Origin of the sequence: Salinisphaera sp. SWV1 (assembly GCF_052044155.1) — a bacterium.
Taxonomy (GTDB): domain Bacteria; phylum Pseudomonadota; class Gammaproteobacteria; order Nevskiales; family Salinisphaeraceae; genus Salinisphaera.
Map to the genome: position 1 here is coordinate 1 of NZ_JBQDYE010000029.1, position 57,104 is coordinate 57,104.

Below are 57,104 nucleotides of genomic sequence, written 5' to 3' on the forward strand. Positions count from 1 at the left end.
TACGCCACGTTCGCTACGCCTCGTCTTGCCGCAAAACAGCGCTTGGCGCGGACGTGCACGAAACGGCAACAGGCCCTAATATCTTGCAGGTTCTTCTGTTCAACCTGGCCGCCCTGGTGGGCGCCGCCTCCCAGGGCCTGACCGGTTTCGGCAGCGGCACCCTGATGGTCAGCAGCCTGGTGCTGCTCTATCCGTTTCGCGATGTCGTGCCGGTGGTCGCCGTCGTCGCGCTGGGCACCAATCTGTTGATGATGGTACTGGCCCGGCGCGAGTTCGACTGGCGGCGTGGCCCGATCGCCGCGCTGTCGCTTTCGACCGGCGTGCTCGGCGGCGCGCAGCTGCTGGCCATACTGCCGGTGGACGTGCTGCAACGCACGCTCGGCGCGGTCATCCTGTGTTATGTGGCGTTGAATCTGTTCCGGACACCGGCGCCCGAACGCATGCCACAGCTGGGCTGGGCCGATACGTCGGGACTGGCCGGTTCGTCGGTGTTCTCCGGCGTGATCGTCGGCGCGGTCGGCGTTGCGCCCATTCCGCTGTTGATCTACGTGAACATGCGTTACCCGAAGCGTTATTCACGCTCGATTCTCACCATGGCATTTCTGTTGAGTTCGGCCGTGCAGGCCACGATCTACACGCATCTCGGCCTGCTCATGCTGCACTCTTGGTGGCTGGCCGCGGCCAGTCTGCCGGCGGTGCTGATTGGATTGATCGCCGGCCACAAGCTCCACTACCGGGTCGACCAGAGAACATTCAGCCGTATTCTGGCACTCGTTCTGGCGCTGCCGGCTCTGCGCCTGGTAATTGGCTGATGTCGCGCGCCCCGGCCAGCAGCCGGGCGAAATCCGCGGCCGGTACCGCGCCACTGAACAGATAACCCTGCATTTCGTCGCACCCCAGCTCGATCACGTAGCGCAGTTGTTCGGCGGTCTCCACGCCTTCGGCCACTACGTCGAGCCCGAGATTGTGCGCGAGCGTGACGATCGAACTCACGATGGCTGCCTGTTGCGGCATCGACGCCCCGAGCTCGCGGATGAACGATCGATCGATCTTGAGTTGCTGGATCGGCAGTTTCTCCAGATAGGACAGGCTGGAGTGACCGGTGCCGAAGTCGTCCAGCGCCACATCCAGCCCCATCCGGGAAAAGCACTTGAGCGTGTCGATCGCTTCCAGCATGCCCTTGATTGCCACCGACTCGGTGATCTCGAACATCAGCGAACGCGCTTCGAGGTCATAGCGATCGAGATGACGGCGCACCAAGCCCGGCAGTCGCGGATCGCCGACCCGGGCCGCCGACAGATTGACCGAGATCCGCGGCACAACGAGCCCGGCGTCACGCCATGCCCGAATCTGAGCGCAGACGGAACCGAGTACGATCCGCTCCAGCTGGTCGATCTGGCCCGAGCGCTCGGCCAGCGGAATGAAGCGATCCGGCATGATCACGCCCCGCTCGGCGTGGTGCCAGCGCACCAGCGCCTCGGCGCCGCACAACGTGCCATCAGCCGGGCGATACTTGGGCTGGTAATAGACGACGATCGCGCCGGCTTCGAGCGCCTCGCCCAGCGCCCGCTGGAGTTGAAATTCATCCTCCGCGAGATGCGCCATCTCCGGGCGAAAGCCGACGCAGTTGTTCTTGCCGTTGTGCTTGGCGTGATACATCGCGCGATCGGCCGCGGTGATCAGCGCCTCCGGTTTATTGCCATGATCGGGGAAACGCGACCAACCGATGCTGGCCGACAGGCCGGGTATGGTGTCGCCGGCCTGGCGAATGGCCGTCAGCAGACGATGCGCCAGCCTGTCGATATCGGCCGTACCGTCGGCACCGGCCGCCAACACCACGAACTCGTCACCCCCCATCCGCGCGACCGTATCGTTGTCGTGCATGGTGTCGCGCATGGCGTTCGCGACCCGCTCCAGGACCTCGTCACCGGCGCGATGCCCGAGGTGATCATTGAGCAGCTTGAAGCCGTCGAGATCGACATAGAACACGGCGAAGCTGCCGCCGCGGCGGCCGGCGTATTCGATCTCGCGATCGAGTCGCTCGTGCAGCAGTCTGCGATTGGCGAGATTGGTGAGGGCATCATGGTGGCTGTTGTGGCGCAGTTGCTCGTTGGCCGTCTGCAATGAAGCAATCAAGTCCGCCGTTTGCGTTTCCAGCCGCCGGTCGAGCGCCGAGGCCAAAAGGGTGGCCGCCAGCAACACCACCGACAACGAACCGATCAACAACGCCAGCCAGGTCTTGTCGACACCACCGGCCACGAGACTCTGACTTGCCAGCGGGAACTGGGCAGCCGCCATGCCGGAATAGTGCATGCCGGCGATGGCAACCCCCAGAAAAACCGCGGCCGCGCTCTTCTTGGTCGTACGCAAACGCTGGCGCGCCTGCCGCAGGGCGAACGACAGTCCCAGTGCGGCCGCCGACCCTGTCAGCGCAACCAGCACCGACAGCACCACCCAGACCGGGTCGTAGACGATGCCGGGCTTGATCTCCATCGCGTATGCATGCTCACGATACCGAGTGCCATGAAAGCCGATCCGCCCAGCCAGGCGCCCCGATCCAGGCGCGCCCGGCAAGCCAGCCGAAGCGCCGCGGCCGAGGCCGCGACCGCCATGAGCCAGGACAACGCAGTGGGCACCACCGCGTAGCTCATATGAATGGGCAGCCGCAACGCGAGCATGCCGATGAAATGCATGGCCCATATCCCGGACCCCAGGACGACCGCGCCCGCGGCCAGCCAGATCCACGCGTAGCGCCGCTGGGCAGCGTGGACGCGATCGGTAAGATCGAGCGCGGCATAACCGGCCAGAATCGCAACCGCGATCGACAACAGCACGAGCCCGGGCCGATAGTGTGACGTCAGAAAATCGGCGGCTTCCATAAAACGACAACTCCCGTATTGACCCGATAGACGGCCGAAGGGCGCGAACCGTTCACGACGACGGCGCATGTCCCATGCGCGCGTTTCGCGGGGCGTTGTCGTTAACGGCGGGCGCGCCGGATACTACGCATCGACCCGGCGTCGCGATGCCCGCGCTACCGTTACATGACCCTCCGGCGCGGCGGACGCATTAAATTTTATACAAAAAGATGGCCGGCGACCGACCCTTCGCGTCGTGCAGCCCAGGCGAGGGCCTGGGCACGGCGACGCTCTGGCTGACACACCTTCGGACCGCGACGCGGCGTCGCATGACACCGCCGCAGGCCCTAAACTGACGTCTTCGCAAGCACTTCATTCCGCAACCATCGCCTGCCGATGCCAAGCGACTTCCCTGCCGCGCTGCCGATCGCTTACAACGTCGTGCATCTCGCCGCCGACGGCCACCGCCAGGCGCTGATCGACGAACTGGTCCATCGCGGCGATCGTATTGTTGACGCGATCGATTCGCTGATCTTTGTCCACGGTACCTCCGGCCCGGCGGCCTGGGCCCGCAACAGCTGGCTGGCCCCGGCCGAGTACCGCGTGGCTTCGATCGGCGAAGCCGCGCGCCTGCTGGCCTCGGTGCAGCGCAACTGGCACCTGCACTCGATCTCGCATCACCGCCGCGCGCAACTGATCGCCGACAAACTGGCGCCGATCCGCTTCCGGCCCCTCGGCTTTCCGGCGCCCGTGCCGTCCGCTCCGCTGGGCGTATTCGGCCTGCTCGACCGGGATCGGTTGCTGGCGTCGCCGCTCTGCTCCAGCGCCTTTGCGGACGGCCGGCCGGCTTTCGCCGAGGATCGTGAAGGCCCGCCCAACCGGGCCTATCTCAAGCTCTGGGAGGCTTTGACCCTGGCCCGAACGCAGCCGGGCCCGGGCGATGTCTGTCTCGACCTGGGGGCGTCGCCGGGCGGCTGGACCTGGGTACTGAACCAGCTCGGCGCCGACGTCGTCGCCGTCGATCGCGCCCCGCTGGTGCCAGAGCTCGCGGCCGCGCCACGCGTGACCACGCACCGCGGCGATGCATTCGGCCTGACGGTCGCAGACCTGGATCGGCGCCCCGACTGGATCCTGTCGGACCTGATCGCCTATCCTGCTCGGATTCTTGCGCTGGCGCGCTACTGGTGCCGCGCCTGCCCACAGGCTGGAATCGTCATTACCGTAAAGTGCCAGGGCGTGGTCGACCCAGCCGAAATCGACCATTTTCTCGATATAGACAACGCCCGACTGCGTCATCTGAGCGCCAACAAGCACGAGCTGACATTCTTCCGCCTGCCCGATGCCGGCCCGCCCGAAGGCGCCTCGCGCCGCCCTTGATGCGGCGACGCGCGGGCCCCGCGGCACCCCACCCAGTAGGAGTGCGTATTCCTGCATACGGTATCGTTCATGTATCGTTGCCCTCGTGCCGACAATTTCGACGATTCTCGGCGGCGCCGATACACCGTATCCGGCCCTCCACGACTCCGATGCCGTGTTCCCGCGGTCAACTCGATAGGACACGTGATTTTCATGCGCTATCTAGCCCTGTCTCTTGTGCTTCTGGCGATGCTCTTCGCCCAGACCGGCTGTGCCGCTTCGGAAAACCAGCCGACGCCGGTCCCCGATGCCGGGGCGGGCTTGGCCCAGGGCTATACCCCACTGACGCCCGACAACGACCAGAGCAAGATCGATCAGGAAGTCGTGCGCGAGCTGCAGGACAACCACTACAACAAGATCAAGCTCGATAACGCCTTTTCCGAGAAATTCTTCAAGGCCTATCTGGATGACCTGGACGGCACCCACAGCGTGTTTCTCGCTTCCGACGTGCAACGCCTGAAGAAGAAATACGGCGACGAGCTCGACAATCAGCTCAAAAGCGGCAAGCTGACCGCCGCCTACGCCATCTTCAACACCTACCAGAAGCGCCGCATCCAGATCGATCAGTGGGCATTGCACCGTATCGATCGGGGCCTGAATTCGTTCAATCTCGATGATCAGGAATCCTTGAAGGTGGATCGCGAAAACGCGCCATGGCCGGCCGATGCCGCGGCCCGCCAGAAGCTCTGGACCAAACAACTGGAAAACCAGGTCATCGACCTGCGGCTCAACGACGTCAAGCCGGCCGAGATCAAGAAGCGTCTGACGCAGCGCTACACCAACGAACTCAAGCAGCTGCGCCAGGCCGAGCCGACCGATGTGTTCTCGGTCTACATGGATGCGTACACCCACTGCTACGATCCGCACACGGATTATTTCTCGCCGCGTCGCTCCGAGGATTTCAACATCGACATGAACCTGCAGCTGCAGGGCATCGGCGCGGAATTGCGCTCGAAGAACGGGTACGCGGAACTGGTGCGCCTGATTCCGGGCGGCCCGGCGGCCAAATCCGGCAAGCTCAAGCCCACCGATCGCATCATTGCCGTGGGCCAGGGCAAGCAGGGCGACTTCACCGACGTGATCGGCATGCGACTCGACGAGACCGTGCAGCTGATCCGCGGCAAGGCCGGCTCCACTGTGCGCTTGCAGGTCTCGCCGCCGGACAACAGCCAGACCAAGACCGTCACGCTCACCCGCGCCAAGATCAAGCTCAAGGACCAGGCCGCCAGCTCGCGCGTGATGCACGTCAAGCACGACGGCACCGAGCACAAGATCGGTATCGTCACCCTGCCGTCGTTTTACAACGGCACCGCGGACGACGTGAAGAAGCAACTGATCAAGCTGAAGAAGGATAATGTCCAGGGCGTGATTCTCGACCTGCGCAACAACGGCGGCGGCGCGCTCGGCGAAGCCATGAAGCTGATCGGCCTGTTCATGAATTCCGCGCCCGGCGTGCAGATCCAGGACGCCAACGGCAATATTCAGGTCCTGGGCGATCGCAACAACGGACCGGTCTATTCCGGGCCGCTGGCCGTGATGACCAACCGCCTGTCCGCCTCGGCCTCTGAAATCGTCGCCGGTGCGCTGCAGGACTACGGTCGCGCCCTGATCCTGGGCAGCCAGACCTTTGGCAAGGGCACGGTCCAGACGCTGCTGCCCCTGTCCTCCGGCCAGCTCAAGCTGACCGAGGCCAAGTTCTATCGCGTCTCTGGCAAGAGCACACAGGACCGCGGCGTGACCCCGGATATCACCTATCCCTCGGCGATCGATCCCAACAAGATCGGCGAATCCGCGCTGCCCAACGCACTGCCCTACGACACGATTCCGCCGACCGCCTATCCGTCCTCGGACGCGATCCAGAAAATGCTGCCGACGCTCAAGAAGGATCACCAGCAACGCGTGGCGCACGATCCGGACTTTCAGTATCTGGTCAAGCGGATCCATCTGGCGCGCAAGGAAAGCGACCAGAAAACCGTATCGCTGGATATCCACAAGCGTCGCCAGGAACAGCAGCAGTTGGAACACAAACTGCTGGCGCTGGCCAATACCCATCGCAAGGCGACCGGCAAGCCGCCGTACAAGAACTACAAGGCGCTCGAAGACGCCCAGGACGACGGCGCCTCGAGCGAGAACGGCAAGGACAACGCCAACAAGCCCGATGACACCCTGCCGACCCCCACCCCGGGCGACACCGGCAGCAAGGGTTTCGATGCTTACGAAACGGAAAGCGCCAACATTCTGCTCGACATGATCCACATTCGCGCCCAGCCGCAGACCGCCAGGAAAGCGGCCTGAGGCCGGGAGCCCGGCAACCGGACTCCCGGTAAACGCGGGTGGCAACAGCCCGCATGCCGCGGCCCGGACCGATAATCAGACTTGCGGCCGGCTTCATGCCGGCCGCTCTCTTGTCAGCCCCGGGCGGTCAACGTGGCATAAGCAGACCCGAGCACGGCCCCGTAGATCAGGTGCAAAACCAGCGTGAGCCCGGCCACGGGCCAACCGATCGCCAGCCCGAAGAATCCATAGCCGGCGACCGGTAGAAACAGCAGCATCATCGCCAACCAGGCCATCAGGCCAAACACGACGCCGCGCGCCCATCCCTGCCCGCCGGGCAGGCGCGAATACAACACGGCGAAGAGCACGCCCCATAGGATCGAACCGATCGCGAAATGCCCGACCCAGCCCATGACCAGCGGGCCGCCGGTCAGCCGATGAATACCCTCGATCGCGTTAAACGCCGACAGCCAGTGCGAAAACGCCTTGACGATCATCAGGATGGAAAGCACCACCGTGGCGATGAAGCCGGCCACAATGCCCTTGAATGGGTTCATGGGTCTCTCTCTCGCGGTTGCAAAGTGCCCAGCCTACCGCACCGACTTCGGCGACCGGCTTATGACAACCCCGGCGCTCAAGCGCCGCAGGGTTGCCTTGAATCATGGTCAGCCCGAGACGCACCCCCGCCGACCGGGCGGCCGCGGTGACAGACCTTTCAACCGGTCCGACACAACCGTGCCAGCTGAAAAAAACGATCCGGCGTCTCAGGCTGCGGCGACTCGCTGCCATGGCCACGCTGTTGGTATACCCGCGCAACGGGGTTTTGAACACAACCCAATACACGTGACCGGAGACGCGTGTCCCGCCACGTCAGTTCGCACCATGAATTTCGAGCAACTTGTAGGCCGGTCAATACGCGGCGACGGCCGTGCGCAATGTAAGGTTACTTGCGAGACAGGACACTGATATGGATTGCATCGCAAATATCTGTGCCAAAAAGACTTTTTTGGCGCTGGTTTGGGCCGACCCCAAGGGCATCATGGATTGCGATGCAATCCATATGGTCTAGAAAGCATTGCCGAACGACAGATAAATGAGCGCATTACTCTCGCCGGAGAAACCAACATCGAGTCGGGTCGACAGTGCCTCGCTAAGCGCGGCGCGCAGGCCGACACCATAGCTAAGCTGGATATCGTTGCTCAGCCCCGGCGCCACTTGGGGTGTATCCGCCAATAGGTCGCCGGGAAGCCGCGAACGGTCGAGAAAGACTCGCCCGGCGCTACCGAATACGGTGCCGTCCAGCCGAACGCGCCACAGATGCCGGAAGTCGAAATCGGCCAGTAGTTGCTGGTAGCCGATGCGCGCGAAAATCCGGCTCTGGCCCAGAAAGCGATCCGGCTCGAAACCTTCCAGACTATCGAAACCGCCCAGCGAGGAGAATTCATAAAACGGCAGATTGTTGCCGCTGCCGGTGACATATTGACCATCGACACGGAAGCCGAGCAGGCGCTTGGACGAACCGAGCGGGTGCACATAGCTGGCGTCGCCGGTAAAGCGGGCATAGTTGAAATCGTTACCCAGTTCCGGGCCCACGTGGGTAACTTTTCCGATCACGTTCCAACCCTGCTCCGGCCGTGTGAGATCGCGCTGGGTGTTGTAGATGATCGACAACGACAACGGGTTGTTATAGCCGCCCTTGATGCCGGGCAGATCGCCGAACTCACGGGTGGTCGACTGTTTTCCGTTCTGGGGGTCGCCGGGTCCGATGGTGATTCGGTTGTAGCCGATGGTGCCGGCCACGACCCAGTGCGGCGCCAGGCGCCGGCCGAGCGTGAACATCAGCGACGTGCCATGGTATTCATGCTGGCTGATCGCATGGTCTCCGACGCTGTTGTTGCCCAGCCCGTAGAAGTTGGTGGTCGGCTGCAATTCGTAATGAAACCGCACCAGCCCGATGAAACTGCTGCCGAACACATGGGGGACCCCCCATATGCCATCCACGGCGGTCTCGCCTCCGGTCGATTGCGTGGCGCCGATATCGAGATTCATGTGCGAATCGCCGAAATTGATATCGCTGAACTTGCCGCCAACGATGAACCCGACTTCGGGGGCATAACCCAGCTGCGGCAGCAGGGCCACGTTGTGCGACGACTCCAGTTCCTTGGGCGCCTCCGGCTGCGCCGACACGGCACGATCGGACTCACCGGCCGTCGCGGCATTATGCTCGGCCAACGCGCGCCGCTCATTGTCGATAACAATGAACTGGCCCACGCTCCGATCCAGGCTCAGATCGCCGGTGGCATGGGCCGGAACGACGAGCGCCCATGGCAGCCCCAGAGCGAGCGCACACAGCGCGAAACCACGCGGCACGATGCCGCCGAGCGAATACAGTCGCCCGGGGCGCACCGCTGAACCCGCAACAGCGCAAAGCTTGTTCATCAAAGAATATCCTTAATTCCACGGTCCGCCGCTCGGCCCCGCGTGATGCCGAGCGTCATGGCGTAACCCGAGCGTTACGTTACCGTAACCTCGGCAACTGCCGGTATCGGGGTCGTCACGGACTTGCGTTACCCGAACACGTCCGGGTCACGTCAGCCACTGAACCAGCGCCCTATGCTGCGGCCAGACAGCACTCAAACCCGTTCGATCGGCCCATTCGAAATCCTCGAAATCGAAACCGGGCGCCACCGTGTTGCCAACGAGGGCGAAACCCGTGTCACCCTGCATTGCCGCCCCGAACCATACGCCTCGAGGCACGACGAGCTGGGGCACCTGGCCGGCCATCAGGTCCTGGCCCAGCACCTGATCGATACGCTCGCCCTCTGGCGTGAGCATGTGCACCACCAACGGATTCCCGACATAGAAGTGCCAAACCTCGTCGGATTTCAGGCGATGCAGGCGGGAAACCTCCGCATGACGCAACAGAAAATAGATCGCGGTGGAGGCCGCGCGCGGCCCATCGTAGCGATCGGGCAAATCGTCGCTGGATAGCGTATCGACCGCCCGATAAGTCTGGCGATAATAGCCGCCCTCGGGATGGGGCTGGAGATGCAGCATTTCGATCAGGTGGTCGGCGGTCATCACGCCTCCGCAGGCGAAAACAAGGACACCGCCCATCGATACCACAGACCGCGGCGATGCGCCGGAAACGAAAACATGCGGGCCGGGTGAATGGAAGCCGCCGGCGCGACGATCCTGGCGGCATTCAAATCCGATTCATGCATTTTGGCGTAACCATAGATCTCCTTCCGAGTGCGCTTTTTTGCGCGGCGACTGCCATGAAATATTTGATTGTTGCGTTGGCCCTGGCCCTGACCGGCGCCGGCTGCGCCCCCGAGTCGCTCGATGGCAGCGTGGGATATGGCCGGATCTACCAGAGCTATGGCTATGGATACGGCTACCCCGGCTATGTGACCTACCCGATCTACGGATATGGCGACCGCGACCGGGTTGACCGCCACGCCGGGGATCGCGAATACGGCCATTGGTCCAGCGACCGCGATCGGTGGCGCGATCACGGTGAGATCCCGCACCATCGCGCCTGGCCCGGGCCCGGGTATGGGTATGGACCGGCCGATCATGAACACGATGATGGCGAGTGGCGCCACGACGCGGCGCCCTCAATGCGCGAACATCGCTGGCATGACCTCGACCGCCAGCGCGGCGATTCGCGAGCGTCGCCGTAAGGGCCGAGCTACCGCAAGGCAAGGCGCAACGAGCGCGACAAGACCCCGCTGACCGGCGGCGGTTACGCGGGCGAGCCCGCCTCGTCGGTGAGTTCGGCGGCGATCTGGCGCAGGGCGTCGGCCAGCACCTCCGGTGGCTGGGCTCCGGAAATGAGATAGCGCTCGGCCACGACGAACGAGGGCACGGCCGTCACACCCAGCTGCTGATAGTAATCGATCTCGGCACGAACGGCGTCGGCGTGGCGTTCGCCGGCCAGAATTTCGTCGATATGGCTGGCGTCCATGCCGAGCGCCATGCCGATCTCGCGCAGCAGCGCCGGATCGGTGGGATCGGCGGCTTCGCGAAAATAAACGTCGAACAACTGCTCGTTGAAAGCCTGGTCGACGCCGGCCTCACGGGCCTCGTGCAGAACACGGTGCACGTCGAACGTGTTCCAGGATCGGCGCTCGGCCGCACGCTTGAAGTCCAACCCGGACTCGGCCGCGGCCGCAATGATCTGCTGCTGCGACTCACGGACTTCGTCCGGCGTCTTGCCGTACTTGGCCGCCAGATGCGCGACCATGTCGCGGCCCTCGGGGCCGATATCGGGATTGAGCACGAACGGATGCCAGTGCAGCCGGCACTCGATGTCGTCCAGACGGTCGGTGGCCTGCTGCAGGCGCGCCAGGCCGATGGCACACCAGGGGCAGACAATGTCGGAGACGAGATCGATATCCAGCGTAATCATGTAGAGCTCCGGCTTGGAATTCGGGCGCCGGCCGGCGCGCCGGCAAACGCCCGCGCGGGCGGCAAAACGCCTGTCCCGCGATGATCGGCCCGTCCGCGCGATGAATCAATGGCCGTGTCGTAGCGCGCGCCGCGAGCCTGGCCGCGCCGCGTGTACGCCCGTCGGCTCATTCCTCGAGCAGATCGAGCTTGGCGGCCCACCACCGCGTGGTCGTGGCCTGGGCGAGAATGGTCACCAGCACCGCCACGAACACCACCGAGGCGATCAGGTGAGCATGGGGGGCGTTCTCACCCAACAGAATACCGGCCAGCGCACTCGGGATGACGCCGGTCTCGCGCACCCAGCTCATGAACAGCAATTCCTTGAACGTCCACTTGGCCCGTCGGTCGGGCAGCGTACACAGGAATACGTTGAGCGGGCGTGCCACGAACATGAACACGGCCACCACGATCAGCGCGCCCAGCCAGTGCTCGGCCAGCAGGCTGAATTTCACCTGGCTGCCCAGCAGAATGAAAATGAACATGCGCATGATCAGCGCGGTGGTGCCCACGAAGTCGTGCAGGCTGCGCTGTTCCTCGGCGCCGATGCGATAGCCGAAAAGCGAGCGGTTGCCGATCACCACGCCGGCGACAAAAGCCGCCATGAAACCACTGGCCTGCAGGTCCACCGCGCCCAGATAGGCGCCGATGACGGCCATCAGCGTGACCAGCGGCATGTACTCGCGCAGGAACGAATACTTCTCGTGCGCGATCACGAACAGCGCGACGAAACCCAGCAGGACACCGGCGATGATGCCGATCACCGACTGCTCGAGCAGATCCAGCAGCGCATGACCGTACGACAGGTGGCCCGAGCCGGCCAGCACCGACATCAGCGTGACCACGATGATCGAGCCGGTCGCGTCGTTGAACGCCGACTCGCTGATCACGGTCTGGGCCACGCGTCGGCGGATCGAGACCTGCTTGAACACGGGCATGAGCGTGGCCGGGTCGGTCGGCGCGATGGTCGCGCCCAGCAGCAACGCGACCATGAACGGAATACCGAACAGATACTGCGCCACCGGCGCCACCACCAGCGCGGTAATCAGCACACCGACGGTTACCAGCAAGAACAAGGATATCCAGACATCCTTGACTACGCCGAGATGCGTTTCCGCCCCGCCATCGAACAGAATGTAGGAAGCACCGAAAATCAGGATGATCTGGTTGAGCGCACTGCCCGTGGGCACATCGACGACACCGGAGATCTCCGGACCGAGCAGGATGCCGACCAGCAGGAACAAGGCGATGTCGGGCACCTTGATCTTCTGCGCAAAGAAACCGATCAACGAGCCGCAAGACAGCACGACGCCGAAGATCAGCAGGACGTGCTGGGCGGTCTCGATCGCTGGATTGGATTCCATAATCCCCCTACTGGAAAAAGACGGCGAATCCGCGCTTGGATCGCCATGTGCAACATGGTCGGCGGGTAACGCCATACGTGAACGGCTGCGGGCCCGACGTGCCGGCAATCATCGCCGATGCGATCGTGCTTTTCCAATACGCCCCAATCCGGCCCGGGCGCTCGGTGCGCCACCGGGTCAGGACGCCGCGCCGGGTTTGTCGTGCCGCGCGCGTTGCGCGGCATTGTCGGCGGCGGTTGCCGCATCGCCGCTGTCCGACGCCTTCGGCGGCGTCCAGTGGCCGGCGCGCAGCGTCATGGCCGTTTCCATCGAGCTCTTGCAGAACGCCAGCACCTGATTGAACTCGGCCTCGGGCAACTGACGTACGGCGTCGTTGCCACGATAGATGTTCATCCACTTGCGATCGCGCTCGATCATCGTCGGCAGATGGCCGATGCCCCAGTCCTCGGCCAGCGCCCACAGACGCGGATTGAAACCGCGTACGAGGCTGATCAGGAACGGAATCGGATCGTTGCGGGCGAGCAGCGAGGTCAGCCGCAGAATGAGTTCGAAGGACACGGTCGCACTGCCCTGCTCCATCGCCTGGAGCACGGTCTTGTCCTCGAGATCCAGCGCCTCGGCCAGGCCGTCGATCGACAGCCCCGCGGTGGTGCGGGCGTCGTGAATGGCAACGCCCGCGCGTTGCATCCAGGCGCGCTGTTCAGCCGAAAGACGCGTGCGCTGGCTGTTGTCCAGAATGAGCGTGGAGCCGATCCGAAGCGTCAGCCCGCCGACCCGGCCGGCCAGTGCGCCCACCGCCTGACGCGACAGGTTGAACGTCAGATTGGAGACCTGATCGAAAAGTCGGGCCCGCGTCGAATCCTCTGAACGGCCCATGCTCGCCTCCCCTGGATGTGAGTGCGGCGCTCGGCTTGTGCGAGCACGAAGGTCGAGCATAACGCGATTCGGCGAACAGATTGAGATGGGCCAGATGGACCGGCAGCCGCCCGGCCGAGTGGGCGGCCACGGGGGTCAGCGAAGTGGCACCGCCGCCGCCTGATCGCGACGCCGATCCGCCGGAAAGAATTCGCCAGCCTTGAGATCGGCCTCGATCTGCTCGAGCGAACGGCCGTTGGTTTCCGGCACATAGCGCACGATGAACACCACGCCGAGCGCGCTGATCGCCGCGTACAGCCAGAACGCACCCGCGGTGCCCAGCGCATTGATCAGCGTGAGCGTGGTGAGCGTGACCAGCAGGTCGAAGGTCCAGTGCGAGAACGCGCCCACACTCGCCCCCTTGCCGCGCACAAACAACGGATAGACCTCGGCGTTGATCAGCCACAGGGCGACGCCGAAGCTGCAGTTCAAAGCCATGTAGATGGCCATGCAGACGATCAACAGATCCTGCTCGGCCGAGGCCTGCGGCATGCCGCCCGTGAACAGAATGGCCATCACCGCCATGGCCACGGCGGATCCCGGCACCATCCACAACAAAAACCGGCGCCGGCCAATGCGATCGACCATCAGGATACCGAAGATCGTGCTGATATTGACCAGCACGATGGCCCCGATGGACGCCAGAATCGAGGCGTTATCGCCGAAGCCGGCTTCGGTGAGAATCGTGGGCGCGTAATACAGCAGCGCGTTGTTGCCCGTGATCTGCGAAAACATCGCGATGCCGGCCCCGGCAACCAGCGCCGGCCGAATCCACGACGAAAACAGGTCCGACCAACTGCCCTCCGGCCGGGCCGAAATTTCCCTGATTTCGCCGACCTCGTTTTCAGCGGCCGAGCGGCTCAGACGCACGCGGGTAAGCACGCCGATCGCTTCCGCCTCGCGATCCTGGTTGACCAGCCAGCGCGGCGACTCCGGCAACAACAGCATGCCCAGCATGAGGATGAGCGCCGGAAGCATGCCGAGGCCGAACATCCAGCGCCAGGCATCGCCCAGCGCATAGCCGGTGAGATAGGCCACCAGAATCCCGAACACCACCATGAACTGGAACATCACCACCAGCTTGCCCCGCGAAGCCGGCGGCGCGACCTCGCCGATGTAGACCGGGATGATCTGGGTGGCGCTGCCGGCCGACAGGCCGAGCACGAAGCGCGAGGCGACCAGAAAGAGCACCGTCGGCGCCATGGCCGACATCAACGACCCGATCGTGAAGATCAGCCCCACGAGCATGATCGAACGCCGGCGCCCGATCTTGTCCGAGATCGCGCCGGTGCTGAACACACCGAACAGCGCGCCGAAGATGATCGCGCCGGTGACCACCTGCTTGAGGGTGTCGGTCAACGCAAAATCGTGGGCAAGGCCGAGCAGGGCCACGCCGATGATGCCGGTGTCGTAGCCGAACAACAGCCCGCCGAGGGCCGCGATCACCGACACCATTCCGATCAGCGGTTTACCTTTCAGCCCCCCTGCGGGCGCCGTGCTGGCCGATTCGCTCATTAGTTCTCACCTGCATGAAAAAAGACGCGCCCCCGGCCGGAACCGATAGAAACGCGCGGCTTGCTGAATCGATTCATTATCCCGTTGGTTGTGCCATACAGCACTACATCTTTGGGATGAGATCGAGGCCATGGCGCGACCTCGCAACGGCCGCGGGCTCGGGGCCTCAGGCCGCGGCAACGGCCTTCAGATCGGCGACGAAGCGCCGGTACTCGTCGTCGCGGTGCGCGCGCGAGCGCAGGATGAAAGCGGGATGTACGGTCAGTATTAGGCACCGTCCGTGCCAATCGATGCGCCGTCCCCGGTCGCGCGTGATCGACAGCGGGCGTTCGAGCAGCGAGCCGGCCGCCGTGGCGCCCAGCGCAACCACGATCTCGGGCGCGACGCACTCGATCTCGGCTTCGAGCCACGGCCGGCATGCGCGCACCTCCTCGTGATCCGGCCTGGCATGCAGCCGCGCCCTGCCCCAGGGCGTGAACTTGAAATGCTTGACCGCGTTGGTCAGATACAACGCGCGTCGGTCCAGGCCCGCATCCATCAGGGCGGCATCGAGCAGCCGGCCCGCGGGCCCGACGAACGGCCGCCCGGCCACATCCTCCGCGTCCCCCGGCTGCTCGCCGACCAGCATGATGCGCGCAGGCGACGGGCCTTCGCCGAACACCGTCTGGGTCGCCGGGCCACACAAATCGCAGTTTCGGCAACGCGCCGCGCGCAGCGCGAGCTGTTCCAGCGATCCTGGCCCGGCCGCCTCGGCCCGACGCGTCAGAGTGGTCTCGGGCGAGGCCGGCGTGGGCCCGCAGTGCAGCGTATCGTGCTCGCGGCGCGTCGCTTCCATGGCCGCGACAGCACGATCGGCACCGGCGATCAGGCCCGGAATCAAGGCAGCTTCCGGTAGATTCTTCCAATACTTCGCCGGCATCTCCGACATCATCGCCCGAACCTTGACCCGCGCCGGATTGAAGATGCTGCGGTAATACACCTGCCAGGCGTTTTCGGTGACGTCGCCATCCGGCGCCGCCCTCTTGTCGGTGCCGGGCGAGAACCAGACCGTGCCATCGCCCTCCCAGTGCACACAGCGATCCGGCGTGAGGATCGACCAGCGCATGTTGGCGAAGCGGCGTTGGAAGAATCCGGCCGCGTAATCGACGATTTCGTGTTCCGGCTCGAACCAGGCAACGTATCGCGGCTCATCGAAACCGGGCTCCGCCACGGTGCGGAATCGCACGAATGCCTTCATCTTGTGCACGTCGCGCCGCACCGCCTTGGCATAGCGATTCAGCCGTGCCACGTCGGCGTCGCCTGCCCGCGCCAACAAATGACGCTCGCCGTGGGTCAACCGCCAGAGCAGCCGATACAGCAATGCCCAACGATCGGCGCCGCGATGACAGGCCGCCGCCCGCGCCAGCGCGACGAACCGTTTCGGTACACGCGGCCCGTCGCTGCCGGCGGCGGCGGGCGGCGCGACCGCTTCGCGGTCGGGATGCCACCAGAGCGCGTCCGGAGCCAGACCGGCCTGCCATTGCAAACGCGCGGCCGCCTGCCAACCCGCAAAATCCGGCACGAAGGCCACCGCCACATGGCCGGCGGCGGTATCCCGGGCGCCGAACAACGAAACCTGTTCCATGGTCAGCCGGTACCCGGCCAGAGCGCGATCAGGGCGGCATGCGTGAGCAGCGCCACGATAATCGCCCAGCCGAAGCTGGCCAGCGTGCCGATGATGACAATCTCGCTGACCCGCGGCTCGCGCGCGTATTGGAAGCGCAGGATCGACTTGGCCGCGATCACGAAACCGATGGCGTTGAACTGGCCCAGCAACACGAACAGAAACACCAGCGTGCGTTCGAGCCAGCCGATCCAGGCCCCGGCGCCCGGCATCTGCGGGCTATCCTCGCCGTCCATTGCGCGATGCAGCCGATGAAAGCCAGCCATCAACAACGCGAGCATCAGATCGCCGACCCGGGTCGCGAGCCAGAAGCCGCCGACCAGCGCAAAGCCGATCGGTATCAGGCGCGCATGCGCCGGGCTCAGCAGGACGGTCCAGAAACCCTGCGCGAAGGCCTGCGGCCAGAGCAGGCTGGCGAGCCCTATGAACAGCAGATGGCCGACCTGGTCGATCGCGAACAACTGCAGCGGCCCGAACGGCGCCGCGGCCGCCCGCGCCTCGACGGGCGGCTGGATCTTCACGGCGTCGAGCGCGGCATGCGAGGCGACGACCAGCGCCACCGCCGCCCACGCGCCGAGCGACGCGGCGCCAAGGGCGAGCACCGAGAACGCGCCCACCCAAAAGATATGCAGCGTGAACACAGCCGGTTGTCGCTTGGCCGCGATCATCCAGCGTGTCTGGGCGACAAAATCGGCGGCCACGTGGGCAAACAGCAAAGCGATCAACGTTTCGAGCATCACGAGCCGCCCCCCTCGCCGCGCCGGCGCAGCATCGAAATAACAGCCGTATTAAGCTGTTTATTAATAATCAGCCGAATACGGCTGTTCTTTTTTTGCGGCTCATGCATCGCGTTCAACCGATTCGAATGCCTCGATGGCTTCGAGCAGCGCATGCCCGCCGGCGCGTGCGAAGTGCGTTTGCACGGTCTGCGGTTGAACCGACAACACCTCGGCCACCTCGGCCATCGGGGGCGCGTCGGGTGCCGCCAGCCGCATGAAGATATCCGCCTGACGGCCGGTCCAATGGCGCGAACGTTCGTCGCAGACGGCAAACAGCGCCCGCGTCAACGCATTTTCGCCGGGTGAGGCGCGTTGCCCTTCAATCCGCCAGAGTTGGTGCACACCCAGCTGCTCCAACCCGTGCCCGGACAGCTCGAAAGCCGCGCCCGAGGACTCGGCCAACGTCGCGGCCGCTGTCGCCGCGCCCACGCCGACGCCGATGCGCGTCTCGCCCCGGTCACTCACGCGGCGCACGGCCGCACGCGCGAACAGGCAGGCACGCAAGGCATGCGCCGGGCGGTTGATGAGCAGCTGCCAGCCGTCGCCGCGGAAACGCTCGTAGCAAACGCCGGACTCGCCCGGCCATGTGCCGATGATCGTTGCCAGATCGGCGAGCGCCGCCATGACGGTATCCAGGCCATCATCGGATAGCGCCGATGACTTCACGATATCGCCGGTCAGAACACAGACGGTCGGTTGCTGCATGAACGGGCTCTCTTCGACAGACCTAGAAATCGAAACTGTGCTGCGCGGTCGCGGCCGGCGCAAACCGCGACCGCAGTAACGCGCTGCTCACCTCGCCCACCCCCGGATGATGATTGGCACAGATCACGAACGGCATGGCTTTTTTCACTCCGGCCTTGAGCGCGACCAGATCCTCGAGCCGCACCTTCTGCCAGCGCCGCATGGCCAGAATACGGTTGACCGATTTCACCCCGAGGCCGGGCACGCGCAACAGTCGTTCGCGGTCGTCCCGATTCAGGTTCACCGGAAAATAAGCCCGGTTGCGCAACGCCCAGGCAAGCTTGGGGTCGACCTCCAGATCCAGCATGCCGGCCGCGGCCGCATCGTCGCCGCCGGCGGTGATTTCGTCGTGGCGATAACCATAGAACCGGATCAGCCAGTCGGATTGATACAGCCGATGCTCACGCATCAGCGACGTACGCCGTGCCGGCAACTTGGCCGAGGCATCCGGGATCGGCGAAAACGCCGAAAAATAGACACGTTTGAGCCGATAGGACGCGTACAAATCGGCCGTAGTCGACAGAATGGCGGCATCCGTGGACGGCTCCGCGCCGATGATCATCTGCGTCGACTGCCCAGCCGGCGCGAAGCGTTCGATCGGCGCCGGCGTCGGCCGCGCGTTGGTGATGCGTCGGGCGGCCCGCCGCGCCTCGGCCTGCTCGTCCTGACGAGACCGGATACGCGCCATCGACAGCTTGATGGTGCGGTGATCCTTCTCCGGCGCCAGATCGTGCAGGGCCGCCGGCGTGGGCAGCTCCACGTTGATCGACAGGCGATCGGCGTATTGGCCCGCCTCGGCCAGCAGCCCGCCGTCGGCATCCGGGATGGTCTTGAGATGGATATAACCCCGAAAATCGTGATCGACACGCAGGCTGCGCGCCACCTCGACGAGCCGGGCCATGGTGTAGTCGGCGGTCTGGATCACGCCCGAGGACAGAAACAGCCCCTCGATGTAATTGCGCTGGTAGAAATCCAGCGTCAGGTTGACCACTTCCGCGGTCGAGAATCGCGCCCGTTGCACGTTCGACGAATTGCGGTTGATGCAATAGCTGCACTCGTAGATGCAGAAATTGGTCAGCAGGATCTTGAGCAGCGAGATGCAGCGCCCGTCCGGCGCATAGGCATGACAGATACCCGAGCCCTCGGCCGAGCCGACGCCGCGCCCGCCGCGCGACGAACGCGACACCGTACCGCTGGAGGCACAGGAGGCATCATACTTGGCGGCGTCCGCGAGGATCGCCAGTTTCCGGATCGTTTCCATACTGGCTATTTATACAGTTTCTGCGCGAATGGATGCACCCTCGGCTGGTCTCGCATACCCGGCTTGCCGTAATCGCCGCGCTGACCGACGATGACACCATGCACACACGCGGATCACCCCGATGCTGCGGATCTCCAACACCGTCGTTCTGGAGGAACACGAAATCGAATGGCAGGCGGTACGCGCCCAGGGCGCTGGCGGGCAGAAGGTCAACAAGACCAATTCGGCCGTGCATCTGCGGTTCGCCATTCCGGGCTCGTCGCTGCCCGAGGTCTACAAGACCCGGCTGATGGCCCGCGCGGGCAGCGATCAACGCATTACGCGCGACGGCATCATCGTGATCAAGGCCCAGCAGTATCGCAGCCGCGAGGCCAACCTCGAGGACGCGCGCCAGCGCCTGGCCACGATCGTGGCCGCCGCCGGGCAGACTCCCAAGAAACGCCGTCCGACGCGGCCGTCAAAATCCGCGCGGCGCAAACGGACCGATGAAAAAAAGCAACGGGGCCGGCTCAAGGCCATGCGCGGCCGGGACTTGCCGCGCGATTGAGCCTCAAGACGCCAGCGATTCGTCCACGGAGTCGACGCCGAGCCCGTGGTCATGCGTCGGCGCCACCCCGAAGTAGCGCTTGTACTCGCGCGAGAACTGAGATGCGCTCTGATAGCCCACGGCACTCGCCGCGCCGCTGACGTTGGCGGCGTTCTGCACCAGCAGGTCGCGGGCCTTGAGCAGGCGGATGCGCTTTTGATATTGCAACGGCGAGATCCGCGTGAGCTGCTTGAAGTGGGCATGGAAGCTCGACACGCTCATGTGCGCCCGGGCCGCCAGCGCGGGGACCGATAGCGGCGAGGCATACTCGGCACGCAGCAGCTCGATGGCGCCGCCGATGCGCGCGTAGACCCCCTGGGATTGCAGCAGTTGACGCAGCAGATGGCCCTGGGGCCCACGCAACGCCGCGAAGATCACTTCGCGGATCCGCGCCTGGCCCAGCGCGCGCGCGGCCGACGGATCCTCCAGACAGGCCAGCAACCGCTCCAGCGCATTCCCGATGGCGCCGTCGAGCGTCACCGCCGCCATGGGCAGGGTATCCTCGACCCGCGCCGCGCCGCGTCCGGACTCTGCCGGGCTCACGGCCCCGGCGAGTTCGGCCAGTAATTCCGGGGCGATTCGCAGGGCCGCGCCCAGCAATGGCGCATCGGCCGATCCGGCGGTTTCGCATTCGAACGGGAGCGGGATGGCCTGAACCAGATAATGGCCGGCCCCGTAACGGATCACGCGATCGTCGATGAAGCCGGTTTTTTCGCCCTGAACAATGAAGATCAGGCCAGGTTCGTACACGATCGGCTCGCGTTGTCGATGACAATGCGAAGCGACCAGCGACAACGCATGCAGGGCGGTATCGTTGAAACCGTCATGGCATACGTGGCGCTCGATCATGCGCGCCATTCGCTGAAGGTCTGTCGGGCCGGCCTTTGTCATCGGATCGGTCATTACACTGCTGCACTGTTGAACCGAAATACGATTGTGCACGGAATCGCGTAGTTTTCCCGTGTCATGCCCCCGCGGCTCATAGTTTCGGGCATAAACAAGCCATGAATGCCTATGGTTTCAAGCCGCTGCCGGACCAATCTAAGACGCCGACGGCAGGCCGACGCCTGCACTCTTTGCCATCACAAGGAAGCTTCATGCCTACCGAGACCCAAGCCTACGCGGCCCACGCCGCCGACAAACCACTTGAACACTGGCACCTCGAGCGGCGCGACCCGCGCCCGGACGATGTCTCGATCGAGATCCTCTACTGCGGCGTCTGTCATTCCGATCTGCATTTCGCCAGGAACGACTGGGGTTTCACCGAATTCCCGATCGTGCCGGGCCACGAGATCGTGGGCCGGGTGACCCACGTCGGCCCCGAGGTGAAGCACTACGCCGAGGGCGATCTGGTCGGCGTCGGCTGCATGGTCGACTCCTGCCGCGAATGCGATGCCTGTCACGACGGCCTGGAACAGTATTGCCTCAACGGCTTCACCATGACCTATGGCAGTGAGGATCGCCACGACGGCAGCATGACGCAGGGCGGGTATTCCACCTTTGTGGTCGTGTCCGAGCGTTTCGTGGTCAGGATGCCCGACGGCATCGATCTCAAATCGGCGGCACCGATCATGTGCGCCGGCATCACGACCTACTCCCCGCTCAAGCACTACGGCGTCAAGGCCGGCGACAAGGTCGGCGTGATCGGCATGGGCGGCCTGGGCCACATGGGCGTCAAGCTCGCCAAGGCGCTGGGCGCAGAAGTGACCGTGTTCACCCGTTCCGAATCCAAGGTGGCCGAGGCCAAGTCCAATGGCGCCGATCATGTCGTGGTCTCGACCGACGACGCACAGATGAACGCGGTGGCCGAAACCTTCGATTTCATGCTCGACACCGTGCCGGTACAGCATCCGATCGATCCCTATCTGGGCACGTTGAAGTACGACGGCACGCATATTCTGGTCGGCCTGATGGATCCGATCGAACCGGCCATCACCGGCATGAATCTGGTGTTCAAGCGCCGCGTGGTCGGCGGCTCGTTGATCGGTGGCATGCCGGAAACCCAGGAAGTGCTGGATTTCTGCGCACAAAAAGGCATCACCTGTGATGTCGAAATGATCGACATGGACTACATCAACGAAGCCTTCGAACGCATGAAGGATGGCGATGTCCGCTATCGCTTCGTCATCGACATGGCGTCGCTGAAAAACAAGGCGGCGTAAGCCGCTCGATCCGCCCGGCCAGCGCGGCCGGCAAACCGGCGCCCGTCGTGGGCGCCGGTTTTTTCATGCGCGGCGTCTAGGTGTCGTTCACGAGCCGTGACCTTTGTCGGCCTTGGCTGCCGCCATCTTCCCGGCCGAGCGGATCGGCTTGTAGATACAGGTCGCGCCCACCGGGGTCACCGCCACCGAATACCGCATATCGCAATTGGCGGCGGCAAACAGCACGGGCGCATCGTCGGCGGCGGATTTGTCCGGGCGGAACAGCACTTTCTGGCCGGCCTTGCAGCTGTGGGCGACCGTCACCGGTTTCCAGGTATCGACCTGGCACAACTTGTCCTGATCCAGGCCGGTAGCGTTACTGCCGACGGCGCTTTGCTGACAACCGCTCAAGCCGGCGGCGACCAGCCCCACGCCCACGACACCCCGAATTAGTTTGTTCATCGGTTGGTTCCGGTTCGATGCCGAGCCCGTCCGGGCACCCTGCCCGACGGGCCGGGTGCGAATTAATCGAGAAACTCGATCAATGCCTGGTTGAACTCGTCGGCATGCGTGGCGTTGATGCCGTGCGGCCCGCCCTGAATGACCACCAGCGAGGCATCCGGAATGCTCTCGGCGGTGCGCTTGCCCGAAACCTCCAGCGGCACGATGGCATCGGCATCGCCGTGAATGACCAGCGTCGGCACATCGATCCGTTCCAGATCGGCGCGGAAGTCGGTGCGCCCGAAGGCCGCGATGCAGTCCAGCGTGCCCTTGGCCGAAGCGCCCCAGGCCAGATTGCGGTGATAGATGCGGGCGGCTTCACTGACCAGCAGGCCGCCCTCTTCGGTGGAAAAGAAATTCGACGAGAATTCCTCCATGAAGGCTAGCCGGTCGCCGGTCACACCGGCCTCGAACTGCGCGATGGTGGCCTCGTCCAGGCCGCCTTGCGGATTGTCGTCGCTGCGGTACAGATACGGCGGCACGGCCGCGGCGAACACCGCCCCGGCAATCCGCGAGCTGCCGTAGGTGCCGAGATAACGCGCGACTTCGCCGCCGCCCATGGAAAACCCGACCAGGGTGGCGTCGTGCAGGTCCAGCCTCTCCATCAGTGCATGCAGATCCGCCGCAAGGCTGTCGTAATCGTAGCCCTCCCATGGCTGGGACGACTGGCCGAAGCCGCGCCGATCGTAGGTGATCACGCGATAGCCGGCCTCGACCAGTGACCGCACCTGGTTTTCCCAGGACCGGCCCGACAACGGCCAGCCATGAATGAGCACGACCGGGCGACCGGCGCCGACATCCTCGTAGTACAGCTCGATCGGGGCCGTGTTTTCGGTGCCGATTTGCACATAAGCCATGGGGACTCTCCATCAGGAACGAATAATCAACCCGCCCAATATGCGCCAGCTCGACCGGCCAGAAAAGCGTTCGGCGGTCGGCGCGCCGCATGCGCGTGGCGCTGCGGATTCGGTGCCATCCTGGCGCCCCGGTCCTGTACGCCGGGCGCACGGGCCCGACGATTGGCGCATCGATGCCCGCCGCCGGCCGAGGCCGGAAAGGGCGCCGAAAGAAAACGTCGATAGCCTGACGCCCAGTTAAAGCTTAAAGCCGGAGTGCTTCTTGCGCGATTGCATGATCCTGTGTGATTTCGACGGCACGATCGCCGTGGATGATGTCACCGATGCCTTGTTGACGAAATTCGCGCCAGCCGAGTGGATGCGCATCGAAGCGGATTGGCGTGCGGGCCGCATCGGCTCGCGTGAATGCATGACGGCCCAGGTGGCCCTGATCGATGCGCCGCAGCAGGCCGTCGATGCATTGCTCGACAGCATGATCATCGACCCGGCATTCCCGGCATTCATCGCCGATGCCGTGCGCATGGGCATGTCCGTGACCGTGGTCAGCGACGGCCTGGACTATGCCATCCGCCGCATTCTCGCCGGCTATGGCCTGGATCACCTGCCGATTCGCGCCAATCAACTGCTGCACGACGGCGACCGCGGCTGGTCGATGCGCTCGCCGTTCGCGAGTCCGGCCTGCGCCGCGGCCAGCGGCACCTGTAAATGCCGCATCGCCACGGATCAGGCCCCGACACTTCTCATTGGCGACGGCCGATCGGATTTCTGTGTCGCGGGCACCGCCGACTACGTGTTCGCCAAGGACCGCCTGATCGAACACTGTCGCACCAAGGGCATCCCCCATTCATCGATCAGCGATCTGCGCGATGCACGGCGGCTGTTGCCGCGCCTGCCCGAATTGGCCGGCCTGGCGACCGTCTTTTCCTGAAACTTCCCCCTGCGAAGGCAAATGGCTATGAGTAGCGTTTTGAACACGGATGCCATCGGCATCGAGGCCACGGATGAAGCCTTGCTGGCCGACGAGGCCCGGTACTGCTCGTTCGGCGACACCGTCCACTACACCGACCCGCCGAAACTGTTCGAAGGCTGCGAAGGCAGCTATATGTACGACTCCTCCGGCACCCCGTACCTCGACCTGCAGATGTGGTATTCGGCGGTCAACTTCGGTTACGCCAACCCGCGCCTCAACGACGCGCTCAAGCGCCAGATCGATCATCTGCCGCAGGTTGCCAGTCAGTATCTGCATCGCGAGAAGATCGAGCTGGCCAAGACCATCGCCGTCGACGCCGAGCGCAAGTTCGGCCTGCCCGGGCGCGTGCACTTCAACGTGGGCGGCGCGCAGGCGATCGAGGATTCGCTCAAGATCGTGCGCAACTACACCGGCGGCAAGAGCCTGATGTTCGCCTTCGAGGGCGGCTATCACGGCCGCACCCTCGGCGCCTCGGCGATCACGTCGAGCTACCGCTACCGCCGCCGCTACGGCCACTTCGGCGAGCGCGCGATGTTCCTGCCGTATCCGTACCCGTTCCGTCGCCCCAAGGGCATGGGCAAGGAAGAGTACGGCGAGCACCTGGTGGCCGAGTTCGCCCGCCTGTTCGAAACCGAGTACCACGGCGTGTGGGACCCGAAGGTCGGCGAGTGCGAATATGCCGCATTCTACGTCGAGCCGCTGCAGGGTACCGGCGGTTACATCATGCCGCCGATGAACTACTTCCAGGGCCTGAAGAAGGTGCTGGACCAGTACGGCATCCTGATGGTCTGCGACGAAATCCAGATGGGTTTCTATCGCACCGGCAAGCTGTGGTCGATCGAGCACTTCGGCGTCACGCCGGACATGATCGTGTTCGGCAAGGCGCTGACCAACGGCCTGAACCCGCTGTCGGGCCTGTGGGCGCGCGAAGAGCTGATCAACCCCGAGGTATTCCCGCCCGGCTCCACGCATTCGACCTTCAACGCCAATCCGCTGGGCACCGCGGTGGGCCTGGAGGCCATGAAGATGATGCACGAGACCGACTACGAGGCCATGGTCATGGCCAAGGGCGCGCACTTCCTGGAAGGCCTGCAGGACTTGCAAAAGCGCCACAAGGAGATCGGCGACGTCGATGGCCTGGGCCTGGCCCTGCGCTGCGAGATCTGCGCCGAGGACGGCTTCACGCCCAACAAGGCGCTGGTCGATCGCATGGTCGACATCGGCCTGGCCGGCGATCTGGAGCACAACGGTCGCAAACTGGGCCTGGTGCTGGACATCGGCGGCTATTACAAGAACGTGATTACGCTGGCGCCCTCGCTGCATATCAGCACCGAGGAGATCGACCTCGGCATCGCCCTGATCGATCAACTGCTGACCCGCGCCAAGCGCGCCGCCTGAGCGGCGCTTTGGCCGATGCCGGAAGCGATATTCACGATCCAGCGTTCGCCGCATTCCGGTTTCGACGGGGCCGCCTTCGGGGCGGCCCCGTCAGCTTTGGAAGCGACGCAGCGCGAGTACCGCATTGAGCCCGCCAAAGGCGAACGAGTTGGACAACAACGTGTCGACACGTTGTTCCCGCGCGACATTGGGCACGTAATCGAGATCGCAGGCCGGATCGGGATCGAGAAAATTGGCCGTGGGCGGAATCAGATCCTGTCGCAGCACCCCCAGTGCCGCGACCAGTTCCAGCGCACCGGACGCGCCCAGGGCGTGGCCGTGCACCCCCTTGGTCGAGGACACGGCAAGACGCGCGGCGTGCTCGCCGAATACCGCGTGGATAGCGCGCGTCTCGGTGGCGTCGTTGGCCATCGTGCCGGTGCCGTGCGCATTGATGTAGCCGACCTGTGCGGGCTGCAGGCCCGCATCGTCGAGTGCCGACTGCATGGCACGCATGGCGCCCTGTGCCGAGGGCGCCACGATGTCGCCGGCATCGGCGCTCATGCCGAAACCGGCCAGTTCGGCCAGAATCGTGGCGCCCCGCTGCTGCGCATGCGCCAGCGTTTCGAGAACACAGATCCCGGCGCCTTCGGCCAGCACCAGCCCGCGACGCTGCTTGCAGAACGGGCGACAGGTATCGTCCGCCACCACGCGCATCGCCTCCCAGCCGCGTATGCCCGACAGGCTGAGACAAGAGTCGGTGCCCCCGGCCAGCGCGACATCGGCCAGGCCGCAACGCAGCATCGTGGCCGCCTGGGTCACCGCATGGTTGGACGATGCGCAGGCGCTGACGACACCGAAGGCCGGGCCGGCCAGGCCGTGCTCGATACTGATCTGGCTCGCCGGTGCATTGGGCATCAAGCGCACGATCGACAGCGGATGAATACGGGTCGAATTGTCGCGATAAAGACGCTGGCTCTGTTCGTCGCGCGAAAACTCGCCGCCCACGCCGGTGCCCACGACGGTAGCCGCACGCCTGCAAAGCGCTTCATTCGCGGCGAAATCGAGCCCCGATTGCGCGACCGCCTCGCGGGCGGCCAAAAGTGCCAGTTGCGAGACCCGGTCGAGCAGGCTCAGTTGGCCGCTTTCAAAATGAACGCTCGGATCGAAGTCTTCCAGCTGTGCCGCAACCTTCATGCGTAAGCTGACATTCTCCGCCGGCGACTGCAGGGGACGAATGCCACTGCGGCCTTCCACCATGGCGCGCCAGAGCGGGTCGGCTCCGAGGCCGAGCGCGCTGACCGCTCCCATGCCGGTGATCACGACACGATGCATGCGCTGGGTCCGGGATGACGCTGAGTCGCTCAAGGATCAGTTTCCCGTCGACTTTGCCGCCGCGCCGGCCAGTTCGGCCGTGACCACGTCGATCAGCCCGCGGACCGTGCCGGTATCGAAGTTCGGATCGCGCTCGGGCAAGGTGATATCGAAGTGCTCTTCGAGATCGAACAGGATTTCGATGGCTTCCATCGAAGCGATGCCGAGATCGTCGAGGGTGGCATCGAGTCCGATGTCATCGGGGCCGACGTCGGTGTGGGCCGCGATGATCTGGAGAATCTCGGTCTGGACTGTCGCCGACATCTTGTTGCTCCCAGGCACGTATGGAATCCGCCCGCGGTCGCGCGCCCGACGTATGCCGCCAGCGCGAAAGCCCCGAACCCGTTCCACAGCGTAGGAGACGAACCTTGCCGCGACCTTTCATCGGGCAGTTGGAGCCCGCCTCACTGGTCCGCCATTTTCAGGCCCATCCACCGACCGGATTTGCCGCAGGCGCGGGCCCCCGGGCAATGCCCGTCTTTTCCACCCGATTCGATCTGCTCACCACCGCCGAGCCGGCATTTCGTCGTCGCATGGAAAAACTGCCGCTGTTTCGCTATTGGCGGCGTTGGCTACAACCGCGCACGCTCTTTGCCGGTGCAACCGTCAGCGAATACGCCTGGTTGCCCGCCGGCGGCGACGCCCCTGCCCTGGCCCGGGAACTGGTGGCGGCAAACCGCAAGTCATGGCCATTTCTCATCGTCAAGGATCTGCCGCAGGCTTCGCCACTGCTGGACGCAGACGCCAACGCGTTCGTCGACGACTTCGTGAAGGCCTGCGAGGCGGCCGGCTTCGTCATCGTGGAAGGTCAGGCCCTGGCCTGGGTGCCGATCGATTTCGATAGCGAAGACACCTATCTGAAGCGCCTGTCACGCGGGGCGCGGCGCAATATCCGGCGCAAGCTGCGATCACGCGATCAGTTGGAGGTACAGGCGTTGCATACCGGTGGCGCCGAACTGCTCGACCCCGCCCTGCAGGATGCCTGCATCGCCCTGTACGAGCAGGTCTACGCCCAGAGCGAAGTACACTTCGACCACCTCGACGCGAGCTTCTTTCGCGCCGTTTTCGAAGATGCCGACAATGGCGGCGTGATGTTCGTCTATCGTCACCAGCAGCAGATGATCGGCTGGAACCTGTGCTTCGAGCATGCCGGCGGGCTGGTCGACAAGTATGTCGGCTTCGACTACCCGGCCGCGCGCGATCACAATCTCTACGCGGTAAGCTGGATGCACAATCTGAGCTATGCCCGCGAGCGCGGCCTGACGCATTACATCGCCGGCTGGACCGACCCGGAGGTCAAGTCGCATCTCGGCGCCCACTTCACCTTCACACGACATGCGGTACGGCCGCGCAACCGCCTGCTGCGCGCGATATTGCGCCGCCTGGCGCCGTATTTCGAAAGCGACCGACAATGGTATGAACAGCGCACCGCCCATGTATCCCATCGCACTTGATCTCGATGGGTCGATCGGCCCGCTTGAGCGCGGCATCCGGATTGCGCTCGACGGCTGGACGGAACGCCTGCGGTTCGCCTGCAGCCGCCGCGCGTTACGGGGCTTCGGCCGCGAGCTCGCCGGCAAGATGCCGCGGGATGCCGGCCCGGTCTTCATCGGCAGCGGCGATTTCCATCACCTGAGCCTGCCATTGATCGAACGAACCAGTGCCCGGCTACCGGGCCTGGATGTCGTCGTATTCGACAATCATCCGGACAACATGCGCTTTCCGTTCGGAATCCATTGCGGCTCCTGGGTCCGCCGGGCGTTGGCGCTGCCGGGCGTGCGCCAGGTACATGTGGTCGGCATCACATCCCCGGACATCGGCCTCGGTCATGCCTGGGAGAATTATCTGCGACCGCTGTATTCGAAGCGTTTGCGCTATTGGTCCACGGGCGTCGACGTCGCCTGGGCGCGGCGGCTGGGACTGGGCCATGCATTTTCAAGTTTCGACGACATCGAGACGCTGCACCGGGCGTTTGCCGAACACATGGCCCGCGACCGCTCGCCGATCTACCTGTCCATCGACAAGGATGTGCTGAGTGTCGAGGATGCACGGACCAACTGGGACCAGGGCCTGATGCGCGAGTCGCAGTTGACCGCGGCGCTGCAAGCGCTGCGCGGACGTATCGTCGGCTGCGATATCACCGGGGAAGTCTCGGTCGCGCACTATCGTCAATGGTGGAAACGCCTGCTGTCGTCGCTCGACCAGCAATGCGAGGTGCCGGCCGACCAGCTCGCCGACTGGCAAGAGACACAACACGCCCTGAACCGGCGTCTGCTGCAACGGATACAGGCCGCCTGGCGCCCCGATCCGGCATAGCGGGCACCGATGACGCGGCCGCGCTCAGTCAGAGCCTATCCAATAGGCTCTTAATGCCCGGCGCTATCGGGTTCGCTCAGCGCCAGACAAACGATGCCGGCGACGATCGCCACAGCGCCGAGCGCCTGACTCCAGCCGATGGATTCGCCGAAGATCGGGACCGAAAGCAGCAGCACGCTGACCACCTCGAGATGCGATGCGGCGAACGCGGGGCCGATCGGGGCCCGCCGCAGCAGCGTCATCCAGGTGAAAAAAGCGCCGATGTAACCGATGACCGCGCCATAGACCCAGGGTTGCGTGAATACGCGTTCCAGCCACGCCAGATTGGCCTGTACCGGCAACGCACGGTCGCCGGCGTATTTGAAGCTGAGCTGCGCCAGGGTGTCGAAACTCAGCAGAACCGCGAATCCGATGAGATAAAAACGCTTCATGTGCCGGCCCCGACAATCGCCACGCCGAGCGCGACCAATGCAATACCCAGCACGCGCAGCCGGGTCAGACGCTCACCGAACAGAAGACGGCCGGCCAGCATGATCGCCACGATGTTGATCGAGCCGAGCAGAATGCCCCGGCCCAGCGGTATCAGCGACAGAAACGCGATCCAGGCCAGAAACTCGAACACATAGCAGGCCCCGCCGAGCCAGATCCACGGCCGCACCAGCATATGCCGCCAGTGCGCCAGGCCATCGCCCTCGATCCCATGACTGGCCGCGGCCTTGAAGGTCAGCTGGCCGGTGGTATCGAACAGTTCCACGATCAGCCAGAGCAGCAGAACGGTCGGCGTCATGGGCTCGACCGGGGCACGGAGCGCGATGCCATGCCATCGATCACGCCGCGTTCTCCAGCGCGGTCGCGTTGTCGATCGTACGGTTGAAGAAATCCGCCGCGCCCGTGATCAAGCGACGGCGCTCACGATCGATGGTGATCATGTGATAACTGTCTTCAAGCCAGAGAAACTCCGATGGCCCGCCGACGTGCTGTGCCACCAGTTCGGCGTTCCAGCGCGAGGCGATATCGTCCTCGGTCGCGTGCGCGATCAGGCAGGGCGCGGCCACCCGAGCCAGATCACGCCGAACCCGACGCGACAGCAGATAAAGCTCGGCCAGCGAATGCCAGGGGTTACCCGGCAAGCCGGCCGCTGAACTGTCGCCGCTGGCCATGGCCTGGCTGATCTGGCGCCGCAGGTTCTCGTCGCGCAAACCATACGGCGGCTGCTCCATGAACATGCGATCACGGCCTATCCCTAGACGCTTGAGCATGGGCAGCAGAAACGCCAGTCGGTTCAGCGCCGGCAGGCTCCAGCCATCGTAGCGAAACGTCGCGCCCAGCACGCCCACGCCATCGACCCAGCCCGGCTGTTCCTCGGCCAGCCGCAGCGCCAGCAAGGCGCCCATCGACAAGCCGGCGACAAACAGATGCTCGACCGAATCGCGCATCTCGCGCGCGGCCGCCTCCACACTGCGGTACCAGTCCGGCCAACCCGTGGCCAGCAGATCGTCGACGCTGCCGCAATGCCCGGCCAGCTGAACGCCGCGTGTGGTAAAGCCCCGATTGTTCAGCCCCTTGCCCAGGATCCGCATTTCCTGGGGGGTGCCGGTCAGGCCATGGATCAGAAGCACCCCGCGACTGTCTCCGGGGAAGCAAAACTCGACATTGGGGGTCATCTACAGGCTCAATCCTCGAATCAGGCGCCATGCGCGCAATCGATCGTCATCAGCATGCCAGCAACGGGTTTCAGGAGCCTTTCACCGGAGCCTTGGCGGTATCATGCGTCGGCTGCGACCCGCCGGGCAGAATGCGTACCAGCACCCGCTGACCAATACGCCGGTGCGACGGTTTGTCGAAGGCGAGTACGCACAGCACGGTGCGTATCCCGGCGTTCTGACCCGGGTCGTTATCCAGCGTGGGCTTATGGAATACGTCGCCGACACGCACGATATGCGCGCTGCCGAGCGGGGTCTGGCCGGCATCGTCGAGCACCACCTGGGCCGACATCCCCTTGTGCACGGCGCCTACGTATTCCTGGTTCAACTCGGCGCGTACGATGCGCGCGCGATCGGGCAACAACTCGAATGCGGGACCGGCGTCGGCCGCCACGTGGTCGCCCGCATGAATATGGACCTGCACGATACGACCCGCGACCGGCGCTTTGATCCGGTGCTGGACCAGCCGCCGCCGGGCAATCGCCAGTTTGCCCTGGGCAATATCGATCCCGGCGCGCGCGCTGTCGAGCTGCCATTTGAGATCATGCACTTTCCCGGCTGCGGCGTCGGCGTCGTGCGTCGACCCGGCACCGGCACGGGCCGCCGAACGCAGGGTGCCGGCCCGGCGGCGCGCCGCTTTCAGCCGATCCGCGAGAATATGGCTCTGGCTCCGTGCTTGCGACAACTTGCCCTGGGCGATCTGAACCCGGGCCTGCGCGACGTGCGCATCCAGGCGGGCCAGCACCTGGCCTTTTTCGACCCGGTCGCCCGCGTGCACCGTCACCGCCTCTACGCCGCCCGACACCGGCACATGCAGCTCCAACAGCCCGCCTTCGACATCGATACGACCGCGGGCCACCGCGGCATAGTGACTGTTGCCGGACTTTGCCCCCGGCTTGGCCGAGCCGTGGTCGGCGGCTGTTGCCACCGCAATGGCCGCAGTGAGCAGCAATACAGCCAGCAGCAGCGCCGCGTAGCGCGTGCGCCCCGCATATCGATTGTTCGCCATGAACATGCCCCCTCGTGGCGGCCTCATTCGGCCTCGCCCCATGAATCGTTGAGAATGCGCCCGTCCTCCATGGTCAACACCCGATCGGCATGGCTGATCAGCCGTGGATCGTGGCTGACGCACAACACCGTAGTGCCGTGTTTCCGGGCAATGCGATGCAGCAGATCGATCACGGCCTGGCCATTGGCGGCGTCCAGCGCGCTGGTCGGCTCGTCGGCGAACAGCAGCGCGGGTGATTTCGCCAAGGCCCGGGCGATCGCGACGCGCTGTTTTTCACCGCCGGAAAGCTCGGCCGGGCGCAGATTCTGGCGGTGCGCCATACCCATCTCGTCGAGCGCCTCGTCGACGCGGCGCGTAATCTCGCGTGATGACAGATCAAGATACTGCAGCGGCAGTTGTACCTGTTCGCGTGCCGTCAGGGCCGGGAACAGGTTGAATCCCTGGAATACGAACCCGGTGTGGTGCAGACGAAAGGCCTCTACATGCTTCGGGTCCATTTCCTGCAATGGCTCGGAAAGCGCCAGCACGCGCCCCTGATCCGGCGCCTGCAGCCCGCTGAGAATCGACAGCAGCGTACTCTTGCCGCAGCCGGACGGCCCCGAAATGAGCGTCAGCGCGCCCGCCCGGATCGCCACCGACAAGTCATTCAGAATACGCGTGGTCAGCCGGCCCGAGGTAAAGGACTTGGTCAGATTTTCTGCAACGAGCGTCACACCGTCGTCGATTTCTGGATTCAATCGGGACATCGACTCACCTCAGAAGCGTGGCAGGATCGGCGCGCCGGATACTGCGCATCGCGATCAACCCGGACACCGCCACCAACGCCATGACGAGCCCGAGGCACCCCGCGGCCACGGATGGCTGCATGGCCACCGGTACGTTCTCGCTATGCGCCAGCCAGATCAGCAGGGCCGCCAGTACGCTGGCCAGCACGACACCACAGGCCCCGACCCAGAAGGCCTGCTCCAGGACGACCCAGCGCAGGGCACGCTTGCCGACCCCCAGGGCATTGAGCGTGGCGTATTCATTGACCGAGGCCGCCACCGCGGCCATCAGCGCCTGGCTGGTGATGATGGCCCCCACCGCAAACACGATGACCGCAAGAAACAGCACGCCGGCGCCGGCGCCGGTGTTGAACAACCAGAACAGGATCGAAAGCCGAGCGAATTCCGACGCAGTCCAGGCCTGATAGCGGCCGAATCCGGTATGCCCGTTCAACTGGGCCACGACCGCAGGCGCATCCCCGGGATGGCGTAGCCGCGCGACAAGGTACGTCGGCCCACCGCTCTCGCTGGACGACGGGTCCAGCAGGCGCGCGGTCTGCACCGAGGTCACGATATTGGCGCCGCCCAGGGCCCGCAGGCCGCGGGCCGTACCGACCACGCGCACCAGGTGGCCATTCACGCTGGCGGTATCGCCCACCTGCACGCCCAATTTCTGTAAATCGGCGGGGTCCACGACGACCGACTCCGGATAAGCCAGCCGGGCCCGTACCGCCGGTGTCAAAACGCGAGAAAACATCATCGCCCCGGGCCGGGTGGAAACGCCCGAAACAAAGACCGAGACGCCACCGGTATCGTGTCCGCCGCGCCAGTCGCCATCAAGCAGATAAAACGGTTCGACGGACTTGATCTGCGGATTCATCTCCAGCAATGACGCAATATCCGAGGCAATCGGGCGCCCCTGGTCGACACTCTGGGTGCCCGGGTAGCCGACCCAGATATCGGCGTCCGAATCGGAGACATAAACCGCCGCGCCGCCGAAGATACCGAGCACCAGCGCCGCCTGCAGCAACTGCAGCAGCGTGGCGAAACCCACGGCCAGCATCGCCGGCAGGAAGCGTCGCCATTCGTGGCGCAGGGTCTTGCGTGCCAGTGAGACCATCGCTCAGCCTGCGCTCTTGATCGAACGATTGCTGGCCCCGCCGAGCGCCTTGTAGAGTGCGACGTAGGCCGTATCGTGCGCCGCCCGCGCGTGGATCAGGCGCAGCCGTGCCTGGTTGTAGCTGAATTCGGCCGCAAGATGCTGATCCGGGCTGTCGAGCCCCAGTCGGGCACGGGTCCGGGCCCGGGCGACCGCTGTTTTCTCGCGCTGGACAACCTGCTTTCGGGTCTTAAGCCGGCCCTGCGTGCTATGCAACGCGTCCAGTTTCGTCTCGACATCGGCCACGCCCTGCAGGACCGCTTCGCGATAGGCCAGCGAGGCCGCCTTGAGCAGATGCCCCTTCGCGTTGGCGCGGGCCTTGCGCAGGCCCCAGTCGAACAGCGGGATACTGACCGTCGGGCCGAACGAGCCGATTCCATTGATGCCGCTGGCGTGATAGCTGGCCAGGTCGGCCGATGCGACCAGCGACGCACCGAGGCCGATACTCGGATAGCGATTGGCCTTGGCCAGCCCCAGCTGGCCGGCGGCGCGAATGACCCGGGCCCGGGCCCGGGCGATACCGGGCCGCGTATTCAGCAGATCGGCGGGCACCGAAACGGGCTCGTAGCCGCGTAGCGTCGGCAACGTGGCGTGACGCAACCACGCCGGCCTGGGCTCATCGCGCCCGGTCAGGGTGGCCAATTGCTGCGCCGCGGCCACGGCGGCATGCCGCGCGCTCTGTTGTTGTGTTTGCAGATCGGATTTCTTCAGCAACGGCGCGGTCAGTACCGCAGGCGATGCCAGCCCGAGATGCACGCGCACCCGCGCCAGCCGGATACGTTTTTGCTGTAGATCGATCATCTGCTTGAGGATCGCGCTGTTGTGCTGCGCCGCACTCAGGTTGATCCAGTCGCGCGCGACCTCGGCCACCATCGACACACGCACCTCGCGCAGCTTGTCGGCCGCTTCGTCGAGATGGCCCTGGGCGACGTTGTGCGCGGCCTGGGCACGACCGAAAAACGGCAGCTCCCAGTGGGCATCGAAGCCCATCAGAAAATAGGAGGCGCGGGCATCCGGATCGACCGGGTCGTCGGTGTTGATGCTCAATGCCGGTTTGTACGGCGCATCGCTGCGCAGATACAGAGCACGAGCGGCGCGCACGCGCTCCAGCGCCGAGGCGAGATTCAGGTTGGCCTTCAGGGACTCGTCGACCACCTGATTCAGCGCGGGGTCGTGTAACGCCTGCCACCATTGATGATAATCGGGTTCCGGCGTCCCGGCCTGCCTGGCGGCATGGGCCCAATGCGCCGGCAACGAGACATCCGGCTTGGGCACCGGCGTGGATACGCAGCCGGCCAGCAACAGCGTCGCCACCAGGCCAGCGCACCAATGACCGGAGCGTGCTATCGACCCCATCATCCAAACATTCCTTAATGTCATGAGCGCCGGCCGTGGCGTTCGTTCGTCGCCGCGGAGGCGCCGGCTGACGCCAGTCGCGGCAAACAGAGTCGCACGCTGAGCCCGCCCAGTGAAGAGCGTTCAAAACGAACGGTCCCGCGGTGCTTCATGACGATGTGGCGAACGATAGCCAGCCCCAGACCGGTCCCGCTGCGCTGATTGTTCGGCGCGCGGAAAAAGCGCTCGCCGAGCCGCGGCAATACTTCGGCATCGACACCGGGTCCGCTGTCGTCGATCTGCACGCACAGCGCGTCCACATCCGGGGTCAGCGTCAGGGTTACCGTGCCTTGCGGCGGCGTGTAGCGCAGTGCGTTGTCGATCAGATTATCCAACGCCTCCTGCAGCGCAACGGCGTCGCCATTGACCCAGGCCGCCTTGTCGGTGGTTTCGAAACCGAAGTCGATCTGGCTTTCGATCGCCTCCGGAACGCGCTGCCCGGCCAGTTCCGGCAGCAGCTTGCGCAGATCGACCGGCGCCATCTGCATCGGGCGCGCCTCGGCCCGGGTCAGCGCCAACAGCTGACCGGAGGTCCGGGCGGTACGCCCGGTCAGTTGTTGTATGTGTTCCAGCGCCTTCAGCGCGCGCGGGTCGTCGGCGTAGCGCATCGCCCGCTCCACCTGAAGCCGCAACCCGGCCAGGGGCGTGCGCAGCTGATGCGCCGCATCCGCGATGAACCGCTCATGCAGCGCCATGATGTCGCGCAAGCGGGCGAACAACGCATCGATCGTGTGCGTGAGCGGCAATAGCTCCACCGGCACATCATCATCCTCGATCGGCGACAGATCGTGTTCGCGACGACTGAGCCGTCGTGTCAGCGGATCGATGACACGCAGACCGAATCGAACCCCGAGCCACACCAGGAGCAGCAAGGCGCTGATCAGGGCCACCTGCAGGGAGATATTGAGCAGCAGGATCTGACGCGCGACCTGGCGGCGCCCGCGGAAGGTCTGCGCCAGGGTGATATCGAGGACCCGATTCTTGTGCCCGGGATCGACGATGGCCAGCGTGGCGGCCCGTAACGCCGTGTGCTTGATATGAGTATCGTACAGCCGTGGCGGCTGACCGGGCTCCGGCACGGGCGCCACCGGCGGCAATATGCGGCTGCCGGCGATCAGGCCCTGCTGCGGGCTGCGAATGGCGAAATAGTTGTGGCCGTCGGGATCGAACTGCAAAAGAAAGCGCGCCTGGGGCGATATCTGGCCATTGAGTGAACGCGTCTGAAGCATCGTCGCCAATATCTGGGCATCATCCGCGAGACTCTCGTCGTGCACCCGGTTGGCATAGGACAAGGCCACGAAGTAGGTGATGACGGCATCAGCCGTCAGAATGATCAGCATCGGAACCAGCAGAAACAGTAACAGACGACGGCGCAGACTCGGGCGCCGCGTAGCCGCGGGTGCCGACGAACTCATCCGGACGCTTCATCGACTGTCAGCATGTAGCCGAGCCCGCGCACCGTACGCACCGATGCCCCCGATTTTTCCAGCTTGCGCCGCAGGCGATGCACGGCGATATCCAACCCGTTATCGGTCAACTCCTCGTTCCAGTCACATATGGCTTCGATCAGCTGTGATCGGCTGATCAGGCGCTCCGGCCGGGCGGCCAGGGCCGACAGCAACCCGAACTCGCGCGCCGTAAGCTCGAGCTCGCGAGCCCCGACCCAGCCCCGCCGGCCCGCGATATCCAGGCGCAATCGCCCCAATTGCACTTCCGGCCGGCCATGCGTGACCTGGCGGCGCAGCAGCGCGCGCACCCGGGCCGCGAATTCGACGTAAGCGAATGGCTTGACCAGATAGTCGTCGGCACCGAGATCGAGGATACGTATCCGTTCCTCCATGTTGTCCCGCGCGGTGACGATGAATACCGCCAGCGGGTTCTGATCCTGGCGCAACTCATGCAGTAATCGATCGCCATTCAGGTAGGGAAGCCCCAGATCCAGAACCAGCAAATCGTGCGTCTTTTCCTGCAGCGCCAGCCGGGCCTCACGCCCGTCCGACAAGTGATCCACCGCATGACCGCTGTCGCGCAAGCCGGCACACAAGCCCTCGGCAATCGCGGGATCATCTTCTACCACGAGGATACGCATCGGCGACGGGCAGCCTTGTTTTCTTGATTGTTCGGGGACATGGGTGGGACTGCGAGCCGCCGACTAAGTTCAATCCATGCGCACCATCAACGAACGATCCGGTTTACGCACCGACCGCCAGCGCGCCTCTCGGCCGATAAGCAATGGCGCCGCGAAGCCCGGCCTCACGCCGGCCGCGCCTCGGCCACTCCGCTCGCCGTTACCGGTTCGCCCTGATGCGAACGCACACGCATCATGACAGCCCCGGCTTTACGATAAACAAACGCCGCGTCTGCGCTGCCGGCAACAGCGCGCGGGATCCAGCCTGGGGGCGTACTCGCCGCCGTCCCTGCGGCGTGGCGAGACCCGCTATACCTGGCGCACGCGCCGTCACGCCACATGTGACGAATCCAGGCCCAGCGGATCGGCGTTATTGCCGGCGGACACCGCGCCGGCGACCGGGCGCGGCTTGATCACCGCATAAACCAGCCCGGTGACCAGCGAACCGGCGGCGATCGCGCCGAGATAGAGGAGCGCGTGGGTCACGGCGTTCGGGATCAGCAACACGAACAACCCGCCGTGCGGCGCCATCAGCTTGCAGCCGAAGTACATGCTCATGCCGCCCGCGACCGCGCCGCCCGTCACGCAGCAGGGAATTACGCGCAGCGGATCGCGGGCCGCGAACGGAATCGCGCCCTCGGTGATGAAGCACAGGCCCAGCACCACCGCGGCCTTGCCGCCCTCGCGCTCGGCGGTATCGAACTTAGGCCGGGCCACCACACTGGCCAGGCCGAGGCCCAGCGGCGGCACCATCCCGCCGGCCATGATGGCGGCCATCGGCAGATAGGTGTGCGTGGACAGCAGACCGACGCCGAACGTATAGGCGGCCTTGTTGATCGGCCCGCCCATGTCGAAACACATCATGCCGCCCAGCAACAGGCCCAGCAGCACGGCGTTGGTGGCGTCCATCGAGTTGAGGAAGTGCGTCAGCGCACCGAGAATGGCGGCCACTGGCGTGCCGATGACGTAGATCATCACCAGCCCGGTCACCAGGCTCGACAACAACGGGATGATGAGAATCGGCTTGAGCGACTGGATGCTCGCCGGCAACGGCACGAACCGCTTGACCGCGAGCGCCGCATAGCCGGCGATGAAGCCGGCGATGATGCCGCCGATGAAGCCGGCGCCGAGATCGGTCGCCAGCCAGCCGCCGATCAGGCCCGGGGTCAGCCCCGGCCGGTCGGCGATCGAATATGCGATATAGCCGGCCAGCACCGGCACCATGAGCTTGAAGGCCGAGCCGGCGCCGATCTGCATGAGCGCGGCCGCGAAGCTGCCTTTCTGGTCCGCGGCATGAATGCCGAACACGAACGACAGGGCAATGCACAGCCCACCGGCCACCACCATCGGCAGCATGAACGACACGCCGGTCAGCAGATGCTTGTAGACCCCGCGTTCCTTGAAACTGGCCTTGGGCTTGCTGGCCGAGGCGCCGTATTCGGTTCCCCCCGCCGACTCGACCGCCGCTTCGGCGAGCGCGGCCTCGATCGTTGCGTTGGCGCGCTTGAGTGCAGCACCCGTGGACGCCCGATAGATCCGCTTGCCGGCGAAGCGCGAATCGTCGACCTCGATGTCGCAAGCCAGCAGCACGATATCGGCGGCCGCGATCTCTTCGTCGGTCAGCGCATCCTGGGCCCCGACCGAGCCCTGGGTTTCGATGCGCACCTCGTGGCCCATCGCGCGCCCGGCCTGGGTCAGCGCCTCCGCCGCCATGAAGGTGTGCGCCACACCCGTCGGGCAGGCGGTTACGCCGACGATGCGCGCGCGCTCGGCAGGTGCCGCCTCGGCATCGGGGGCCGCCACCGCGGCCGGCTCGTCGGCCGGGTCGTAGGGCTGCGCCGCCTCGGGCGCGCGCTCGATCACGCGATCCGGATCGGCCAGCGCATCGGCCATCTCGGCCCGATACAACGCCCGGCCGGCATAACGCACCAGATCAACCGGCCCACTCGCAGCCACGATGATCAGCTCGCCGGCGCCGTCGTCCTCGCTGTCGAAGACCGGCGTGTGGCCCTGGCGCTGCGCCGCGCGGGCCAGTCGCTGGGCCGCCAGCCAGGATGTGGTGCGGCCGCCGGGGCAGGCTGTGATGATGGTTATTTTCATGCTTCACTCCTCAGCAACGGTCTTCGCCCCATCGGCTCGGACACGTCGTCTGGCAACTGCTCTAGTCCACCGGCGCGTCGATCGTGACGGCATCGACCGTCACCGCGCCGCGCAATGTCTCGAAACCCGGCGTATCCGAACGGCCGACCCCGATCCGCGTCACGGCATCGGCCGACAAGGCCACCGCAAACGCGAGTGTGTCGGCATCCGACCAGCCCGAAAGCCGCCCGTGCAGGAGCCCGGCGACCAGCGTGTCGCCGGCCCCGACCGTGCTCTCGACCCCAACCGCGGGCGCGGTGGCCACCAGCACATCGCGGCTCGTGAGCCACACAACCCCGTCGGCACCGCGCGAGATCGCCACTTCGGCCACACCGCGGCCCTGCAATTCACGCCCCGCGGCGATCAAGTCGGCCGTGTCGGCCAGATCGCGGTCCACGCAGGCCGCCAGCTCAGCGGCGTTGGGCTTGATCAGCGCCGGCGCGAGCGCCAGTCCGGCCGTCAGGGCGGCACCACTGGCATCCAGCCATAACGGGACCCCGGCCTCGAGCAGCGGATCGAGCGCGGCATGCAGCATCGCCGGGGTCAGACCCGGCGGCAGACTGCCGGCGATCACCACCGCGTCGAGCGGCCCGGAGGCCTGGGCCGCGATCACTTCGGCCAGGCGCGTGGCGTCGGCCGCCGCGACGGGCGCGCCGGGCGCATTGACGTCGGTGACGCGACCATCGGCCTCGGCGAGCTTGGCGTTGGTACGGGTTTCGCCGGGCACGCGCACGAAGCCATCGGTGACGCCCCAGTCCGCGAATGCGGCCCCGAAAACGCCCGCGTTATCGGCGCCGAGAAAGCCGGTCACGGTCACGTCATGCCCCTGGGCGGCGAGCACCCGCGCGACGTTGTTGCCCTTGCCCGCCGGGCTCGTGCGGCAAGTCCGCGCGCGGTTGACCTCGCCCGGCACGAGCCGCGCCAGGCCGATCGACAGATCCAGCGCCGGGTTTGGCGTGATCGCCAGAACGCGCGCCATTACGATTGGGCCTCGACTGCCTCGCGCACCTCGGCGGCGGTCGCCAGTGCCAGCAGTGCTTCGGCGCGGGTGGACGCCTGGCTCTGCGACAGCCGGCGAATGCGCGCCTTGACCAGCGGGATCTGGCGCGCGTTGACCGACAGCTCGTTCACGCCCAGGCCCACCAGCACACCGACCGCCTGGGCATCGCTGGCCAGTTCGCCGCACACGCCCACCCAGCAACCGTGCGCCTCGGCGGCGGCAACGGTCATCAGAATCAGCCGCAGCACGGCCGGATGCAGGCCATCGGCCTGGCCCGACAACCGCGGGTGACCACGGTCGATGGCCAGGGTGTACTGGGTGAGGTCGTTGGTGCCGATGGAGAAGAAATCCACATGCGGCGCCAGTGTTTCGGCCAACAGCGCGCACGACGGCACCTCCACCATCACGCCGAGCTGTACATCGGTGTCATTGAACTCGGCGAGCACGCGGTCGTAGATGGCCTTGGCCGCATGGAACTCGGCCACATCCTTGACCATCGGGAACATGATGCGCAGCGGCCGGCCTTCCGAGGCGGCGATCAGCGCGCGCATCTGGGTTTCGAGAATCTGCGGCCGGTTGAGCGCCAACCGAATGCCGCGCAGGCCCAGGAACGGGTTGTCCTCCGGCGGCACCGGCCAGTAGTCCAGCGGTTTGTCGCCGCCGACATCCAGCGTGCGCGCCACCAGCGGCCGGTCCGGCCCGAGCGCGTCGAAGGCACGCTTGTATTCGGTGATCTGGGTGTCCAGATCGGGCGCGGCCGGATGCGCCATGAAGATGAACTCGGTGCGCAGCAGCCCCACCCCCTCCGCGCCGCGCTCGACCGCGTCGGTCGCGTGCGAGGTATTGCCGAGATTGGCCGCGACGTCGATGCGGACGCCATCGGTGGTGACCGCCGGCTCGAAGCGGGCGGTGTACGCCTCGGCTTCCAGCTCGGCACGATCGGCGATCGCCCGCTCGGTACGCTGGCGTCGCTCGGGCGAGGGCTGCGGCACCACGCGGCCGCGTTCGCCATCGATGATCAGGTCGATGCCGTCGGCCAGCGACAGCACCCCCTCGCCGGCCCCCACCACCGCCGGAATCCCCAGACTGCGCGCCAGAATAGCGCTGTGCGAGGTGGCCCCGCCCTTGGCCGTGACCAGGCCGCGCACGCGCTCGGTATCGAGCTGGGCCACATCCGACGGGCCGATATCCTCGGCCACCAGAATATACGGATGCTCGGGCGGTTCGGGCATGGCCACGCCGCACAGCCGGCCCAGAACGCGCCGGCCGACATCGCGCAGATCGGCCGCGCGCTCGGCCAGGATACGGTCGGCGAGCGCGGCCTGGGCGCGCGCCGAGGCATCGATGGCCTGCCACCAGCCGGCCTCGGCGGATGCACCCTCGTTGATCGCCTCGACCGCGGCCTCGCGCAATTCCGGATCGCGCAGCATTTCCTCGTGCATGGACAGGATTTCCGCCATGTCGCCGCCATCGGCGGCCTGGATCAACTCGGTGAGCTGACCGTAAGCCTCGCGGATGGCGGTATCCAGGCGCTTGCGCTCGCTGATGGAATCGTCCGACGTATCGGCATAGTCGAATTCGGGCAGCCGCAGCACGAATACCGGCGCGATCGCCATGCCGGGCGAGGCGGCGACGGCATCCAGCGCCGTATCCGCCGCCGGTGCCGGTGCATAGACCTGCGGCTCGGTCTTGTTGCGCGACGGGCGGGCTTCGCTGGTGTCCTCCAGCGGCAGCACATCCTCGCCGAGCCCCGAACGCACGGCGTTGCCGATCGCCTCGAGCGCGGCGGCCGCGCCCTCGCCTTCGGCCGAAAACACCAGCATCTGGCCGCGCCGGGCGCCCAGCCCGATCACCTTGGTCAGGCTGGCGGCCGATACCGCATCGGCGCCGCCCGACTCCAGGCGCACACGGATCGGCAGGCGTTGCTCGCGGGCGATCTGCACCAGATTCTTGGCCGGGCGGGCGTGCAGCCCATGGGCGTTGCGCACGCGCACGCGCAGCACCTCGGCACCGGCGGATTCGCCGGCCAGCCGGCCGATCAACTGGGCGGTATCGAGCTGGGCCAGGCGCGGCGCCTCGCCCGATTCCAGTACGCCGAGCATACGATCGAGCAGCCCGCGCGTGGCTTCATCCGCGGCCTGATCCTCGCCGGCCATGCGCGCAAGCACGAACACGGCCGCGGCGTCGGTCACTTCCGCCGGTGTCGCCACCCCCAGCGCCGGCTGGGTGACCTCGGCATTGCCTTCCACCAGCCACAGCTTGTGTCCCAGCGATACCGGCGGCTGGCCCATGATCTGGCCGATGAATGCAGCCCCGGCGACACCCGCTTCATACAGCCGCGTGGCGGCCACGGCGGCCAGGCCCTCGCGCGAGGCCACCGGCACGCGGGCGGCCACCGTGGCCCGGTCCAGACGGGCCTCGACCGGGGCGCGCGATAGCAGGGCGATGACCTCGTCGGCATTGCCGGCCGCGGCCAGCCCTTCGGCCACGCCGGGCGCATCCAGCACATGCGTGAGTCGGCGCAGGATATCCAGGTGTTCGTCGTTGGCGGCCGCGATGGTGATGATCAGCGATACGCGATTGCCATCGTGCCATTCCAGGCCGTCCGGATACTGCAACAAGCGCAGCCCGGTGGTCTTCACATAGCCGCGCGAGGCCGGCGTACCGTGCGGAATGGCGATGCCGTTGCCGAGATAGGTCGAGCCCTCCCGCTCGCGCTGGAACAGCGACTGGCCGTACGCGGGATCGACCAGGCCGGCGCGGGTGAGCGCGGAGCCGGCCTGGGTGAGCGCATCGCGCCAATCGTCGGCGGACTGGTCGAGCAGGACGGCATCGGGCGTGAGTTCGAGCATGACAACTCCGGGAACGGATCGAACCGCGGTAATACAGCGGGCGGCGGCCCGCCCGTGGTATGCGGCTATCGGCGCATGGCTGAATCGTGTCAGCGCCATTACAGTCGTATGCTGAGATGGCTCGAACGAGGAATCAAGTGAAATACCCGCGCTTCAGACAAAAGTCTGACACGCCAGGAGGGCCACGACCATGACCGCCCGCACCCTTGCCGACATCGCCCGACTCGCCGGCGTGTCCCGGACCACGGCCAGCTACGTGATCAACGGCCAGGCCGAGGCCCGGCGCATCAGCCGCGCCACCGTGGCGCGCGTCCAGGCCGTGGTCGCCGCCCACGATTTCCAGGTCGACGCCCGGGCCGTCGCGCTGCGCCGGGGCGAGACGCGCACCCTCGGGCTGGTGGTGCCGGATCTGGAAAATGCCAGCTACGCGCGCCTGGCCAAACGCATCGAACGCGGCGCGCGCGCTGCCGGCTACCAGGTGATCATCGTCGACTCCGACGACGAGGCGGCCACCGAACGCCGCCTGGTCGAGTCGTTGCGCGCCCGCCGCTGCGACGGGTTGATCGTGGCCTCCTGTCTCGACCGCGACGACCCGTTCTACGATGGCGTGGCCGGCGGCCTGCCGGTGATCGGCCTGGACCGCCCACTCGACGAAACACGCTTTCGCAGCGTGGCGTCGAGCAACACGGAGGCCGCGCGCCGCCTCACCGCCTCGGTTCTGACCCGCGAAACACACACCATTCTGTGGCTGGATGCCGTGCCCGGCCTGTCGATCACCGAGCGCCGGCGCGCCGGGTTCATGGCGGCCGTGGCCGCGCACGAAGGCGACTGCCAGGCCGCCGTGCGTACCGCCGCGGCCTTCGATCGCGCCAGCGGTGCACGGCTGCTCACCGACTGGCTCAGCGAACACCCCATGCCCGATGCGCTGATCACAGCCGCCTATCCGCTACTCGACGGCGCGCTCGACGTGCTGCTGGCCGACGCCGGCGACACGCCGGCCCTGCCACGGGCCGGCACCTTCGGCGATGACCGCGTGCTCGATTTCCTGCCCATGGCGGTCAATTCGCTGCCGCAACAACACGACAAGATCGCGCAGATGACACTCGAACGCATGTGGGCGGCACTCGCCGGCGAGTGCACGCCGGGACGAGACCGTATTCATCGTCTGTTGAAGCAACGACGCCGCAAAGTGCCACCAGGCGAAACAAAAGTTCCAAAATAAGTGAGACTTTAGTCTTACTTGCCGCGTGCGGCGATGGGCATGATCGCCCAACGCCGATATTTTATACGCCGTTTTTGTCCCTTCCCTTCCCTATTTCAAGGAGATTCGATATGGCCGGTGCACCTGGTTCCGTCTCGTCGACATCGCAATCGACGCCCGACGCTGTCGCCCACGCCGACATCGTGCCGATGGTCTGGCTTTCCTGCGGCCTGGCGGCGCTCGCCGGCCTGCTGTTCGGCATGGACATCGGCGTCATTTCCGGCGCCCTGCCCTTCATCAAGAAGGATTTCAACCTGTCCTCGGCCATGGAGGGCTGGATCGTGTCGTCGATGATGGTCGGCGCCGCCATCGGCGCCCTGTCCGCCGGTACGATCTCCAAGACCATGGGCCGCAAGCGCGCGCTGCTGGCCTCTGCGCTGCTGTTCATCATCGGCGCGCTGGTGTGCGTGGTCGCGCCCGGGCCGACGCTGCTGTGGATCGGCCGTATCCTGCTCGGCCTGGCCGTCGGCGTGGCCTCGTTCACCGCCCCGCTGTATCTGTCGGAGGTCACGCCCGAGCGCATTCGCGGCACGACCATCTCCTTCTACCAGTTGATGGTCACGGTCGGTATCCTCGCGGCGTTCGTCTCCAACGCGGCGTTTTCGTATATCGAGAGCTGGCGCTGGATGTTCGGCGTGCTGGTGATCCCGGCCGTGCTGCTGTTCTTCGGCGCGCTGAGCGTACCCAACAGCCCGCGCTGGCTGGCCGCCAAGGACCGCTTCGACGAAGCGCGCGACGTGCTGTCCAGGCTGCGCGGCACGACCGAGGAAGTCGACTACGAAATGGGCGAGATCCAGGACGCGATCGAGCAGGAGCGCGGCGCGCAGGGCTTCCAGATGTTCCGCCGCAACCCGAACTTCCGTCGTTCGGTGTTCCTCGGCGTGGCCCTGCAGCTGGTGCAGCAGTTCACCGGGATGAACGTGATCATGTACTACGCCCCGCAGATCTTTCAGACCGCGGGTTTCGAAGGCACTTCGGCCAGCCTGTGGGCAACCGTGGTCACTGGCCTGACCAACGTCCTGGCCACCTTCATCGCCATCGCGCTGATCGACCGTGCCGGGCGCAAGCCGATTCTCTACGCCGGTTTCGCCATGATGGCGATTACCATGGCGCTGCTGAGCACGATCATCCACATCGGCCCGAGCACCACCTTCCTGCAGTACACCGCCATGGCCATGGTGCTGCTGTTCGTGGTCGGCTTTGCCATGTCGGCCGGCCCGCTGATCTGGACGCTGTGCGCCGAAATCCAACCGCTGCAGGGCCGCGACTTCGGCATCGGCGCCTCTACCGGCGCCAACTGGATCGGCAACTTCTGCATCGGCTTCTTCTTCCCGATCATGTTCAACGGCATTGGCGGCACCTGGACCTTCGGCCTGCTGGCCGCGGTCAACGCGCTGTTCATCCTGTTCACGCTGAAGTACGTGCCCGAGACCAAGGGCATCTCGCTGGAGAAGATCGAAACGAACCTGTTGTCGGGCAAGGCGCTCAGCAAGATCGGCGTCTGATCGACGGGGCGAGCGCACGGCGACGCGGCGTATTCGTCGCGTCGCCGCCCGCCTGCTAAAATCGGGTGTATATACCGCTTACCGACCGGCCGCTGGCCGGTCGTTTTGTTTGCGAAACATGAACAGGGTCGGCCGCCACGGTGATCGGCCACAGCACGGGGTTCGACCATGAGCAACGCCTGGGATCGCGCCTACGACAATCGCGCCGCGGTAGCCGACGCCGGCGACTGGCTGCGCCACTGGCAGGCCGACGCCGCGGCCTTTCGCGCGCAGCGCGGCGCCGATCAACCGCTGGAGCGCACCTACGGCGTCGGCGAGCGTGAAGTCTTCGACCTGTTCGGGCCGGCGGGCGAAGCGGCGGGCACGCTGATCTTCGTCCATGGCGGCTACTGGCGGGCGTTGTCGCGCCGCGACAATCACCAGTTCGCCGCCGGCGCACTCGCCCGCGGCTGGCGGGTCGCCTTCATCGAATACCCGCTGTGCCCGGACGTCACGCTGGAGTCGCTGGCGGATGCCGTGATTGCCGGCATTCAGGCGGTTGCCGACGAAGTGAACGGCCCGCTCGTACTGGCCGGGCATTCAGCCGGCGGCCATCTCGTCACCCATGCCGTGACCACCCACAGCGGCCTGCTGGCCTCGGCCCGCAAACGCATCCGCCGCGTCATCTCCATCTCCGGGCTGCACGACCTGCGCCCCATCGCCGCCACCACCGATATCAACGGCACGCTGGGCCTGTCCGAACAGCGCGCGACGGTCGCCTCGCCCGCGCTGCAGTCGCCCGACCTGCCCGGCGATCTGATCTGCGTGGTGGGCGGCGACGAACTGCCCGAACTCAAGCGCCAGACCCACCTGCTCGCCAATATATGGACCGGCCTGGGCGTGGCCACCCAAGCCGTGGAACTGGCCGGTGAGCATCATTTTTCCGTGCTGGAATCCCTGCGCTCGCCCGCGACGGCGTTGACGCGCTGGAGCACGCTCGAAGACTGAGCCGACCCGCATTCGCCGGCTTGGGCGCGGCCGCCCGGGTTCCCCCGAGGGCCGCTGGCTCACTCGATGAATCGCGATAACGCGAAGGGGGCCAGATCGATCGGCTCACCCTCGTCCCGCAGCACGCCAGCCACGGCCTCACCGATACCGGCCGAGTGCTTGAAACCATGGCCCGAGCAGGCCGAGATCACGAATACGCGATCCATGTCCGGATGCCAGTCGAGGATGAAACCGCGGTCCGGCGTCGTGGTGTACAAACAGGCTGCCGCACGAATCGCGGGCGCGCGGGCGTCGGCGATTCGACCGTTGACGTGATGATCGAACATCGCCGCCGATTCGTCGGCGCCGACGTTCCGCTCCAGCATATCCGCGCTTGTGTGGGAGGCATACTGCTCGGTCGCGACCTTGATGCTGGCTTCGCCCGGCAGCGGCGGAAAGGAATAGAAATAGTCGGTATCACCCGAGCCATGCATCCAGATCGAGACCGGCCACTCGTCGGGCGCCACGGCGCCTTCGGCCAGCGAAAACCAGTGCAGCACCTGCCGACTCACCGTAAGCAGCCGGTCGAACGGCGCGCCCAGCAACGGGGCCGTCCAGGCCCCGGCACTGACCACTGCCCGCCCGGCCCGGATCACATCGTTTTCGGTTTCGATCGCCACGGCATCACCGCTCTGGTGTATGGCCTGCACTACCATATCGGTGCACACCATCGCGCCATTCTGGCGCGCGAGTTCGAGCTGGGCCGCGATGGCACGCTCCGGCCGCACGTACCCCCCGCCGGGTTCGAAATAAGCCCGCTCGCGACCACCTAACCCGACGTACTGGGGGAAACGCGCGGCGATCTCATCGGCCCCCAGCAGCTCGTGCTCGATGCCATACGCCCGGGCCGCCTCGATCGTGGTTTCCAGAAATCCCGTCTTGCCGTGGTGGGTGTTCGGCATGTCGCTGGGCGCCATGATCAACGTGCCGCAGGGATTGAAGATCGTCTCACCGGTGGCGGCTTCCAATTCGCGCCAGAGCGCATGCGAGCGCAGCACGAACGGGACATAATCCGGGCCTTCACCAATCGCCTGCCGGGTGATACGCGTATCGCCATGGCTCGAGCCCCGGGTATGCGGCGGCATGAAACGATCGATACCGATCGCGCGTACGCCAGCCTTGGCCAACTGGTGCAGCGTGGCACTGCCCATGGCGCCGAGACCGACGACTGCCACATCATATTCCGCCATCGTCTAGATCCTTTGAGTCTGCGCGCGAGTTCGGTGGTCGTTACTGGCGGAAGCGCGCCTCGAGTTTTCGGGACGCCAGCGCGATCGGGTAGCAATAGATCAGGAACAGCAGCATGAGGATGCCGTAGAGCGGAATCGCATAATTTTCGCCCAGCAGTTCCAGCACGCGGCGTACCGCGGTCAGCCCTTCGTCCACGCCCACCAGATTGGTCAGCGCCGTGCCCATGGTGATGATGGCGTAAAGATTCATCCAGGGCGGAATCATGCGGCGCAAGGCCTGCGGCAGGATAATGCGATACATCGCCTGGCGGCGTGTGTAGCCCAGCGATGCCGCGGCTTCCCACTGTGTGCTCGGAATCGATTGCACGCCGCCCCGCACGATTTCCGAGACGTTCGCCGCCGCCGGCAGGGACAGGCCGATGATCGCCTTGGCCACACTGGGAAAGACGAAACTGAAACCGAACAGCTCCAGCCGGTATGGAAACAGATACAGGATCGCGTACAACACCACCAACCAGGGCGAGTTGCGAAAGAACTGGGTGATCAGCCACATCGGGGCCGACACCGCACGCCAGCGCGAGACCTGGCCAAGACCGACGAATGTACCCAGCACCGTACCGATGATCATACAGGCGATACTGATGCCGACGTTGGCGGCAAAACCGCCCTCGATCGGCCACCACTGCTGGTTGTCGGTCAGGAGATAAGGCACGCGGTGCCAGATGGTCGCCCAGTAATCCAGCGTCGTTTGCGTCACGATCACGACCACTGCGATCGCCGTGAGTATCGCGATCACGCCCGCGGTATAAAGAACCGGCGTGTGTTGCGTATTAGCTTGCGTCGCCATAGCCGGGGATTCTCAGTCGCCGTTCCAGCAGACGCATGCCGCCGAGGAAGATGGCAATGATCACGATATAGACGGCCCAGATGAACATCATCACTTCCAGCGTGCGGAAGTTATCGGAATAGATCTGACCGGCGTAGTAGAGCAACTCGGGGGTCGCGATTGCCGAAGCTTCGGCGGTCGTCTTGATCAGATTGATGAGGTTGTTGTTCAGCGCCGGCATGGCGATGCGAAACGCCAGCGGCAGCGTAATCGCCAGATAGCGCTTGCGGCGCGAATATCCAAGGCTTTCAGCGGCTTCATCGAGGGTGTCCGGCACGGCTTCGATACCGGAACGGAATATTTCCACGTTGAAGGCGCCGGCAAACAGACTGAGGGCGAACACCGAGGTGCCGAACGGCCCCAGCAGCGGCCGCATGCCGCCTGTGGCGGGATCGAACACATGCGGCTGCAACCCGGCCAATACGAAAAAGAAGAAGAACAGCTGCACCAGGGGCGGCGTGTTGCGGAAAATCTGCACGTACACCGCCACGGCCTGACGTACGAGCCCGAAGCGCGAACCCTGTAGCCACGCACCGACAACGCCGATGATCATCGACGCCACGATGCACGACACCGACAACAGCAGGGTGTTCTCGAGCCCCTGCAGTAGCCATTGCTGGTACAGGGGATTCTCGAGCCAGGTAAACGACAATCCGAAGATCATGAAAAACCCGTCGAGGACGCGCCGGCACCGAGGCCGGCGCTTGTTCTGGAGCTGTGCACGACGCCTGTCGTGGCCAGAGACGTGATTAGTGGCGGCTGATCAACTGCCCCGGGCTTGCTGCATCGCATTCTTGACGTAGGCGGTATGCGGAATACCCCATTTGGTCTGCAGCGCATAAATATAGCCGGAGCCCTCCATCTCTTTCACGATGCCGTCGACCTCTTTCTTGAGCGAGTCCTCGCCCTTGCGGATGCCGATCCCCCATGGGGTTTCCAGAATAGCCGGCGTAGCGATATGCCAGTTCTTGCCCCAGGCGGGGTCGAGCAGCTTGCCGACCAGCGCCGAATCGTCATAGGCAAAACCGATGCAGCGATGATCCTTGAGCGCCTTGTAGACTTCGGCGGTCGACGGATAATTGACCATCTGAATACCGCGTTTGCTGAGCTCGGTGTTGTAGAACGAGCCCTGGATGCCGCAGACCTTCTTGCCCTTGGCGTCGGCCCAGGAATGGATGTTCGCCTGCTTGCGCGTCATCAGCGCGGTGCCGGAGGCGTAGTAGTCGCGCGAGAAATCGATCACCTTCTGGCGTTTTGGCGTGTCGGACATCGTGGCCAGGGTGAGATCGATCCGGCCCTGGCGCAGATATTCGATGCGATTGGAGGCCGTGACCGGCACCAGTTGCACGTCATCCGGGCTACCCAGCATCTTGAGCGCCAGGTAATGGGCGATGTCGATCTCCAGGCCCACGTTGTGGCCGTTCGCATCCACATAGCCGAACGGCTTGTAATCGGCCTTCACACCCACAATGAGCTTTCCGCGCGATTTGATGTCGCCCAGCGTATCGGCCTGCGCCGCCGTGAACACCCCAACGGCCAGGCTGGCCACCATAGCGGCCTGAACCAGCAAGCGAAACTTGCGTAAACGAGTCTGAATCGGCTTGTGCATCGGATAATCCCCCTTCATGGACTGGACGAAGCGCGACTTCGCGCCATTTGTAAAATTCGTTCTGTGGCTCGTTACAGGACCTGGGAAAGAAAGGCCTGCGTACGTTTTTCCCGTGGGTTGCTCAACAACTCGGCCGGCGGGCCGTGCTCGACAATCACGCCGCCGTCGGTGAAATAAACATGGTTGGCCACTTCCCGGGCAAAGCCCATCTCATGGGTGACCAAAATGCAGGTCATGCCTTCGGCGGCCAGCTCGCGAATGGTCTCCAGCACGCCCTTGACCGTTTCCGGATCCAGTGCGGCGGTCACTTCGTCGAACAGCATGACTTCCGGACGCATTGCCAACGCCCGCGCGATTGCCACACGCTGTTGCTGGCCACCCGATAACTCGCCGGGATAATGTTTCTCGCGCCCATCGAGCCCTACCTTCTTCAGCAAGGCACGAGCCCGCGCCTCGACCTCCGACCGGTCTTCCCCCAGCACCTGAATCGGCGCCATCATGATGTTTTCCAGCGCCGTCTTGTGCGGGAACAGGTTGTACTGCTGGAACACGATGGACACCACTTTGCGCAGCGCGATCTTGTTCTTGTCGCTGCGCAACCGATCGACATCGAAATCGCCGACCCGGATACGGCCCTGGTCGATCGGAATCAACCCGTTGATGCAACGCAAGGCGGTCGACTTGCCCGACCCGGACGGCCCGATGATGCACACCACCTCGCCACGCTCGACGTCGAGCGAAATCCCCTTGAGCACCTCGGTACGCGCGAACGATTTATGTACATCGCGGAAACTGACAATCGGCTGACCTGCGTCAGTCGTCATTATATTCAACCCCCAAAAGGCTATGCGGTCCGGCGCGCCGACCTATGAACATTCTTTCACGCATCGTGCTGGGTGCGACCTCCATACCGCTATCAGCAAAAGGTCGCGGAACCGCTCAATAACAAAAGAGCAGCAAGTTCCGTGCCCAAAGATCGCGAATCGAGCCACCATGAACCGTAGCCGCCGGTCGCCGCTTCAGCGGTCAACGCAGCGGCTCGGTGGGGCAAAAAACGCCCCGTATGAATCCGCGGCAAACGCCACTGTCGTGTTCCGCCCCCCCCCGGGGCACCGGCCAAGCCACTAGCTCGGCGGGAGCTGCCGCTTCCCGCCGTCGCCCGAGTCCAAATCCGGGTGAAAAGCAACCGGAGTGCTACCCCGGCACGGGGCAAATCCTGAGCGTTGAGAAGCGGCGCCCCACCTTCTGCACATCGAGCTCTTTTTCGCCTGTGTTTGCCGGCAAGGGCGCCACTCGGCCGCGGAGCCAAGCGGCTGTATTGGCATCAAGACTGGCGTGCAATATTGGGGCTACGGCTCGGGCGCGGCACGGGCGTCAGGCCGCCACGTCCTCGGCCGGCGGTTCCTTGGCGCCGGTCATGATCGCGACGGCATCGGACGGCGACATGGTCCTCGGGTCGACCACCGCGACGCGCCGTCCCAGACGGTGGATGTGGACCCGGTCGGCCACCTCGAATACATGCGGCATGTTGTGCGAGATCAGCACAATCGGCAGGCCGCGTTTCTTCACGTCGCGGATCAACTCGAGCACCAGGCCGGACTCCTTCACGCCGAGCGCCGCGGTCGGCTCGTCCATGATGATGACCTTGGCGGCAAAGGCCGCCGCGCGCGCCACGGCCACGCCCTGGCGCTGGCCGCCCGACAGTGTTTCGACCGCCTGGCTGATGTTCTGGATCGTCAGCAAGCCCAGTTCCGACAGTTTTTCCCGCGCGAAGTCTTCCATCGCCGGCCGGTCCAGCATCCGGAACAGCGACCCGAGAATACCCTTCCGGCGTATTTCCCGGCCGAGAAACATGTTGTCCGTGATCGACAGTGCCGGCGACAACGCGAGCGTCTGGTACACGGTCTCGATACCGGCATCGCGCGCGTTCATGGGCGAAGCGAACTGCACCGGCGTGCCGTTGAGCCGTATCTCGCCGGCATCGGGCACCACCGCCCCGGATATGGCCTTGATCAACGTCGATTTGCCCGCGCCATTGTCACCGATCACACCCAGAACCTCGCCCGGGTAGAGATCGAAATCGGCATTATCAAGCGCCGTGACCCGGCCATAGCGTTTGGTCAGTCCCCGGCCGGAGAGGATGGGTTGGGTGTCTGTATTCATGCCGAAATCTTCCTGATCCACTGGTCGGTGGTTACCGCGATGATGATCAGCGCGCCGACGGCCAGCTGGGTCCATTGCGGGTCCGTGCCGAGCAGGCGAAGACCGAGCGAAAACACGCCCACGATCAACGCGCCGAACAAGGTGCCGATAATCGAGCCGCGCCCGCCGAACAGCGACGTGCCGCCAATCACCACCGCCGTGATGGCCTCGATGTTTTCCATCTGCCCGGCCTGCGGCGATATGGCCCCGATGCGTCCGATCAGCGTCCAGCCGGCGAGGCCGCAGATCACACCGGCCACCACATACACCGAGACCAGAACACGGCCGGTGCGGATGCCGGCCAGAAGCGCGGCGTCCTTGTCGTCGCCGACCGCGTAGACATGGCGCCCCCAGGCCGTGTGATTCAGCGCAAACCACAGCGCCAGTGCCAGCGCTACCATCAGCACCACGCCATAGGTGAACACCGCGTTGCCAATCCGGAAGGAGTTGCCCAGCAAATGCAGGATCGGCGCCACCCGGTCGATATCCTGGCTGCGTACCGTTTCGTTACCCGAATAGATGTAGGTCGTCGCGCCATAGACCGACCAGGCGCCGAGGGTGACGATAAACGGCGGCAACTTCACGACTGATACCAGCAGGCCGCTCAACAGGCCGCAGATGCCGCCCACACCCAACCCGGCGAGCACGGCGACGAACCCGGGCACGCCGTAATGCATGGCGAACTGGCCCATCACCACCGAGCTCAGCACCATGATGGCGCCCACCGACAGATCGATGCCGGCCGTCAGGATGATCAGCGTCTCGCCGGCGCCCACGATACCGGTGATCGCCACCTGTTGGAGAATCAACGTCAGCGCGAAGGCCGAATAGAACCTCGAGCCGACCGCTATCGAGAAGAAGATAACCGACAGGATCACGACGATGATCGGCACGGCCGCCGGATTGCCATGCAGAAAATGCTGCACCCGGCGCAACGGCCCCTGGTGTTGTTCTCCGGATGCAGGCGCTTCGGTGGCGTTGTTCATGCGAATCTCCACGAAACCAACAAGACAGGCCTGTCATACCGCCGTCCGGTCGGCGACGGCATGAAATCAGTGCCGACAGGATTGGCCGGCAGACCGGGGTCGACCGGCATGGCTGGCAACGCGCCCACCACCACCGATCGACCGGCGGGCCGGTCTACTGGAGCTTGCCCCAGCATGTCTTCATGCCGGATTTCGTGCTGTACGACTTGACGCCCTTGACCGGGTCATCGGTGATCAGATGAACGCCGGTATTGGTGAAGTCGAGCCCGGCACTGGTGCTGGGCTTCTTGCCGCTATCCACATAGGTCTTGACGGCCTTGATGCCTCGCTTGGCCATCCGCAGCGGGAACTGCTGGGCGTCGGCTGCGATCACGCCCTGCTGGACATCCTGGACACCGTTGCAACTGCCATCGATGGCCACGATCGTGACCCGGTTCTGCATCCCGACCGACTTCAATGCCTGGTAGGCGCCCTCGGCCGCCGGCTCGTTGATGGCATAGACCAGGTTGATGTCCGGACTCTTCTGCAGCAGATTCTCCATCGCCTTGCGTCCGCCATCCTGGGCGCCGCCGGTGACCGCATGCCCGACGATGCGCGGATCGTTTTCATCACCCCATTTGTTCGGGTTCTTGATGTCGATACCGAAACCCTTCATGAAACCCTGATCACGCTGGACACCGACCGACGGCTGGCTCGTGGCAAGATCCAGAAAAGCGATATGGGCCTTGGTCTTGCCGAGGTGCTTCTTCGCCCACTCGCCGTCGAGCTTGCCGGCCTCGAAGTTGTCGGTCGCAAACGTGGCGTCGGCCGCACTGGCCGGCTGCAGCGTCGTATCGAGCGCAATCACCATGATCCCGGCCTTGCGCGCTTTTTGTACCGTGGGAACAATCGCACTGGGCGCCGAGGCCGTGATCAAAATGCCGTCGACCCCGTCGGCCATGCAGTCTTCGATCGCGCTCACCTGAGACTGATTATCGCCGTCGTACTTGCCCGCGTAGGTCTTGAGGTGGACGCCGAGTTTCTTCGCCTCCTTGAGCGCGCCTTTTCTCATGGTGACAAAATAGGGGTTGCTATCGGTCTTGGTAATCAAACAGGCGCTGACGTCCTTGGCGAAGGCCGGCGCGCTCATCAACGCACCGCCGACAACGAGAGATACCAAAATGCATTTAGACCACGATATTTTCATGCCCATCCTCCAGCAATAGCCCGCCGCAGTGTTATTCCGCCTTGAGCGGCATCTGTTTAATTTTAATTTTCGGAAAATCTACGCATTAAGCCTGCATAAGCCACTGCATTTAATTGTATTTGACGCCCATCCACGAACAATCCGCCATTAGTCTGACCTTCGAAAAACTTATAAAACGGATGATTTTCAGAAAACGTTGCCCGGACAGCTTGCGACTGATGGATCCGCGATATCCAGCTCTCAAGTGGCATCGAAAGGGCGCGGACATACAATAATTCGAGTCATGACGACTCGTCCTGCCGGAATAACCCTTCGAACCGGATAATCGCCCGTTACCGGCAATCGCCTCGCTCATCCCGCGATCCCGGCCGCAACATCCAGGGCTCAGCAGCGGAATCCACGAATCTGGCACGGCACGACCGCGAACTCGCGGCATTCAGTAACGATCGATCAGCTGGCGCATATCGATGCCGCGGGCACGCACGTACAACCGGATATCGGCACGGTAAGCCTCGACGAAACGATCGAGCGAAGAGCCATCGAAGAAATCGGCGACGGCCGGAAAGTGATCGTAACCATTCAGATCGCGGGCGGTTGCCCGTGCCGGACAATCAATTGCGTGTGCGCCGGGCGCGGCATATGCCGTTTTCTTTGAAGACGCGACTTGGAAGCCGTCCGTGACCATGCCCTGCTCCCGGAGGAAAGCGAGCGTGTCAGACAAGTTGTCCACACAGCCATAGAAATCGAAGCGATGACGCCCCAGAAAATGACTCTGGCTGCGATAATGCTTGTTGCGCTGCTTATCCGGCTTGGCCAGCACATAATCAAGAAATTGCTCAAAAGTGATCGTGCGCCGATTGATATCCCGGTTGTGGAACCGGCTGATGCCGCGATAAAAACGAGGGTGCGGCGCGTCGGGTGGGTTGCCCGTGCTTTTTTTGACGACACGATCCAGAAACCCGCTGACGATACGGGCCATGGGGTCCCGAATGACAACGAATGTCTTGTAATGGCGGGCACGATGAATCGTTCTCCGGGTAACCGGAATGTCTCTGATCCCTGTGCGCAACCGGTACCCGCGCGGGGATTCCGCCGACGCGTCGAACCCTGCCCCCAGCGGGTGGTTGGCGGTGAAAAGCGCGCGCATGTAGCTGCTCGCGTTTTTTGGAATTCTCAGGAAAACGAGGCGATGTTCATGGGACACCCAGAAACGCACGTCGCGCCTGGGTCTGCGGTCCAGAGCTGCCAAAAGTTGTGCTTTCACGAACCGGCCATATCGAAATCCGATGCATGCTGCAAATAAAACGACATGACGCCGGCTCCGGAACGCCCCCTGAAGATAACGACCATAACGATAAACTAACGAGAATCCGTGACTTTTTGTTTACCGCCAACAATAATCGGGCCGTGACGGGCCGGGTCTAACGTTCGTCATTTTTCCGTTCGGCCGCTGGCGACTGTTGCCGTTTCGTCGGCGTCCGCGCCAAGCGCCAACCGGCGTCGCGCCAGCCCCGGGCGTCGCCGCGGCGGACCGGATCGGCAGAGCACGCCGCCAGCGCCCGGGCTTTCAATTCATGCCCGGCGTCGCCATACACCGCCATACGCACGACGCCAACGCCGCGGCGATGATCGACCCAATCCGCGGCGCCTCTTTTCAATCAGGAGCAACGCCATGAAAGCTATCGCCACCCGCGGCGCAACCGATATCAACGCCCCCGGCGCCTTCGAGACGATCGATCGC

The 57,104-nt window shown here is 64.8% G+C and carries 53 protein-coding genes (1 of these 53 running past the window's edge); 14 read left to right on the plus strand and 39 right to left on the minus strand.

Annotated elements, in window-relative coordinates; translation table 11 throughout:
- A partial coding sequence (locus tag ACS8YF_RS13825) for a sulfite exporter TauE/SafE family protein (RefSeq protein WP_440850727.1) occupies positions 1–812 on the plus strand: 812 nt, incomplete at its 5' end.
- Here ACS8YF_RS13825 and ACS8YF_RS13830 read toward each other — a convergent pair.
- Entirely contained in the window at positions 754–2,493 is a 1,740-nt protein-coding gene (locus ACS8YF_RS13830) for a putative bifunctional diguanylate cyclase/phosphodiesterase (RefSeq protein ID WP_440850728.1), read from the minus strand. The two genes, ACS8YF_RS13825 and ACS8YF_RS13830, sit on opposite strands and share 59 nt — an antisense overlap.
- On the minus strand, positions 2,427–2,879 hold the full coding sequence (locus tag ACS8YF_RS13835; protein WP_440850729.1) for an MHYT domain-containing protein: 453 nt from the start codon (positions 2,877–2,879) through the stop codon (positions 2,427–2,429). The genes ACS8YF_RS13830 and ACS8YF_RS13835 overlap by 67 nt, the downstream gene beginning before the upstream one ends.
- A 375-nt stretch (positions 2,880–3,254) precedes the next feature.
- Here ACS8YF_RS13835 and ACS8YF_RS13840 point away from each other — a divergent pair, with 375 nt between their 5' ends.
- Together ACS8YF_RS13840 and ACS8YF_RS13845 are read left to right on the plus strand one after the other, a co-directional pair.
- A complete protein-coding gene (locus ACS8YF_RS13840) occupies positions 3,255–4,235 on the plus strand; it encodes an SAM-dependent methyltransferase (RefSeq protein WP_440850730.1) in 981 nt (326 codons plus the stop codon).
- 192 nt (positions 4,236–4,427) lie between these two features.
- Entirely contained in the window at positions 4,428–6,569 is a 2,142-nt protein-coding gene (locus ACS8YF_RS13845; protein ID WP_440850731.1) for a carboxy terminal-processing peptidase, read from the plus strand.
- A gap of 113 nt (positions 6,570–6,682) precedes the next feature.
- On the opposite strand, the gene ACS8YF_RS13850 is transcribed toward ACS8YF_RS13845, so the two are convergent.
- From ACS8YF_RS13850 to ACS8YF_RS13860, 3 genes are all read right to left on the minus strand, one after another.
- Positions 6,683–7,105: a DUF6789 family protein gene (locus ACS8YF_RS13850; RefSeq protein ID WP_440850732.1), complete on the minus strand. Its 423-nt coding sequence runs from the start codon at positions 7,103–7,105 to the stop codon at positions 6,683–6,685.
- A 508-nt stretch (positions 7,106–7,613) separates the two neighbouring features.
- Positions 7,614–8,987, minus strand: coding sequence for a BamA/TamA family outer membrane protein (locus ACS8YF_RS13855; protein ID WP_440850733.1), 1,374 nt, complete (start codon positions 8,985–8,987; stop codon positions 7,614–7,616).
- A gap of 147 nt (positions 8,988–9,134) precedes the next feature.
- Entirely contained in the window at positions 9,135–9,629 is a 495-nt protein-coding gene (locus ACS8YF_RS13860; protein ID WP_440850734.1) for a cupin domain-containing protein, read from the minus strand.
- Between the two features lie 197 nt (positions 9,630–9,826).
- Between ACS8YF_RS13860 and ACS8YF_RS13865 the strand changes: the two genes are divergently transcribed.
- Positions 9,827–10,234, plus strand: a complete 408-nt coding sequence (locus ACS8YF_RS13865) for a hypothetical protein (RefSeq protein ID WP_440850735.1) — start codon at positions 9,827–9,829, stop codon at positions 10,232–10,234.
- Positions 10,235–10,296: 62 nt separating this feature from the next.
- Here ACS8YF_RS13865 and ACS8YF_RS13870 read toward each other — a convergent pair whose 3' ends face one another.
- The 8 genes from ACS8YF_RS13870 to ACS8YF_RS13905 form a co-directional block, all read right to left on the minus strand.
- A complete protein-coding gene (locus ACS8YF_RS13870; protein WP_440850736.1) occupies positions 10,297–10,962 on the minus strand; it encodes a DsbA family oxidoreductase in 666 nt (221 codons plus the stop codon).
- A gap of 166 nt (positions 10,963–11,128) precedes the next feature.
- The gene (locus tag ACS8YF_RS13875; protein ID WP_440850737.1) at positions 11,129–12,364 is read right to left on the minus strand and encodes a cation:proton antiporter; all 1,236 of its coding nucleotides are present in this window, start codon (positions 12,362–12,364) and stop codon (positions 11,129–11,131) included.
- Positions 12,365–12,541: 177 nt separating this feature from the next.
- Complete coding sequence (locus tag ACS8YF_RS13880; RefSeq protein ID WP_440850738.1) at positions 12,542–13,240, minus strand: hypothetical protein; 699 nt, start codon at positions 13,238–13,240, stop codon at positions 12,542–12,544.
- Positions 13,241–13,375: 135 nt separating this feature from the next.
- Positions 13,376–14,794, minus strand: a complete 1,419-nt coding sequence (locus ACS8YF_RS13885; RefSeq protein WP_440850739.1) for a sugar porter family MFS transporter — start codon at positions 14,792–14,794, stop codon at positions 13,376–13,378.
- Between the two features lie 166 nt (positions 14,795–14,960).
- Positions 14,961–16,418, minus strand: coding sequence for a UdgX family uracil-DNA binding protein (locus ACS8YF_RS13890; protein WP_440850740.1), 1,458 nt, complete (start codon positions 16,416–16,418; stop codon positions 14,961–14,963).
- Between the two features lie 2 nt (positions 16,419–16,420).
- On the minus strand, positions 16,421–17,194 hold the full coding sequence (locus tag ACS8YF_RS13895) for a DUF3307 domain-containing protein (protein ID WP_440850741.1): 774 nt from the start codon (positions 17,192–17,194) through the stop codon (positions 16,421–16,423).
- 102 nt (positions 17,195–17,296) lie between these two features.
- Positions 17,297–17,941, minus strand: coding sequence for a hypothetical protein (locus ACS8YF_RS13900; RefSeq protein WP_440850742.1), 645 nt, complete (start codon positions 17,939–17,941; stop codon positions 17,297–17,299).
- Between the two features lie 22 nt (positions 17,942–17,963).
- Positions 17,964–19,241, minus strand: coding sequence for a putative DNA modification/repair radical SAM protein (locus ACS8YF_RS13905; protein ID WP_440850743.1), 1,278 nt, complete (start codon positions 19,239–19,241; stop codon positions 17,964–17,966).
- Positions 19,242–19,362: 121 nt separating this feature from the next.
- On the opposite strand from ACS8YF_RS13905, the gene arfB reads away from it, so the two are divergent.
- Complete coding sequence (gene arfB / locus ACS8YF_RS13910; RefSeq protein ID WP_440850744.1) at positions 19,363–19,788, plus strand: alternative ribosome rescue aminoacyl-tRNA hydrolase ArfB; 426 nt, start codon at positions 19,363–19,365, stop codon at positions 19,786–19,788.
- Positions 19,789–19,791: 3 nt separating this feature from the next.
- Here the strand turns inward: arfB and ACS8YF_RS13915 are convergent, their stop codons facing one another.
- Positions 19,792–20,676, minus strand: coding sequence for an AraC family transcriptional regulator (locus tag ACS8YF_RS13915; protein WP_440850745.1), 885 nt, complete (start codon positions 20,674–20,676; stop codon positions 19,792–19,794).
- Positions 20,677–20,924: 248 nt separating this feature from the next.
- On the opposite strand from ACS8YF_RS13915, the gene ACS8YF_RS13920 reads away from it, so the two are divergent.
- Complete coding sequence (locus ACS8YF_RS13920; protein WP_440850746.1) at positions 20,925–21,989, plus strand: NAD(P)-dependent alcohol dehydrogenase; 1,065 nt, start codon at positions 20,925–20,927, stop codon at positions 21,987–21,989.
- 87 nt (positions 21,990–22,076) lie between these two features.
- Here the strand turns inward: ACS8YF_RS13920 and ACS8YF_RS13925 are convergent, their stop codons facing one another.
- Positions 22,077–22,430, minus strand: a complete 354-nt coding sequence (locus ACS8YF_RS13925; protein ID WP_440850747.1) for a hypothetical protein — start codon at positions 22,428–22,430, stop codon at positions 22,077–22,079.
- A 62-nt stretch (positions 22,431–22,492) separates the two neighbouring features.
- A complete protein-coding gene (locus ACS8YF_RS13930) occupies positions 22,493–23,326 on the minus strand; it encodes an alpha/beta fold hydrolase (RefSeq protein ID WP_440850748.1) in 834 nt (277 codons plus the stop codon).
- Positions 23,327–23,588: 262 nt separating this feature from the next.
- Here ACS8YF_RS13930 and ACS8YF_RS13935 point away from each other — a divergent pair, with 262 nt between their 5' ends.
- Positions 23,589–24,254: an MtnX-like HAD-IB family phosphatase gene (locus ACS8YF_RS13935; protein ID WP_440850749.1), complete on the plus strand. Its 666-nt coding sequence runs from the start codon at positions 23,589–23,591 to the stop codon at positions 24,252–24,254.
- Positions 24,255–24,281: 27 nt separating this feature from the next.
- Positions 24,282–25,694, plus strand: a complete 1,413-nt coding sequence (locus ACS8YF_RS13940; protein WP_440850750.1) for an aspartate aminotransferase family protein — start codon at positions 24,282–24,284, stop codon at positions 25,692–25,694.
- A 90-nt stretch (positions 25,695–25,784) separates the two neighbouring features.
- Here ACS8YF_RS13940 and ACS8YF_RS13945 read toward each other — a convergent pair whose 3' ends face one another.
- Together ACS8YF_RS13945 and ACS8YF_RS13950 are read right to left on the minus strand one after the other, a co-directional pair.
- Entirely contained in the window at positions 25,785–27,008 is a 1,224-nt protein-coding gene (locus ACS8YF_RS13945; RefSeq protein WP_440850778.1) for a beta-ketoacyl-[acyl-carrier-protein] synthase family protein, read from the minus strand.
- A gap of 36 nt (positions 27,009–27,044) precedes the next feature.
- Positions 27,045–27,311: an acyl carrier protein gene (locus ACS8YF_RS13950; RefSeq protein WP_440850751.1), complete on the minus strand. Its 267-nt coding sequence runs from the start codon at positions 27,309–27,311 to the stop codon at positions 27,045–27,047.
- Between the two features lie 206 nt (positions 27,312–27,517).
- Between ACS8YF_RS13950 and ACS8YF_RS13955 the strand changes: the two genes are divergently transcribed.
- The gene (locus ACS8YF_RS13955; protein ID WP_440850752.1) at positions 27,518–28,501 is read left to right on the plus strand and encodes a peptidogalycan biosysnthesis protein; all 984 of its coding nucleotides are present in this window, start codon (positions 27,518–27,520) and stop codon (positions 28,499–28,501) included.
- Complete coding sequence (locus ACS8YF_RS13960; protein ID WP_440850753.1) at positions 28,482–29,363, plus strand: arginase family protein; 882 nt, start codon at positions 28,482–28,484, stop codon at positions 29,361–29,363. The genes ACS8YF_RS13955 and ACS8YF_RS13960 overlap by 20 nt, the downstream gene beginning before the upstream one ends.
- Positions 29,364–29,413: 50 nt before the next feature.
- On the opposite strand, the gene ACS8YF_RS13965 is transcribed toward ACS8YF_RS13960, so the two are convergent.
- The 12 genes from ACS8YF_RS13965 to ptsP form a co-directional block, all read right to left on the minus strand.
- Positions 29,414–29,794, minus strand: a complete 381-nt coding sequence (locus ACS8YF_RS13965) for a DMT family transporter (protein ID WP_440850754.1) — start codon at positions 29,792–29,794, stop codon at positions 29,414–29,416.
- Positions 29,791–30,150 carry an EamA family transporter gene (locus ACS8YF_RS13970; protein ID WP_440850755.1) on the minus strand — a complete coding sequence of 120 codons (360 nt, stop codon included), beginning with the start codon at positions 30,148–30,150 and terminating at the stop codon, positions 29,791–29,793. Before ACS8YF_RS13970 ends, ACS8YF_RS13965 begins: the two co-directional genes overlap by 4 nt.
- Before the next feature lie 40 nt (positions 30,151–30,190).
- A complete protein-coding gene (locus tag ACS8YF_RS13975; protein WP_440850756.1) occupies positions 30,191–31,027 on the minus strand; it encodes an alpha/beta hydrolase in 837 nt (278 codons plus the stop codon).
- Positions 31,028–31,097: 70 nt separating this feature from the next.
- Complete coding sequence (locus ACS8YF_RS13980) at positions 31,098–32,075, minus strand: efflux RND transporter periplasmic adaptor subunit (RefSeq protein WP_440850757.1); 978 nt, start codon at positions 32,073–32,075, stop codon at positions 31,098–31,100.
- Positions 32,076–32,098: 23 nt separating this feature from the next.
- A complete protein-coding gene (locus ACS8YF_RS13985; protein ID WP_440850758.1) occupies positions 32,099–32,821 on the minus strand; it encodes an ABC transporter ATP-binding protein in 723 nt (240 codons plus the stop codon).
- 4 nt (positions 32,822–32,825) lie between these two features.
- A complete protein-coding gene (locus ACS8YF_RS13990) occupies positions 32,826–33,959 on the minus strand; it encodes an ABC transporter permease (RefSeq protein ID WP_440850759.1) in 1,134 nt (377 codons plus the stop codon).
- Between the two features lie 3 nt (positions 33,960–33,962).
- Positions 33,963–35,357, minus strand: coding sequence for an efflux transporter outer membrane subunit (locus tag ACS8YF_RS13995; RefSeq protein WP_440850760.1), 1,395 nt, complete (start codon positions 35,355–35,357; stop codon positions 33,963–33,965).
- A 17-nt stretch (positions 35,358–35,374) separates the two neighbouring features.
- Complete coding sequence (locus ACS8YF_RS14000) at positions 35,375–36,808, minus strand: sensor histidine kinase (RefSeq protein ID WP_440850761.1); 1,434 nt, start codon at positions 36,806–36,808, stop codon at positions 35,375–35,377.
- Complete coding sequence (locus ACS8YF_RS14005; protein WP_440850762.1) at positions 36,805–37,482, minus strand: response regulator; 678 nt, start codon at positions 37,480–37,482, stop codon at positions 36,805–36,807. Before ACS8YF_RS14005 ends, ACS8YF_RS14000 begins: the two co-directional genes overlap by 4 nt.
- Before the next feature lie 369 nt (positions 37,483–37,851).
- Positions 37,852–39,621 carry a fructose-specific PTS transporter subunit EIIC gene (locus ACS8YF_RS14010; protein WP_440850763.1) on the minus strand — a complete coding sequence of 590 codons (1,770 nt, stop codon included), beginning with the start codon at positions 39,619–39,621 and terminating at the stop codon, positions 37,852–37,854.
- Positions 39,622–39,682: 61 nt separating this feature from the next.
- On the minus strand, positions 39,683–40,639 hold the full coding sequence (locus ACS8YF_RS14015; protein WP_440850764.1) for a 1-phosphofructokinase family hexose kinase: 957 nt from the start codon (positions 40,637–40,639) through the stop codon (positions 39,683–39,685).
- Entirely contained in the window at positions 40,639–43,512 is a 2,874-nt protein-coding gene (ptsP, locus tag ACS8YF_RS14020) for a phosphoenolpyruvate--protein phosphotransferase (protein ID WP_440850765.1), read from the minus strand. The genes ACS8YF_RS14015 and ptsP overlap by 1 nt, the downstream gene beginning before the upstream one ends.
- Before the next feature lie 190 nt (positions 43,513–43,702).
- Here ptsP and cra point away from each other — a divergent pair, with 190 nt between their 5' ends.
- From cra to ACS8YF_RS14035, 3 genes are all read left to right on the plus strand, one after another.
- On the plus strand, positions 43,703–44,734 hold the full coding sequence (gene cra / locus ACS8YF_RS14025) for a catabolite repressor/activator (RefSeq protein ID WP_440850766.1): 1,032 nt from the start codon (positions 43,703–43,705) through the stop codon (positions 44,732–44,734).
- Between the two features lie 188 nt (positions 44,735–44,922).
- Positions 44,923–46,278 (plus strand): sugar porter family MFS transporter, encoded by a 1,356-nt coding sequence (locus ACS8YF_RS14030; protein WP_440850779.1) that lies wholly within the window; start codon positions 44,923–44,925, stop codon positions 46,276–46,278.
- Between the two features lie 168 nt (positions 46,279–46,446).
- Positions 46,447–47,265 carry an alpha/beta hydrolase gene (locus ACS8YF_RS14035; RefSeq protein WP_440850767.1) on the plus strand — a complete coding sequence of 273 codons (819 nt, stop codon included), beginning with the start codon at positions 46,447–46,449 and terminating at the stop codon, positions 47,263–47,265.
- A 59-nt stretch (positions 47,266–47,324) separates the two neighbouring features.
- On the opposite strand, the gene solA is transcribed toward ACS8YF_RS14035, so the two are convergent.
- From solA to ACS8YF_RS14080, 9 genes are all read right to left on the minus strand, one after another.
- A complete protein-coding gene (gene solA, locus ACS8YF_RS14040; RefSeq protein WP_440850768.1) occupies positions 47,325–48,494 on the minus strand; it encodes an N-methyl-L-tryptophan oxidase in 1,170 nt (389 codons plus the stop codon).
- A gap of 40 nt (positions 48,495–48,534) precedes the next feature.
- On the minus strand, positions 48,535–49,341 hold the full coding sequence (locus ACS8YF_RS14045; RefSeq protein WP_440850769.1) for an amino acid ABC transporter permease: 807 nt from the start codon (positions 49,339–49,341) through the stop codon (positions 48,535–48,537).
- Positions 49,325–50,044: an amino acid ABC transporter permease gene (locus ACS8YF_RS14050; RefSeq protein WP_440850770.1), complete on the minus strand. Its 720-nt coding sequence runs from the start codon at positions 50,042–50,044 to the stop codon at positions 49,325–49,327. Before ACS8YF_RS14050 ends, ACS8YF_RS14045 begins: the two co-directional genes overlap by 17 nt.
- Before the next feature lie 99 nt (positions 50,045–50,143).
- Positions 50,144–50,989: a transporter substrate-binding domain-containing protein gene (locus ACS8YF_RS14055; RefSeq protein WP_440850771.1), complete on the minus strand. Its 846-nt coding sequence runs from the start codon at positions 50,987–50,989 to the stop codon at positions 50,144–50,146.
- 71 nt (positions 50,990–51,060) lie between these two features.
- Entirely contained in the window at positions 51,061–51,813 is a 753-nt protein-coding gene (locus tag ACS8YF_RS14060; RefSeq protein ID WP_440850772.1) for an amino acid ABC transporter ATP-binding protein, read from the minus strand.
- Positions 51,814–52,363: 550 nt separating this feature from the next.
- On the minus strand, positions 52,364–53,152 hold the full coding sequence (locus ACS8YF_RS14065) for an ATP-binding cassette domain-containing protein (RefSeq protein WP_440850773.1): 789 nt from the start codon (positions 53,150–53,152) through the stop codon (positions 52,364–52,366).
- Positions 53,149–54,177 carry an ABC transporter permease gene (locus tag ACS8YF_RS14070; protein WP_440850774.1) on the minus strand — a complete coding sequence of 343 codons (1,029 nt, stop codon included), beginning with the start codon at positions 54,175–54,177 and terminating at the stop codon, positions 53,149–53,151. Before ACS8YF_RS14070 ends, ACS8YF_RS14065 begins: the two co-directional genes overlap by 4 nt.
- Positions 54,178–54,331: 154 nt before the next feature.
- A complete protein-coding gene (locus ACS8YF_RS14075; protein ID WP_440850775.1) occupies positions 54,332–55,369 on the minus strand; it encodes a sugar ABC transporter substrate-binding protein in 1,038 nt (345 codons plus the stop codon).
- A gap of 430 nt (positions 55,370–55,799) precedes the next feature.
- Positions 55,800–56,627, minus strand: a complete 828-nt coding sequence (locus ACS8YF_RS14080; RefSeq protein WP_440850776.1) for a sulfotransferase family 2 domain-containing protein — start codon at positions 56,625–56,627, stop codon at positions 55,800–55,802.
- 408 nt (positions 56,628–57,035) lie between these two features.
- Here ACS8YF_RS14080 and ACS8YF_RS14085 point away from each other — a divergent pair, with 408 nt between their 5' ends.
- A protein-coding gene (locus ACS8YF_RS14085; RefSeq protein WP_440850777.1) for a zinc-binding alcohol dehydrogenase family protein crosses the window boundary here: on the plus strand, positions 57,036–57,104 show its start. 948 nt of this gene lie beyond the right edge of the window; the window shows 69 of its 1,017 coding nt (coding positions 1–69); the start codon lies at positions 57,036–57,038; its stop codon lies beyond the right edge, outside the window.

What these genes read in the sequence shown, in the direction of transcription:
- ACS8YF_RS14010 (WP_440850763.1), bottom strand. Translation starts at nt 39,621, where the DNA reads ATGAAAATAACCATCATCACAGCCTGCCCCGGCGGCCGCACCACATCC.
- ACS8YF_RS13895 (WP_440850741.1), bottom strand. Translation starts at nt 17,194, where the DNA reads ATGCTCGAAACGTTGATCGCTTTGCTGTTTGCCCACGTGGCCGCCGAT.
- ACS8YF_RS13845 (WP_440850731.1), top strand. Translation starts at nt 4,428, where the DNA reads ATGCGCTATCTAGCCCTGTCTCTTGTGCTTCTGGCGATGCTCTTCGCC.
- ACS8YF_RS13840 (WP_440850730.1), top strand. Translation starts at nt 3,255, where the DNA reads ATGCCAAGCGACTTCCCTGCCGCGCTGCCGATCGCTTACAACGTCGTG.
- ACS8YF_RS13955 (WP_440850752.1), top strand. Translation starts at nt 27,518, where the DNA reads ATGCCCGTCTTTTCCACCCGATTCGATCTGCTCACCACCGCCGAGCCG.
- ACS8YF_RS13885 (WP_440850739.1), bottom strand. Translation starts at nt 14,794, where the DNA reads ATGAGCGAATCGGCCAGCACGGCGCCCGCAGGGGGGCTGAAAGGTAAA.
- ACS8YF_RS14075 (WP_440850775.1), bottom strand. Translation starts at nt 55,369, where the DNA reads ATGGGCATGAAAATATCGTGGTCTAAATGCATTTTGGTATCTCTCGTT.
- ACS8YF_RS13905 (WP_440850743.1), bottom strand. Translation starts at nt 19,241, where the DNA reads ATGGAAACGATCCGGAAACTGGCGATCCTCGCGGACGCCGCCAAGTAT.
- ACS8YF_RS13900 (WP_440850742.1), bottom strand. Translation starts at nt 17,941, where the DNA reads ATGCAGCAACCGACCGTCTGTGTTCTGACCGGCGATATCGTGAAGTCA.
- cra (WP_440850766.1), top strand. Translation starts at nt 43,703, where the DNA reads ATGACCGCCCGCACCCTTGCCGACATCGCCCGACTCGCCGGCGTGTCC.
- ACS8YF_RS14065 (WP_440850773.1), bottom strand. Translation starts at nt 53,152, where the DNA reads ATGAATACAGACACCCAACCCATCCTCTCCGGCCGGGGACTGACCAAA.
- ACS8YF_RS13925 (WP_440850747.1), bottom strand. Translation starts at nt 22,430, where the DNA reads ATGAACAAACTAATTCGGGGTGTCGTGGGCGTGGGGCTGGTCGCCGCC.
- ACS8YF_RS14055 (WP_440850771.1), bottom strand. Translation starts at nt 50,989, where the DNA reads ATGCACAAGCCGATTCAGACTCGTTTACGCAAGTTTCGCTTGCTGGTT.
- ACS8YF_RS14030 (WP_440850779.1), top strand. Translation starts at nt 44,923, where the DNA reads ATGGTCTGGCTTTCCTGCGGCCTGGCGGCGCTCGCCGGCCTGCTGTTC.
- ACS8YF_RS13970 (WP_440850755.1), bottom strand. Translation starts at nt 30,150, where the DNA reads ATGACGCCGACCGTTCTGCTGCTCTGGCTGATCGTGGAACTGTTCGAT.
- ptsP (WP_440850765.1), bottom strand. Translation starts at nt 43,512, where the DNA reads ATGCTCGAACTCACGCCCGATGCCGTCCTGCTCGACCAGTCCGCCGAC.
- ACS8YF_RS13835 (WP_440850729.1), bottom strand. Translation starts at nt 2,879, where the DNA reads ATGGAAGCCGCCGATTTTCTGACGTCACACTATCGGCCCGGGCTCGTG.
- ACS8YF_RS14035 (WP_440850767.1), top strand. Translation starts at nt 46,447, where the DNA reads ATGAGCAACGCCTGGGATCGCGCCTACGACAATCGCGCCGCGGTAGCC.
- ACS8YF_RS13875 (WP_440850737.1), bottom strand. Translation starts at nt 12,364, where the DNA reads ATGGAATCCAATCCAGCGATCGAGACCGCCCAGCACGTCCTGCTGATC.
- ACS8YF_RS13975 (WP_440850756.1), bottom strand. Translation starts at nt 31,027, where the DNA reads ATGACCCCCAATGTCGAGTTTTGCTTCCCCGGAGACAGTCGCGGGGTG.
- ACS8YF_RS13855 (WP_440850733.1), bottom strand. Translation starts at nt 8,987, where the DNA reads ATGAACAAGCTTTGCGCTGTTGCGGGTTCAGCGGTGCGCCCCGGGCGA.
- ACS8YF_RS13890 (WP_440850740.1), bottom strand. Translation starts at nt 16,418, where the DNA reads ATGGAACAGGTTTCGTTGTTCGGCGCCCGGGATACCGCCGCCGGCCAT.
- ACS8YF_RS13985 (WP_440850758.1), bottom strand. Translation starts at nt 32,821, where the DNA reads ATGTCCCGATTGAATCCAGAAATCGACGACGGTGTGACGCTCGTTGCA.
- ACS8YF_RS13915 (WP_440850745.1), bottom strand. Translation starts at nt 20,676, where the DNA reads ATGATCGAGCGCCACGTATGCCATGACGGTTTCAACGATACCGCCCTG.
- ACS8YF_RS13965 (WP_440850754.1), bottom strand. Translation starts at nt 29,794, where the DNA reads ATGAAGCGTTTTTATCTCATCGGATTCGCGGTTCTGCTGAGTTTCGAC.
- ACS8YF_RS13930 (WP_440850748.1), bottom strand. Translation starts at nt 23,326, where the DNA reads ATGGCTTATGTGCAAATCGGCACCGAAAACACGGCCCCGATCGAGCTG.
- ACS8YF_RS13960 (WP_440850753.1), top strand. Translation starts at nt 28,482, where the DNA reads ATGTATCCCATCGCACTTGATCTCGATGGGTCGATCGGCCCGCTTGAG.
- ACS8YF_RS14060 (WP_440850772.1), bottom strand. Translation starts at nt 51,813, where the DNA reads ATGACGACTGACGCAGGTCAGCCGATTGTCAGTTTCCGCGATGTACAT.
- ACS8YF_RS14000 (WP_440850761.1), bottom strand. Translation starts at nt 36,808, where the DNA reads ATGAGTTCGTCGGCACCCGCGGCTACGCGGCGCCCGAGTCTGCGCCGT.
- ACS8YF_RS13830 (WP_440850728.1), bottom strand. Translation starts at nt 2,493, where the DNA reads ATGGAGATCAAGCCCGGCATCGTCTACGACCCGGTCTGGGTGGTGCTG.
- ACS8YF_RS13860 (WP_440850734.1), bottom strand. Translation starts at nt 9,629, where the DNA reads ATGACCGCCGACCACCTGATCGAAATGCTGCATCTCCAGCCCCATCCC.
- ACS8YF_RS13950 (WP_440850751.1), bottom strand. Translation starts at nt 27,311, where the DNA reads ATGTCGGCGACAGTCCAGACCGAGATTCTCCAGATCATCGCGGCCCAC.
- ACS8YF_RS13940 (WP_440850750.1), top strand. Translation starts at nt 24,282, where the DNA reads ATGAGTAGCGTTTTGAACACGGATGCCATCGGCATCGAGGCCACGGAT.
- ACS8YF_RS13945 (WP_440850778.1), bottom strand. Translation starts at nt 27,008, where the DNA reads ATGCATCGTGTCGTGATCACCGGCATGGGAGCGGTCAGCGCGCTCGGC.
- ACS8YF_RS13880 (WP_440850738.1), bottom strand. Translation starts at nt 13,240, where the DNA reads ATGGGCCGTTCAGAGGATTCGACGCGGGCCCGACTTTTCGATCAGGTC.
- solA (WP_440850768.1), bottom strand. Translation starts at nt 48,494, where the DNA reads ATGGCGGAATATGATGTGGCAGTCGTCGGTCTCGGCGCCATGGGCAGT.
- ACS8YF_RS13865 (WP_440850735.1), top strand. Translation starts at nt 9,827, where the DNA reads ATGAAATATTTGATTGTTGCGTTGGCCCTGGCCCTGACCGGCGCCGGC.
- ACS8YF_RS13995 (WP_440850760.1), bottom strand. Translation starts at nt 35,357, where the DNA reads ATGATGGGGTCGATAGCACGCTCCGGTCATTGGTGCGCTGGCCTGGTG.
- ACS8YF_RS13920 (WP_440850746.1), top strand. Translation starts at nt 20,925, where the DNA reads ATGCCTACCGAGACCCAAGCCTACGCGGCCCACGCCGCCGACAAACCA.
- ACS8YF_RS13870 (WP_440850736.1), bottom strand. Translation starts at nt 10,962, where the DNA reads ATGATTACGCTGGATATCGATCTCGTCTCCGACATTGTCTGCCCCTGG.
- ACS8YF_RS14070 (WP_440850774.1), bottom strand. Translation starts at nt 54,177, where the DNA reads ATGAACAACGCCACCGAAGCGCCTGCATCCGGAGAACAACACCAGGGG.
- ACS8YF_RS13850 (WP_440850732.1), bottom strand. Translation starts at nt 7,105, where the DNA reads ATGAACCCATTCAAGGGCATTGTGGCCGGCTTCATCGCCACGGTGGTG.
- ACS8YF_RS13980 (WP_440850757.1), bottom strand. Translation starts at nt 32,075, where the DNA reads ATGGCGAACAATCGATATGCGGGGCGCACGCGCTACGCGGCGCTGCTG.
- ACS8YF_RS14005 (WP_440850762.1), bottom strand. Translation starts at nt 37,482, where the DNA reads ATGCGTATCCTCGTGGTAGAAGATGATCCCGCGATTGCCGAGGGCTTG.
- arfB (WP_440850744.1), top strand. Translation starts at nt 19,363, where the DNA reads ATGCTGCGGATCTCCAACACCGTCGTTCTGGAGGAACACGAAATCGAA.
- ACS8YF_RS14015 (WP_440850764.1), bottom strand. Translation starts at nt 40,639, where the DNA reads ATGGCGCGCGTTCTGGCGATCACGCCAAACCCGGCGCTGGATCTGTCG.
- ACS8YF_RS14050 (WP_440850770.1), bottom strand. Translation starts at nt 50,044, where the DNA reads ATGATCTTCGGATTGTCGTTTACCTGGCTCGAGAATCCCCTGTACCAG.
- ACS8YF_RS14045 (WP_440850769.1), bottom strand. Translation starts at nt 49,341, where the DNA reads ATGGCGACGCAAGCTAATACGCAACACACGCCGGTTCTTTATACCGCG.
- ACS8YF_RS13990 (WP_440850759.1), bottom strand. Translation starts at nt 33,959, where the DNA reads ATGGTCTCACTGGCACGCAAGACCCTGCGCCACGAATGGCGACGCTTC.